This window comes from Bacteroides sp. MSSM.1001136sp1_RTP21357st2_D2_RTP21359_211015, from assembly GCF_040913205.1.
Taxonomy (GTDB): Bacteria; Bacteroidota; Bacteroidia; order Bacteroidales; family Bacteroidaceae; genus Bacteroides; species Bacteroides ovatus.
On the sequence record NZ_JBDFVF010000041.1, the window covers coordinates 1 to 55,264 of the forward strand.

The 55,264-nt window shown below is 43.3% G+C and carries 41 protein-coding genes; 21 read left to right on the plus strand and 20 right to left on the minus strand.

Annotated features, from left to right (window positions below):
• The first annotated feature begins 250 nt into the window (after positions 1–250).
• From AB5217_RS21260 to AB5217_RS21290, 7 genes are all read left to right on the plus strand, one after another.
• Entirely contained in the window at positions 251–1,249 is a 999-nt protein-coding gene (locus AB5217_RS21260) for a GNAT family N-acetyltransferase (protein WP_032843805.1), read from the plus strand.
• A 175-nt stretch (positions 1,250–1,424) separates the two neighbouring features.
• Complete coding sequence (gene mce, locus AB5217_RS21265; RefSeq protein ID WP_004311398.1) at positions 1,425–1,829, plus strand: methylmalonyl-CoA epimerase; 405 nt, start codon at positions 1,425–1,427, stop codon at positions 1,827–1,829.
• A 28-nt stretch (positions 1,830–1,857) separates the two neighbouring features.
• Positions 1,858–3,411 carry an acyl-CoA carboxylase subunit beta gene (locus AB5217_RS21270; RefSeq protein ID WP_004327014.1) on the plus strand — a complete coding sequence of 518 codons (1,554 nt, stop codon included), beginning with the start codon at positions 1,858–1,860 and terminating at the stop codon, positions 3,409–3,411.
• Between the two features lie 31 nt (positions 3,412–3,442).
• Positions 3,443–4,363 carry an OadG family transporter subunit gene (locus tag AB5217_RS21275; protein ID WP_004304405.1) on the plus strand — a complete coding sequence of 307 codons (921 nt, stop codon included), beginning with the start codon at positions 3,443–3,445 and terminating at the stop codon, positions 4,361–4,363.
• A 24-nt stretch (positions 4,364–4,387) separates the two neighbouring features.
• Positions 4,388–4,819 (plus strand): acetyl-CoA carboxylase biotin carboxyl carrier protein, encoded by a 432-nt coding sequence (locus AB5217_RS21280; protein WP_004304406.1) that lies wholly within the window; start codon positions 4,388–4,390, stop codon positions 4,817–4,819.
• A 1-nt stretch (position 4,820) separates the two neighbouring features.
• Positions 4,821–5,981 carry a sodium ion-translocating decarboxylase subunit beta gene (locus AB5217_RS21285; protein ID WP_004304407.1) on the plus strand — a complete coding sequence of 387 codons (1,161 nt, stop codon included), beginning with the start codon at positions 4,821–4,823 and terminating at the stop codon, positions 5,979–5,981.
• 294 nt (positions 5,982–6,275) lie between these two features.
• Positions 6,276–7,616: a tetratricopeptide repeat protein gene (locus AB5217_RS21290; protein ID WP_032843807.1), complete on the plus strand. Its 1,341-nt coding sequence runs from the start codon at positions 6,276–6,278 to the stop codon at positions 7,614–7,616.
• Positions 7,617–7,700: 84 nt separating this feature from the next.
• Here the strand turns inward: AB5217_RS21290 and AB5217_RS21295 are convergent, their stop codons facing one another.
• Complete coding sequence (locus AB5217_RS21295; RefSeq protein ID WP_004327016.1) at positions 7,701–8,705, minus strand: class II fructose-bisphosphate aldolase; 1,005 nt, start codon at positions 8,703–8,705, stop codon at positions 7,701–7,703.
• Positions 8,706–9,127: 422 nt separating this feature from the next.
• Here AB5217_RS21295 and AB5217_RS21300 point away from each other — a divergent pair, with 422 nt between their 5' ends.
• On the plus strand, positions 9,128–9,382 hold the full coding sequence (locus tag AB5217_RS21300; protein WP_004300906.1) for a type B 50S ribosomal protein L31: 255 nt from the start codon (positions 9,128–9,130) through the stop codon (positions 9,380–9,382).
• Between the two features lie 80 nt (positions 9,383–9,462).
• Here the strand turns inward: AB5217_RS21300 and AB5217_RS21305 are convergent, their stop codons facing one another.
• Entirely contained in the window at positions 9,463–10,677 is a 1,215-nt protein-coding gene (locus AB5217_RS21305; RefSeq protein ID WP_032843809.1) for an ATP-binding protein, read from the minus strand.
• Positions 10,678–10,870: 193 nt separating this feature from the next.
• Between AB5217_RS21305 and AB5217_RS21310 the strand changes: the two genes are divergently transcribed.
• The 5 genes from AB5217_RS21310 (at position 10,871) to AB5217_RS21330 (ending at position 19,004) form a co-directional block, all read left to right on the plus strand.
• Entirely contained in the window at positions 10,871–11,278 is a 408-nt protein-coding gene (locus AB5217_RS21310) for a hypothetical protein (protein WP_004304410.1), read from the plus strand.
• Positions 11,279–12,013: 735 nt separating this feature from the next.
• Positions 12,014–12,445, plus strand: coding sequence for a hypothetical protein (locus AB5217_RS21315; RefSeq protein WP_004314211.1), 432 nt, complete (start codon positions 12,014–12,016; stop codon positions 12,443–12,445).
• 1,085 nt (positions 12,446–13,530) lie between these two features.
• Positions 13,531–14,586: an efflux RND transporter periplasmic adaptor subunit gene (locus AB5217_RS21320; protein ID WP_368112675.1), complete on the plus strand. Its 1,056-nt coding sequence runs from the start codon at positions 13,531–13,533 to the stop codon at positions 14,584–14,586.
• A gap of 65 nt (positions 14,587–14,651) precedes the next feature.
• Positions 14,652–17,684, plus strand: a complete 3,033-nt coding sequence (locus tag AB5217_RS21325; RefSeq protein ID WP_004314201.1) for an efflux RND transporter permease subunit — start codon at positions 14,652–14,654, stop codon at positions 17,682–17,684.
• A 48-nt stretch (positions 17,685–17,732) separates the two neighbouring features.
• On the plus strand, positions 17,733–19,004 hold the full coding sequence (locus AB5217_RS21330; RefSeq protein ID WP_182422560.1) for a TolC family protein: 1,272 nt from the start codon (positions 17,733–17,735) through the stop codon (positions 19,002–19,004).
• 108 nt (positions 19,005–19,112) lie between these two features.
• Here AB5217_RS21330 and AB5217_RS21335 read toward each other — a convergent pair whose 3' ends face one another.
• From AB5217_RS21335 to AB5217_RS21385, 11 genes are all read right to left on the minus strand, one after another.
• Positions 19,113–19,454 (minus strand): type II toxin-antitoxin system RelE/ParE family toxin, encoded by a 342-nt coding sequence (locus tag AB5217_RS21335; RefSeq protein ID WP_004300933.1) that lies wholly within the window; start codon positions 19,452–19,454, stop codon positions 19,113–19,115.
• Positions 19,444–19,707 carry a hypothetical protein gene (locus tag AB5217_RS21340; RefSeq protein ID WP_004304421.1) on the minus strand — a complete coding sequence of 88 codons (264 nt, stop codon included), beginning with the start codon at positions 19,705–19,707 and terminating at the stop codon, positions 19,444–19,446. The genes AB5217_RS21335 and AB5217_RS21340 overlap by 11 nt, the downstream gene beginning before the upstream one ends.
• A gap of 103 nt (positions 19,708–19,810) precedes the next feature.
• Positions 19,811–21,046: a sodium ion-translocating decarboxylase subunit beta gene (locus tag AB5217_RS21345; protein WP_004300937.1), complete on the minus strand. Its 1,236-nt coding sequence runs from the start codon at positions 21,044–21,046 to the stop codon at positions 19,811–19,813.
• Positions 21,046–22,881 carry a biotin/lipoyl-containing protein gene (locus AB5217_RS21350; RefSeq protein ID WP_008774794.1) on the minus strand — a complete coding sequence of 612 codons (1,836 nt, stop codon included), beginning with the start codon at positions 22,879–22,881 and terminating at the stop codon, positions 21,046–21,048. The genes AB5217_RS21345 and AB5217_RS21350 overlap by 1 nt, the downstream gene beginning before the upstream one ends.
• Before the next feature lie 26 nt (positions 22,882–22,907).
• The gene (locus AB5217_RS21355; RefSeq protein ID WP_004300941.1) at positions 22,908–23,168 is read right to left on the minus strand and encodes an OadG family protein; all 261 of its coding nucleotides are present in this window, start codon (positions 23,166–23,168) and stop codon (positions 22,908–22,910) included.
• A gap of 982 nt (positions 23,169–24,150) precedes the next feature.
• Positions 24,151–24,990 (minus strand): FecR family protein, encoded by an 840-nt coding sequence (locus AB5217_RS21360; RefSeq protein WP_004304423.1) that lies wholly within the window; start codon positions 24,988–24,990, stop codon positions 24,151–24,153.
• A 10-nt stretch (positions 24,991–25,000) separates the two neighbouring features.
• Positions 25,001–25,591 (minus strand): RNA polymerase sigma factor, encoded by a 591-nt coding sequence (locus AB5217_RS21365; protein WP_032843816.1) that lies wholly within the window; start codon positions 25,589–25,591, stop codon positions 25,001–25,003.
• Between the two features lie 77 nt (positions 25,592–25,668).
• On the minus strand, positions 25,669–27,243 hold the full coding sequence (locus AB5217_RS21370; protein ID WP_032843818.1) for a peptide chain release factor 3: 1,575 nt from the start codon (positions 27,241–27,243) through the stop codon (positions 25,669–25,671).
• 70 nt (positions 27,244–27,313) lie between these two features.
• Positions 27,314–28,174 (minus strand): dTDP-4-dehydrorhamnose reductase, encoded by an 861-nt coding sequence (gene rfbD, locus AB5217_RS21375; RefSeq protein WP_032843820.1) that lies wholly within the window; start codon positions 28,172–28,174, stop codon positions 27,314–27,316.
• A complete protein-coding gene (locus AB5217_RS21380; RefSeq protein WP_008651846.1) occupies positions 28,175–28,720 on the minus strand; it encodes a DUF4924 family protein in 546 nt (181 codons plus the stop codon). It lies immediately after the preceding gene.
• A gap of 11 nt (positions 28,721–28,731) precedes the next feature.
• A complete protein-coding gene (locus AB5217_RS21385) occupies positions 28,732–29,385 on the minus strand; it encodes a LysE family translocator (protein ID WP_004314184.1) in 654 nt (217 codons plus the stop codon).
• 258 nt (positions 29,386–29,643) lie between these two features.
• Between AB5217_RS21385 and purL the strand changes: the two genes are divergently transcribed.
• The 4 genes from purL (at position 29,644) to AB5217_RS21405 (ending at position 38,833) form a co-directional block, all read left to right on the plus strand.
• Entirely contained in the window at positions 29,644–33,348 is a 3,705-nt protein-coding gene (purL, locus tag AB5217_RS21390; protein ID WP_368112676.1) for a phosphoribosylformylglycinamidine synthase, read from the plus strand.
• A gap of 268 nt (positions 33,349–33,616) precedes the next feature.
• Positions 33,617–37,627 (plus strand): response regulator, encoded by a 4,011-nt coding sequence (locus AB5217_RS21395; RefSeq protein ID WP_032843824.1) that lies wholly within the window; start codon positions 33,617–33,619, stop codon positions 37,625–37,627.
• Positions 37,624–38,166 carry a chromate transporter gene (locus AB5217_RS21400; protein WP_004327029.1) on the plus strand — a complete coding sequence of 181 codons (543 nt, stop codon included), beginning with the start codon at positions 37,624–37,626 and terminating at the stop codon, positions 38,164–38,166. Before AB5217_RS21395 ends, AB5217_RS21400 begins: the two co-directional genes overlap by 4 nt.
• Before the next feature lie 118 nt (positions 38,167–38,284).
• Complete coding sequence (locus tag AB5217_RS21405) at positions 38,285–38,833, plus strand: chromate transporter (protein WP_022200064.1); 549 nt, start codon at positions 38,285–38,287, stop codon at positions 38,831–38,833.
• A 110-nt stretch (positions 38,834–38,943) separates the two neighbouring features.
• Here AB5217_RS21405 and AB5217_RS21410 read toward each other — a convergent pair whose 3' ends face one another.
• Positions 38,944–40,530 carry a glycoside hydrolase family 10 protein gene (locus tag AB5217_RS21410; RefSeq protein WP_080706967.1) on the minus strand — a complete coding sequence of 529 codons (1,587 nt, stop codon included), beginning with the start codon at positions 40,528–40,530 and terminating at the stop codon, positions 38,944–38,946.
• A 16-nt stretch (positions 40,531–40,546) separates the two neighbouring features.
• On the opposite strand from AB5217_RS21410, the gene uvrA reads away from it, so the two are divergent.
• Entirely contained in the window at positions 40,547–43,318 is a 2,772-nt protein-coding gene (gene uvrA / locus AB5217_RS21415; RefSeq protein ID WP_032843827.1) for an excinuclease ABC subunit UvrA, read from the plus strand.
• Positions 43,319–43,518: 200 nt separating this feature from the next.
• Here the strand turns inward: uvrA and AB5217_RS21420 are convergent, their stop codons facing one another.
• From AB5217_RS21420 to AB5217_RS21430, 3 genes are read right to left on the minus strand one after another with little or no spacing between them, the layout of a single operon-like run.
• Positions 43,519–44,004, minus strand: a complete 486-nt coding sequence (locus tag AB5217_RS21420; protein WP_004327036.1) for an outer membrane beta-barrel protein — start codon at positions 44,002–44,004, stop codon at positions 43,519–43,521.
• A gap of 4 nt (positions 44,005–44,008) precedes the next feature.
• Positions 44,009–44,239, minus strand: coding sequence for a hypothetical protein (locus tag AB5217_RS21425; protein WP_032843830.1), 231 nt, complete (start codon positions 44,237–44,239; stop codon positions 44,009–44,011).
• Positions 44,236–45,666, minus strand: coding sequence for a carbon starvation protein A (locus AB5217_RS21430; RefSeq protein WP_032843832.1), 1,431 nt, complete (start codon positions 45,664–45,666; stop codon positions 44,236–44,238). The genes AB5217_RS21425 and AB5217_RS21430 overlap by 4 nt, the downstream gene beginning before the upstream one ends.
• A gap of 108 nt (positions 45,667–45,774) precedes the next feature.
• Between AB5217_RS21430 and AB5217_RS21435 the strand changes: the two genes are divergently transcribed.
• On the plus strand, positions 45,775–47,226 hold the full coding sequence (locus AB5217_RS21435; protein WP_004304437.1) for a glycoside hydrolase family 10 protein: 1,452 nt from the start codon (positions 45,775–45,777) through the stop codon (positions 47,224–47,226).
• Between the two features lie 232 nt (positions 47,227–47,458).
• Here the strand turns inward: AB5217_RS21435 and AB5217_RS21440 are convergent, their stop codons facing one another.
• On the minus strand, positions 47,459–48,658 hold the full coding sequence (locus AB5217_RS21440; RefSeq protein ID WP_032843834.1) for a hypothetical protein: 1,200 nt from the start codon (positions 48,656–48,658) through the stop codon (positions 47,459–47,461).
• Positions 48,659–48,820: 162 nt separating this feature from the next.
• Here AB5217_RS21440 and AB5217_RS21445 point away from each other — a divergent pair, with 162 nt between their 5' ends.
• Entirely contained in the window at positions 48,821–49,999 is a 1,179-nt protein-coding gene (locus tag AB5217_RS21445) for an ATP-binding protein (RefSeq protein WP_032843836.1), read from the plus strand.
• A 32-nt stretch (positions 50,000–50,031) separates the two neighbouring features.
• Positions 50,032–53,583 (plus strand): pyruvate:ferredoxin (flavodoxin) oxidoreductase, encoded by a 3,552-nt coding sequence (gene nifJ, locus AB5217_RS21450; protein ID WP_004307074.1) that lies wholly within the window; start codon positions 50,032–50,034, stop codon positions 53,581–53,583.
• Positions 53,584–53,734: 151 nt separating this feature from the next.
• Here nifJ and AB5217_RS21455 read toward each other — a convergent pair whose 3' ends face one another.
• Positions 53,735–54,601 (minus strand): glycine betaine ABC transporter substrate-binding protein, encoded by an 867-nt coding sequence (locus AB5217_RS21455; RefSeq protein WP_004327045.1) that lies wholly within the window; start codon positions 54,599–54,601, stop codon positions 53,735–53,737.
• Positions 54,602–54,621: 20 nt separating this feature from the next.
• On the minus strand, positions 54,622–55,264 hold a 643-nt coding region (locus tag AB5217_RS21460; RefSeq protein ID WP_368117381.1), incomplete at its 5' end, for an ABC transporter permease.

Below are 55,264 nucleotides of genomic sequence, written 5' to 3' on the forward strand. Positions count from 1 at the left end.
TTGACAAACTTTTCAAAGAACTCATTTTATTTACTGCCAGAGCCGCTTAGGCGTGGCGAATTTTTAACGAACTATTGTTAAAGACGAATCTAATTTTAATACGTACTCACTTTTCATACCATATTTCTCCTATAAAATATATTTTCTCCATTAAATACGCAACTATATATTATACTTTACTTCAAGCAGCTCCAACAAATTCTTTATTTTGTTGTTGAATAAAGAATAAAAAGTGTAAATTTGTACCTAGATGCCACTGAAACTAACAACATATTATCATGGGAAGGATATTCCTGAATTGCCGGGAAAAAATACCTTCCATTCCAAAGAGTTATTTCTGATTTATGAAGCAACTCCTGGGTATACTCCTTTATTAATAGTGGCAACAGAAGACGGCAGACCGGTGGCACGCCTGCTTGCTGCCATCCGCAAAGCAAAGAAGTGGCTCCCTTCTTCTTTAGTGAAACATTGTGTAGTATATAGTGAAGGCGAATTTCTGGACGAGTCTCTTTCGACCAACAAAGAAAAGGCAGAAGAAGTCTTCGGCGATATGCTCGAACATCTCACACAAGAAGCATCGCGCAGCTGTGTCCTGATCGAATTCCGGAACCTGAACAATTCGATGTTCGGCTATCGGGTTTTCCGTGCCAATGATTATTTCCCTGTCAATTGGTTGCGGGTACGCAATTCGCTGCACAGTATGAAAAAGACGGAAGACCGGTTCAGTCCGTCGCGTATGCGTCAGATAAAAAAAGGACTCAAGAATGGAGCCAGAGTAGAGGAAGCACATACCGTGGAAGAGATACACGATTTCTCACGGATGCTGCACAAGGTTTATTCCTCCCGCATACGCAGATATTTCCCTGCCAACGACTTTTTCCGCCACATGAACGATATGTTAATCAAAGGACAACAGGCAAAAATATTCGTTGTGAAATACAAAGAGAAAATCATTGGCGGTTCTGTCTGTATCTATTCGGGAGACGACGCATACCTTTGGTTTTCGGGAGGAATGAGAAAGACATACGCACTTCAATATCCGGGTGTGCTAGCTGTTTGGAAAGCATTGGAAGACGCACACCAACGGGGATTCCGCCACATGGAATTTATGGATGTAGGACTTCCGTTCCGTAAACACGGTTATCGTGATTTCGTTCTTCGCTTCGGAGGAAAACAAAGCAGTACCCGCCGTTGGTTCCGCGTCAATTGGAGTTGGCTGAATAAACTCTTAGTCAAGTTTTATGTCTAAATGTAATCTCAAGATTACAAAACAATGTTTTATGCTCCTTTCCCACCATTTTTTCTGTTTAATAATCCAATAATTAAATGCAGAAATATTTCTTTATTAGATAAGAAATGTCTTTCTTTGTGCTGTTTTATGCCTTATAAGCACAGATTTAAAACCAAATAAAAAAAGTATAGTTATGAAGATTTCACACATTGAACATCTGGGCATTGCTGTAAAAAGCATCGAAGAAGCCCTTCCTTACTACGAAAATGTATTAGGTCTGAAGTGTTACAACATTGAAACAGTGGAAGATCAGAAAGTAAGAACTGCTTTTTTAAAAGTGGGCGAAACAAAAATTGAACTGTTGGAGCCTACTTGCCCGGAGAGTACTATTGCCAAATTCATTGAAAACAAAGGTGCAGGCGTTCACCACGTCGCATTTGCTGTAGAAGATGGCGTAGCCAATGCGCTGGCAGAGGCAGAAGGCAAAGAAATCCGCCTTATCGACAAAGCTCCCCGCAAAGGTGCTGAAGGTTTGAATATCGCTTTCCTTCACCCGAAATCAACTTTGGGTGTGTTAACAGAACTCTGCGAACATTAATCATAAACTCTAAAACCAACAAGAACTCATGAGTAATCAACTTGAAAAAATTAAAGAGCTTATTGAACGCCGTGCCGTAGCACGTATCGGAGGCGGTGAAAAAGCAATTGCGAAGCAACACGAAAAAGGGAAATACACAGCACGCGAGCGTCTGGCTATGCTGCTTGACGAGGGTAGCTTCGAAGAAATGGACATGTTCGTTGAGCACAGATGCACGAACTTCGGCATGGAGAAAAAACATTACCCGGGAGACGGTGTAGTAACCGGCTGCGGTACGATCGAAGGACGTCTGGTATATGTGTTCGCACAAGACTTCACTGTTTCTGCCGGTTCACTGTCAGAAACGATGTCATTGAAAATTTGTAAAATCATGGATCAAGCCATGAAGATGGGCGCTCCCTGTATCGGTATCAACGACTCGGGTGGTGCACGTATTCAGGAAGGTATCAACGCTTTGGCAGGTTATGCAGAAATCTTCCAACGCAATATCCTTGCTTCCGGTGTTATCCCACAGATTTCAGGTATCTTCGGTCCTTGTGCCGGCGGTGCTGTTTATTCTCCGGCTCTGACCGACTTCACGCTAATGATGGAAGGTACTTCTTATATGTTCCTTACCGGACCAAAAGTTGTGAAGACCGTAACAGGTGAAGACGTTAGCCAGGAAAACCTCGGTGGCGCAAGCGTTCACTCCACTAAATCAGGTGTGACTCATTTCACCGCTAAAACAGAAGAAGAAGGTTTCGAACTGATTCGTAAACTGTTGAGTTATATTCCTCAAAACAACCTTGAAGAAGCTCCTTATGTAGATTGTACAGACCCAATCGACCGTCTGGAAGATTCTTTGAATGATATTATCCCCGACAGCCCTACTAAACCGTATGACATGTACGAAGTTATCGGCGCTATTGTGGACAACGGTGAGTTCCTTGAAATCCAGAAAGATTATGCAAAGAATATCATCATTGGTTTCGCCCGTTTCAACGGACAATCGGTAGGTATTGTTGCCAATCAGCCTAAGTATCTGGCTGGTGTGCTCGACAGCAACGCATCTCGCAAGGGTGCACGTTTCGTGCGTTTCTGCGATGCATTCAATATTCCTATCGTATCGTTAGTAGACGTACCGGGATTCCTTCCGGGAACAGGTCAGGAATACAACGGCGTTATCCTTCATGGTGCTAAGCTATTGTATGCTTACGGTGAAGCTACTGTGCCTAAGGTTACTATCACATTGCGTAAATCTTACGGTGGTTCTCACATCGTAATGAGCTGTAAGCAACTTCGCGGTGACATGAACTACGCATGGCCGACTGCTGAAATCGCAGTAATGGGTGGAGCAGGAGCAGTAGAAGTATTGTACGCACGCGAAGCCAAAGATCAGGAAAATCCCGCTCAATTCCTTGCTGAAAAAGAAGCAGAATACACGAAACTGTTTGCCAATCCTTACAATGCAGCCAAATACGGCTACATCGATGATGTGATTGAACCACGCAACACACGTTTCCGCGTAATCCGTGCTTTGCAGCAGTTGCAGACTAAGAAATTGAGTAATCCGGCTAAGAAGCATGGTAATATTCCGTTGTAATCCTACTTTTCACATTAAAACAAGAACGATTATGAACAAAACCAAAATCGGAATATTCCTTTCTTTGCTGTTGCTGATTGGGCTGACTTCTTGTGGAGAGCAAAAGTCGAACAACAAGCTGGTACTGAACGAAATCCTGATAGACAATCAGAATAATTTTCAAGATGACTACGGATTGCACAGCGCATGGATTGAAATATTCAATAAATCATTCGGTAGCGCCGACCTGGCAGCTTGCTTGTTGAAAGTAAGCAGCCAACCGGGCGATACAGTTACTTACTTTATCCCGAAAGGTGATATACTTACATTAGTGAAGCCACGTCAACATGCACTATTCTGGGCAGATGGCGAACCTAACCGCGGTACTTTCCACACCAGCTTCAAGCTGAATCCGGAAACGGCCAACTGGATCGGTCTGTTTGACTCCGGTAGAAAGCTGCTCGACCAGATTGTAGTGCCCGCAGGTGTTCTTGGCCCCAACCAGTCATACGCTCGTGTCAGCGACGGAGCAGCGGAGTGGGAGGTAAAAGGTGGAAGTGGTGACAAATACGTGACCCCGAGTACGAACAACAAAACTCTTGACAGCAATGCCAAGATGGAAAAATTCGAAGAGCATGATGCTGACGGTGTCGGCATGTCCATCTCTGCCATGAGTGTAGTATTCTGCGGATTGATTCTTCTCTTTATTGCCTTCAAGATTGTAGGAAAAGTAGCTGTAAATTTGAGCAAGCGCAATGCTATGAAATCTAAAGGCATTGACAAGCATGAAGCTAAGGAACTGTCACAGGCTCCGGGCGAAGTTTACGCTGCGATTTCTATGGCATTGCACGAAATGCAGGATGAAGTGCACGACGTAGAAGAAACGGTACTGACCATCACTCGCGTAAAACGCAGTTACTCACCATGGAGTTCGAAGATTTACACTTTGCGTGAAACTCCTCCCAGAAAGTAAGTCACCTTTTAAAAAGTTAAAACGATGAAAGAATATAAATATAAAATCAACGGTAACTCATATAAAGTAACCATCGGAGATATTGAAGATAATATCGCTCATGTAGAAGTGAACGGTACACACTATAAAGTGGAAATGGAGAAACAGCCGAAGCCTGCTGCCAAACCTGTAACAGTACGTCCTATGCCTAATGCTCCTACTGCTCCTACTCAGGTAGTGAAACCGACTGCTCCGTCTACCGGAAAATCAGGAGTGAAATCTCCGCTGCCGGGTGTTATCCTCGACATCAAAGTGAATGTAGGCGATACTGTAAAGAAAGGACAGACCATTATCATATTGGAAGCCATGAAGATGGAAAACAATATCAATGCGGATAAGGACGGTAAGATTACTGCCATCAACGTCAACAAGGGAGACTCTGTTCTTGAAGGTAATGACCTCGTAATTATTGAATAATATGGGAGATTTTATAAACTTTTTAGGAAATAACCTCGCCGACTTCTGGACATACACGGGCTTTGCAAATGCTACTGTAGGGCATGTCGTTATGATTCTTGTGGGTTTGGGGTTCATCTATCTGGCGGTAGCCAAAGAGTTCGAACCGATGCTGCTGATTCCTATCGGCTTCGGTATGCTGATCGGTAATATACCTTTTAATATGGATGCCGGACTGAAAGTCGGTATTTATGAAGAAGGTTCCGTATTGAATATATTGTATCAGGGAGTAACTTCCGGCTGGTATCCGCCGCTCATCTTTTTGGGCATCGGCGCCATGACGGACTTCTCGGCACTTATCTCTAATCCGAAATTGATGTTGATCGGTGCTGCTGCACAATTCGGTATCTTCGGTGCTTACATGATCGCATTGGAAATGGGCTTCGACCCGATGCAAGCCGGCGCTATCGGTATCATTGGTGGAGCAGATGGCCCGACGGCCATCTTCCTTTCTTCCAAGCTAGCACCTAACCTGATGGGAGCCATTGCGGTGTCCGCCTACTCCTATATGGCGTTGGTTCCGGTGATACAGCCGCCTATCATGCGTCTGCTCACCACCAAGAACGAACGTGTCATCCGCATGAAACCGCCGCGTGCCGTTTCTCACACGGAGAAGGTTATTTTCCCGATTATCGGCTTGTTGCTGACCTGCTTCCTGGTTCCTTCCGGTCTACCTTTGTTGGGTATGCTGTTCTTCGGTAACCTGTTGAAAGAAAGTGGTGTAACCCGTCGTCTTGCCAATACAGCTAGCGGTCCGTTGATTGATACTATCACTATCCTGTTGGGTCTGACAGTAGGTGCTTCTACGCAAGCTTCCGAATTCCTGACGCTCGATTCTATCAAGATTTTCGCCCTCGGTGCATTGTCATTCATCATTGCAACTGCATCCGGTGTAATCTTCGTTAAGATATTCAATATCTTCTTGAAGAAGGGCAACAAGATCAATCCATTGATCGGTAATGCAGGGGTTTCTGCTGTCCCCGACTCTGCACGTATCTCACAAGTGATTGGTTTGGAATACGATTCGACCAACTATTTGTTGATGCACGCTATGGGTCCGAACGTTGCCGGAGTGATCGGTTCAGCTGTTGCTGCCGGTATCCTGCTCGGATTCTTGATGTAAGATATAAGGAGGCTGTTTGAACAGTTCTTAAAATAAAAAATAAGACTATCCTAAAAGCCTTGAATTTATAAAAATCACCTTTGCTACATTATAGTAGTAAAGGTGATTTTTCATTATAAGGACTTGCTGTAAAAAAGACTGTAGCTACCATGCCCCATGTATTGTATTGCGCACTGTTGTGTTACCTTCTCTTATCATTCCGTTAATCTATCCAAAATAATCTACGAATAATTCGTAAATATAATATTTTTAGTAACTTGCAGCAGATAAGTCAAACAACTAAAATAAAATATTATGAAACGGATTATCATTCTGTTCTTTCTTTGTTGTACCATTCCTCTAATAGCGCAACACACAGACCCTATTCAAGAAGCTATGGCAAACTACGATTATGAGACGGCCCTTTCTCTTATAGCTCAAAAAAAGACTACCCCTCCCCTGCTATTACAGAAAGGCAAAGCGTTGCGTGGACTAGGACTCACCACAGAGGCACTTGCTACCTATCAAGAAATTATCTGTAATGATACTACAAATACTCGTGCTTTCATTGAAGCGGCCGAATGTTGCCGAGCACTAGCTAAATACAATCAAGCACTAAAATATTATGAACATGCACTTGATCTGAATCCGGAAAACAAATATGTACGTATTCAATATATCAGCTTGCTTCTCTCCCAACAGAAGTTTAGCGAGGCGCTTGGTGAAAGTAGTCTGATGACAGAAAAAGACAGTTCCGCCATTGTCCTGCATCTACAAGCTCAAAGCTTTGAAGGAATGGGCGAACTTCTTCCCGCTGCAGGTTGCTATTACAATATCCAGGCTAAATATCCCGACGATTATCTGGCTGCCAGCAAACTAGGCGCTCTAAATATATCCGGTTCCTATTTCGACGAAGCCATCGAAGCTACAGAAAAATACCGGCAAATTGACAGTACCAACATTTCCGTCAACCGGCAGAACGCTTTAGCATACTGCTTGAAACAAGACTACCCCACTGCCATCCAACGTTATGAATATCTTGTCAGCCAAGGAGACAGTTCTTTTCATACTTGTTATTATTTAGGCATCAGTTACTATGCAGCAGAGAAGTACTACGAAGCTCATGATTTTTTGGAAGTCGCCCGTAAATATGATCCCAACAATATCAATCTCCTTTATTACCTCGGTCGCGCCTGTTCCAAAACTTCCTGGAAAAAAGAGGGCGTAGACTATCTGGAAAAAGCCATTGATCTATCCATTCCCAAAGATAGCAGTATGACTCGACTTTACATCGGGATGACCGACTGTTACAAGATGGCACAAATGTACAAAGAACAGATTGCATCCATCAAAGAACGCTACCAGCGGTATGACAAACAAAACCACAAACTATTGTATGACATGGCCTATATATACTTCTATGACTTGAAAGATAAGAAAAATGCGGAACGCTATTTGGAAGCATTCCTAAAAACACGTCCTAAAGACACTAAAGAAGAAGCGGAAATGAACGAGAGAGGCGAACTTGTTTTAGGAAAATCCAATTATTATAATGCCGCCGCCAACTGGCTGAAAGATATTCAAAGTAAACAAAAAATAGAAGACTTCTTTCAAAATTCCTCTCCACAACTTCCTCTCCCAAAGAAAGATAAATAGATAAGAACTATAAAGCAACTAAAAGGCTGCTACCGGTTTATCGGTAGCAGCCTTTCTTTTATTTATGGAATAATCCGGAGATTATTACTGTGCCAATTTGTTGTCAGAACCGAGCACATTCAGAATTTTGTGCTTGTACAGTTTTTCCATATTGTCACGAGCCGGGCCAAGATACTTACGTGGGTCGAATTCAGCCGGTTTTTCAGCGAATACCTTACGTATAGCAGCAGTCATAGCCAGACGAGAGTCAGAGTCGATGTTGATTTTGCAAACAGCAGACTTAGCAGCTTTACGCAATTCTTCTTCCGGAATGCCGATAGCAGCTTTCAGTGCACCACCATATTTGTTGATAGTTTCCACTTCTTCTTCCGGAACTGAAGATGATCCGTGAAGAACGATAGGGAATCCCGGAAGTTTTTCCATTACAGCGTCCAATACTTCGAAAGCCAATGGAGGAGGAACCATACGGCCAGTCTTCGGGTCGATGTGGCATTGTTCCGGAGTAAATTTGTAAGCACCGTGAGAAGTACCGATTGAGATAGCCAAAGAGTCGCAACCAGTGCGAGTAGCGAAGTCGATTACTTCTTCAGGGTCAGTATATGTGTGATGGTCGGAAGAAACTTCATCTTCTACACCAGCCAATACGCCAAGTTCACCTTCTACAGTTACGTCAAACTGGTGAGCGTATTCAACAACTTTCTTAGTCAATGCTACGTTTTCTTCGTAAGGAAGATGAGAACCGTCAATCATCACTGAAGAGAAACCTGAATCGATACAAGATTTGCAAGTTTCGAATGTATCTCCGTGGTCAAGATGAAGAACGATTTCCGGATGTGCGCAGCCTAATTCTTTAGCATATTCTACAGCACCCTGTGCCATGTAACGCAACAAAGTAGCGTTAGCATACTGACGAGCACCTTTAGAAACCTGAAGAATCACAGGAGATTTAGTTTCAACAGCAGCCTTGATGATAGCCTGCATTTGTTCCATATTGTTGAAGTTGAATGCTGGGATAGCATATCCACCTTTGATAGCCTTAGCAAACATTTCTCTTGTGTTTACCAATCCTAAATCTTTGTAATTTACCATTTTGTTTAAAGTTTATTGTTAGTGAATAAAAATTCTACGCAAAAGTAAGCATTATCCATCGAATAACGAACATCGGAAAGAAAAATATAGTAGAAAAAGGTTTAAATCAGACTGCAAAATTTAGCAGGAATACGAGTGTGACATTAGATTGTAATGTCCACCTTGCAAACTTTGGGATTTATGATTTCTGAATTCTGATTGATGCCTTCGGATTTATATCTCCTTATTTATACCTTATTTTTCATTCATTTGATCACCAAAATCTGCATAGCCAATCAGAAATCAGAAATTATAAATCAGAAATTTTAGAAAACCTTTTTCTATTTCACAGAAAAGCATTATCTTTGCGCTCTGAAAATGACCATTACACTATTTCTTACCAAAATAGTAACAGAATATAAATTAAAAAAACAGATACTGAAATGAAAAAAGGCCTTCATCCAGAATCATACCGTCCGGTAGTATTTAAAGATATGTCAAATGGTGACATGTTTTTGTCTAGATCAACTGTAGCAACTAAAGAAACCATCGAATTCGAAGGTGAAACTTATCCGTTGCTGAAGATTGAAATCTCAAACACTTCTCACCCGTTCTATACAGGTAAATCTACATTGGTAGATACTGCAGGTCGTGTTGACAAGTTCATGAGCCGTTACGGTGACCGTAAGAAGAAATAATTCGATCTTTCGTGAAAGATGAAAAAAGAGGAGATTCTCGCAGAGAATTTCCTCTTTTTCGTTTTCTATATTCCTTAACGTCAAGCATCATCCAACAAGAAATCGGCTATATGACGATGCCTGACACCCTCCACATTATCCTGCCACAAGCTGTCCATGCTAACTACATATTTAGGATAATGGTCGTTAATGGCGAGCAAAGGAGCAAACTCCCTCTCAACAGTTGCCTGTGAAGCTAACTGATACGTTACTTGCACATAAATCTTTTCTTCCCGACGGATGGCTACAAAATCCACTTCTTTATCATCCTGTTTGCCTACATACACTTCATAACCCCTTCTTTTCAACTCCAGACAGACCAGATTCTCCAACATACCTGCAATCAACCGGTCACGATAGCCCATCACGGAATAAATCAAAGAAAGGTCGCTTACAAAATACTTCTCATTCGTCTGCAGAATTTCCTTTCCTTTAATATCATACCGGGAAATACGTTGAATGATAAAAGCACTTTCCAATGCATTCAGATAATTATAGATGGTATTCATATCCACCTTCCGTTGCTGACTTTTGAAGTAATCGGCTATATTTTTAGCGTTCAGCTTATTGCCTATATTATCGAAAACAAACTTCACTACCCGTTCGAGCAGTTCCACATTCCGGATATTGTGACGCTGCACCGTGTCACGAAGAATGACAGAAGAATAGATGTCGTAGACAATTTTATAGATAGCCTCATATCCATAATCGGCAGTATGTATGGCCGGAAATCCTCCCATACGGAGATATTTCTGAAATTCCTCCTTCCGGTTGAGCGTCGGATCATTGGCCTGCAAGTCATGGAAAGTCAGATATTCTCTAAAAGACAAGGTCATGACATGGAAAGCGACATACCGTCCCGTTAAATAAGTTGCCAGTTCGGACGATAACATACGTGAGTTGGAGCCGGTCACATAAATATCCGTATCCAAATCTACCAGAAGTGAGTTGACCACTTTTTCCCAACCGTCCACTTCCTGAATTTCATCCAAGAGAATATAATATTTACCCGCATCTCCTGCCTGCCCCCGAATATAAGCATACAAAGCCTTCGCCTCTTTCAGATCTATCCACTGAAAACTTTCAAAATTCAGATAGATGATACGTTCTTCACGAACTCCTCTCCTCAACAGTTCGTCACGAATCAGACGCAGCACTACCGACTTTCCACTGCGACGAATACCCGTTATCACTTTTACAAACGGCTTATCTATAAAAGGAACAATTTGTTCCATATACTGTTCACGATTAATCATATTCAAAAGTTTTTAGGGTTATAAGCACAAAGATATACTATTTTCGGAAAGTTTTTAGGGTTATAAGCATAAATAAATCCATAAATTCAGATTCTTTTAGGGTTATAAGCCGAAAAATAAATAAAAGAAATATGACTGAATCCGATTTATTACCAAATAAAGAAAGTACCTTTACCCCAATAATTAATAAAAAATGGAAATAACCGATTTAAAACAAATGACAAAGGAAGAAGTTTTTAATTTCATCAGACAACGCCTTTCTTTCAGTAAAGAACTGCAAGAACAATTCAGACATGTGAATAAAGACGATCTCGCAAAAGAACATCGCAGATTCGAAATGTCCGGAAATGAATCAAAGACAGGCCAATGCACGATTTTCAACACAGCGATTCTGAACGAGTTTGCCGATCTTGGCATCTATGATTATACTTCTTACCTTTTTCTCGACTTCCACAATGGCACTCCAACCGTTTATCTCAAATATTTCTCCGAAAATGAAAATTTGGAATATACATTTACCGGATATACCACAACGGAAATCATCTTTGCAATTCTTGAACTGACTATCTTCTCCGGAAAGCCCAAAAGAAATCGCAGCTAAAAAAAAGAATTGCACGGAAAGACAATGCGAGGTCAAAAGACTTTTATGGCTTTCATTTAGGCACGGATTACACGGATTTCACGGTTCCATTAGACTAAAAGCCGCGAAATCCGTGTAATCCGTACCTAAATAATATCAATCTAATAGATGGTTTCACTTTTGGCTCCCTCCTTTTTATCATCACATTATATTTGCCACCCGTATAGCATATTTACCATCTTTATACCATACTCTCTATTCTCATACCATATTTCCTGCATTTATTTCCTCTTTTCCATCCTATTCCGAAAAAAACATATATCTTTGTCACACGCTTTCTGCCCATCAGCGTGATGAAACAGGCAAAAGCGGTTTTTATTCCTTAATGGAGTAAATAACGTATTGTCTCTCAAACTTAAAAATTAGCAGTTTTTTCACACCGAGAGATGATACAACAGATACTCCACGTAGATAGTCGTATATCAACATATCGATTAGAGATTTGTTATATATAAACGTTTGGCGTGGGTGTCTGTTGTTTATCATTATCTGGTGAAGGGTATTGCTAAGCCTTAAGTTTAGATAATGGTACAACAGCACTCACGCTTTTATTGTATCCGGTCGGTTTCAACAATCCTTATACCCCAACCAATTCCCCACCCGACCGAAATCATAAAAATCGTGGGTGTTCGTTGCACCTCTCCGGACAATACATTATTTACTCCTTTTTTTATAACACATTAAAACAAAAGCAATATGCCAAAATGGATTAGTGTAGAAAAAGCAGTGATTAAGTATCACATCGAAAAAGAAGCGATCCTGCTTTGGGTGGAAATGGGACAATTTCCTATGTTATACATAGACAATGTTCCGAACGTTGACGAAGAATGTATTCTGGAACTCTTTCGCCGAAGTAAAGCCGGCATTACAGCAGAATATATTGATACACTGGAACAACTGTGCATAGATAAAACAATGGTCTGCGAGAAATACGCCCACATTATTCAATTGAAAGAAAAGGAAATTCAGCTGCAGAAGGAAATAAATACGTTGATAAACGAAATACAGGCAGCAATGAAGAGACAAAATGAACGGATCCGGGATTTGAAAAAAGCGATTGGAGAGAATAACAACGTTATACGTAGTGACAGTTGGATAAAAAGGCTGCGCAAAAGGTTTCAATGGTGAATAATTATCAGCGTACCAATTACCATGTGGGACACAACGTAAACAATTAGCATATTGGCACATTATTGCACGGTTTTTACCACAGAGGACACAGAGGTGAATTTGGTTTATGACTTACGCTTGTGACCCTAATTTTGATGCGTAATCCTCCTCTATAAAGTTGAAAAAACATGAAAACATCTGCCACCTGCAACCAAACGCGTGTAATGCACTAGTTGATAAATAGTTAGAGCGTTGCAGATACCTGCGGCAGATAGGTTGCAGATAAAGTATCTGCAACACAGTATAAACCTTACATAAGCTAATTCTCCAGGAGGGCAAAAGTTTATTGTATACATAAACTTCCCGTTTCCAGGCGGGGAACTGTCGTTTCCGGCATTAGAAATTACAATTTCCACGGCAGGAAACGAAAGTTTCTAAGACGGGACACTACAGTTTCCACGTAAGGATACTGTCGTTTCCCCGTAGAGACACCACCATTTCTCCATAGAGTCACCCCAATTATCCCATAGCTTTGCACAAAGGAATCAAGGCTTTTTCTTTGATTATATAACGTGTTGCAGATACTTTATCTGCAACCTATCTGCCACAGGTATCTGCAACGTTCCAACTATTTATTAACTAGTGTATTACACGCTTTTCGTTGCAGGTGGCAGATGTTTTTATGTTTTTCAACTTTATAGTAGGAAAAAATTTCATTCATTTCTGCACCGTTTCATTCATTTTTGCACTGAAATGAGCAAAATAGTGCGATTTTAGTTTATTTCTGCACACTTCTTTGCTAAATGGGAATTTATATTTCACTACAGAGGACACGGAGGACACAGAGGTTAACTATTTTTTATTCACTATAGAGTAATACAGAGTAATCGTATTTATCGCTCTGTTTTGCTTACGGAAAGAGAGAGAAGAACTCTGTGTCCTCTGTGGTGAACTCGTAAAGTTCCCGTTTTTTTTGTGTTCCATATAAAGGTTAAGAGGCAGGATATGAAAAGACAGGAATGTTGAACATAAATAAACAGGAGTTGTTTTAGTATATTATTCGCTATTTATCAACGCAAAACCTCTAAACATCAACGTGGTATATGAAAAAGAATTTTGGATTCGTCCTGGCGGCTGCAATCTTGCTTGCTGGCTGCGGACAGAAAAAAGAAACGACAACGACAACTGCACGTCCCGTAAAGACTACGATTGTCGAGTCAAGATCGATTATCAGAAAAGATTTCTCGGGAATCGTGGAAGCGGTGGAATATGTGAAGCTGGCTTTCCGAGTCAACGGACAAATCATCCAGCTTCCTGTCATCGAAGGACAGAAAGTGAAAAAAGGACAGCTCATCGCAGCTATCGACCCCAGAGACATTGCGTTGCAATATGCCGCTACGAAATCGGCATACGAAACGGCTTCGGCACAAGTGGAACGTAACAAACGGCTCCTCTCCCGGCAAGCGATCTCCGTACAGGAATATGAAATCAGCCTCGCCAACTTCCAGAAGGCGAAGTCTGAATACGAACTATCTGCCAACAATATGCGCGACACCAAGCTGACAGCTCCTTTCGACGGTTCTATCGAAAAACGACTGGTGGAAAACTATCAGCGTGTCAACTCCGGTGAGGGTATCGTGCAGCTTGTCAATACACACAATCTGCGTATCAAATTCACCATTCCGGATGCGTATCTTTATTTGTTACGCGCCAAAGACCCGCGTTTCCTTGTAGAGTTCGACACATTTAAAAGACACGTGTTTCAAGCGAAACTGGAAGAATATCTTGATATTTCTACGGATGGCACAGGAATTCCGGTCAGCATCACGATTGACGATCCGTCATTCGACCGCGATCTGTATGCTGTGAAACCCGGTTTCACGTGCAGCATCCGTTTCACGGCAGATGTAGGTCCGTTGGTGCAGGATAGCTGGACGATTGTACCGCTTAGTGCCGTATTCGGCGAAAGCGAAGGGAATAAAATGTATGTCTGGGTGGTAGAAGACAATAAAGTCCACAAACGGGAAGTAACCGTCAACGCCCCGACCGGAGAAGCACAGGCGCTCATCTCGGAAGGTTTGAAACCCGGTGAAAAAATCGTCATAGCAGGCGTATACCAACTAGTAGAAGGAGAATCTATCACAACTGTTGACAGGTGATAGTTGATAAATGATTAAGTATCATTTATCCGCTGTCATTCATCAATTATCAACGATCATTTATTATGAGTTTAGCCAAATATTCATTAGATAATACGAAAATCATCTATTTCTTTCTTGCTGTATTGCTGATTGGGGGAATCACTTCCTTCGGCAAGCTGGGTAAGAAAGAGGATGCTCCTTTCGTCATAAAGTCGGCGGTTATTATGACCCGCTATCCGGGTGCCGAACCGGCAGAAGTGGAGCGGTTGATTACCGAGCCTATCTCTCGTGAAATTCAAAGTATGAGCGGTGTGTACAAGATAAAATCGGAATCGATGTACGGGCTCTCAAAAATCACATTCGAGTTGCAACCTTCCTTGTCGGCAAGCTCCATTCCGCAGAAGTGGGATGAGTTGCGACGGAAGGTGCTAAATATACAGCCACAATTGCCGAGCGGTGCTTCCGCACCGACGGTTTCCGATGATTTCGGCGACGTGTTCGGCATCTATTACGGTCTGACGGCGGACGACGGTTACACATACGAAGAGATGCGCAACTGGGCGGAACGAATCAAGACACAGGTAGTGACGGCGGACGGGGTGATGAAAGTCGCCCTATTCGGGACGCAGACGGAGGTGGTCAATATTTTTATTTCCACCAATAAGCTCGTAGGTATGGGCATCGACCCGAAACAGCTTGCCAGTCTGTTGCAATCGCAGAACCAGATTATCAATACCGGAGAAATCCGTGCCGGCGAACAACAGCTACGAGTGACTGCCAACGGTATGTATACCACCGTAGACGATATCCGCAACCAGGTGATTACCACCAAAGCCGGACAGGTGAAACTGGGCGATATCGCCGTCATCGAAAAAGGATACATGGACCCTCCATCCAACATCATGCACGTGAACGGCAAACGTGCCATCGGCATCGGCGTCTCCACCGACCCGCAACGGGACGTGGTGCAGACGGGCAAGAACGTGAAAGCCAAACTGGACGAATTGTTGCCACTGATGCCTGTGGGACTGGAACTGCAAAGCCTGTATCTGGAGAACGAAATTGCCAACGAAGCCAACAACGGATTTATCATCAATCTGATCGAATCGATTCTGATTGTAATTGTGATTATCATGTTGGTGATGGGTTTGCGCGCAGGTGTGCTGATCGGCTCGTCACTGATTTTCTCTATTGGCGGCACATTACTTATCATGTCTTTCTTCGGTGTCGGACTGAACCGTACATCATTGGCGGGATTTATCATCGCCATGGGGATGCTGGTGGATAACGCCATCGTGGTAACGGACAACGCACAGATTGCCATCGCCCGCGGAGTAGACCGGCGGAAAGCGCTGATAGACGGCGCAACCGGTCCGCAATGGGGATTGCTTGGGGCTACGTTCATCGCTATCTGTTCGTTCCTCCCACTCTACCTTGCTCCTTCTGCCGTGGCAGAAATCGTGAAACCGCTTTTTGTGGTGCTTGCCATCTCGCTAGGATTGAGCTGGGTGCTCGCGCTGACGCAGACCACTGTTTTCGGTAATTTCATCCTGAAAGCGAAAGCAAAGGACGGCACGAAAGACCCGTATGACAAACCGTTCTATCACAAATTCGCCTCCATCCTCCGCACGCTGATTCGTAGGAAAACATTGACACTGGGTTCGATGGTAGTGCTCTTTGTTGCTTCGCTGGTTATCATGGGAATGATGCCGCAAAACTTCTTCCCTTCTCTCGATAAGCCTTATTTCCGGGCGGACGTGTTCTATCCCGACGGGTACAGCATCAATGATGTAGTGAAAGAGATGAAATCCGTGGAAGAGCATCTGGCAAAGCAGCCGGAAGTGAAGAAAGTGTCGATCACCTTCGGCAGCACACCGCTAAGGTATTACCTGGCTTCTACTTCGGTAGGTCCGAAACCGAATTTTGCCAATGTATTGGTTGAATTGACGGACAGTAAATATACAAAAGAGTATGAAGAAGATTTCGACGCGTACATGAAGGCGAATTATCCGAATGCGATTACCCGTACCAGTCTGTTCAAACTGTCGCCTGCGGTGGATGCCGCTATCGAAATCGGGTTTATCGGTCCGAATGTAGACACGCTTGTGGCGCTCACCAACCAGGCTTTGGAGATTATGCACCGGAATCCGGATTTAATCAATGTACGCAATTCGTGGGGAAATAAAGTTCCTGTATGGAAGCCTGTATATAGTCCCGAACGGGCGCAACCGTTAGGGGTATCGCGTCAGGGAATGGCACAAAGTATCCAGATCGGAACCACAGGCATGACGCTTGGAGAGTACCGGCAGGGCGATCAGGTGCTTCCTATCTTATTGAAGGATAACACGGTGGATTCGTTCCGCATCAATGACCTGCGCACGTTGCCCGTATTCGGCACGGGGAATGAAACGACCAGTCTGGAACAGGTGGTATCGGAATTTGATTTCCAATATCGTTTCTCGAATGTGAAGGATTACAACCGGCAAATGGTGATGATGGCGCAATGCGATCCGCGTCGCGGAGTGAATGCGATTGCTGCTTTCAATGAGGTTTGGCCGCTGGTGCAGAAAGAGATTAAAGTGCCGGAGGGGTATACGATGAAGTATTTCGGGGAACAGGAAAGTCAGGTGGAGTCTAACGAGGCGTTGGCCAAGAACTTACCGTTGACGTTCTTCCTGATGTTCGTCACGCTGTTGTTCCTGTTCAGGACGTATCGTAAGCCGACAGTGATCTTGTTGATGTTACCGCTTATTTTTATCGGTATCGTTTTGGGATTGGTGTTGCTAGGCAAGTCGTTCGACTTCTTCTCCATCCTTGGTTTGCTCGGACTGATTGGGATGAATATCAAAAATGCGATTGTACTGGTGGAACAGATTGATCTGGAGGCTAAAACGGGCAAAAAGCCGTTGGATGCTGTTGTCAGTGCTACAACGAGTCGTATTGTCCCCGTAGCAATGGCGTCCGGCACTACCATTCTGGGTATGTTGCCATTGTTGTTCGACGCGATGTTCGGCGGCATGGCGGCTACGATTATGGGAGGTTTGTTGGTGGCTTCGGCACTGACATTGTTTGTTCTTCCGGTAGCTTATTGTGCCATTCAGAGAATCAAAGGCTAATTGCCTTCTCTTACATGAAACTTGAATTTATTGTTTAGATTGAATAAAATGAAAACTCAACTTATAACTCTGTCTCTGCTGTTCCTCGGTCTCACTGCCAGGGCACAGCAGCCCTATCTTAGCCGGGAAGCTTACCGGGATAAAGTGGAAGCTTACAGTCAAATTCTGAAGCAACAGAAACTAAAGACGATGGCAAGTACGGAAGCACGGAAGATTGCTCACACAGGATTCTTGCCCAAAATTGATATCAATGCGGACGGGACCCTCAACATGAGCGACCTTAATGCCTGGAACGAACCGGTAGGCGAATACCGCAACCACACCTATCAAGGTGTATTTATCGTCTCGCAACCGTTGTACACGGGCGGGGCACTCAACGCCCAGCACAAGATTGCCAAAGCGGATGAAAGGCTAAATCAACTAAATGAGGAGCTTACCATCGACCAGATTCATTATCAGAGCGATGCAGTTTATTGGAATGCTTCCGCTTCACAGGCTATGTTGCAGGCGGCGGACAAGTATCAAAGTATTGTGAAGCAACAGTATGACATCATTCAGGATCGTTTCAACGACGGGATGATTAGTCGAACGGACTTATTAATGATTTCCACCCGGTTGAAAGAAGCGGAATTGCAATATATCAAGGCGCGTCAGAACTATACGCTGGCGCTGCAAAAGCTGAATATCCTGATGGGAGAAGAGCCGAACAATCCCGTAGACAGTCTGTACACGATTGACACGGCTTCCGCTCCGGTGCAGATACTTTCTCTGGAGAATGTACTGCAACGTCGCGCGGATTACGAAAGTACGGAAGTAAACATCATGAAAAGTCAGGCGCAACGCAAAGCGGCTCTTAGCCAGTTCAACCCGCAATTGAATATGTATTTCAGCGGTGGATGGGCTACAGCTACACCTAACCTCGGTTATGATGTTTCTTTCAATCCCATCGTCGGCATTAACCTGAATATACCGATCTTCCGTTGGGGAGCCCGGTTCAAAACAAACCGTCAGCAGAAAGCGTATATCAGCATACAGAAACTGCAACAAAGTTATGTGACGGATAATATCAACGAGGAACTTTCTGCCGCCCTAACCAAACTGACGGAAACGGAATATCAAGTGAAAACCGCCAAAGAGACTATGAATCTGGCTAATGAAAATCTTGATTTGGTTTCTTTCTCGTATAATGAAGGAAAGGCAAACATGGTGGATGTGCTCTCCGCGCAATTGTCATGGACGCAGGCGCACACCAATCTGATTAATGCGTATCTGTCGGAAAAGATGGCGGTAGCGGAATACAGAAAGGTTATCAGTGAATAAATTTAGAAACAAAAGAAACTTGTTCACAAAGTCTTAGTCTTATAAAAGAAAATCGTCCTGCCATCACGCAACCGTGAAACAGGACGATTTCTTTTTATATCATAAGGACTACAAAATACCGTTTTGCTTCAGGATATCTTCTATTTCCTTATCTGTGATATTTGCACGTTCTGACTTATCATAAATAGTGAGCAATTTTATCTCTGTATCTATTTCTGTCCAGATTATCGTATAGGTTATCACCCGTGCACCTCCACTTTTACCTTTATTTTTCGAAGTTATCGCTATACGTATTTTACGAAGATTATTGCCCAAACTGACTCCTTGTTCAGGATTTAATAACAAATCATTTCCAAAATTCCTAAGATCTTCTTTCAACGATTTATACCGTTTTGACAAATGCTTCATTTCCCTTAAAAATTCGAGGGTAACGCTTATTCTATATTTCATTAAGGGCATCATCTAATGACTTAAACTCCAACTTACCCTCCAGATTCAGTTTCAGTTCCTTACACGCCTGATCTAAGCTTGCCAGAATCTCCGCCTTTGTCTGGTAGGGAGCTGCTTCCTCTGCGACAACATTCGTTTGCTCTTCTTCACAACTCAACATCGATTTCACTCTCCGCAGAATAGCGACATCATCCACATCCAGAATCCGCCGAATCAGTTCGTTCTTTTCGGCTTCCAATGACATTGCACTCATACGCTTGCTATTTTTACTGTTATACATTCACACAAAGATAACGCTATCAAACGAATCTTCCAAGTGTGAATGTATAAAAAGTCTTTTTCAGGCAGGAATTACCTTACGCAAGGAAGGAGATCAACACACCCGCAGCTACGGCAGAACCGATTACTCCGGAGATGTTGCTTGCCATGCAATACTGCAATACGTGATTCTTCGGATCGTATTTCAAAGCAATCTCATTGGCTACACGGCTCGCCATCGGAACGGCACTCAAACCAGTGGCGCCGATAAGCGGATTGATTTTCTTCTTCGAGAAGAGATTTACCAGTTTCACAAAGAAAATACCACCGGTTATAGAAAGTGCAAATGCAAGGAATCCACCGATCACAATACCGATTGTTGTCCAGTTGAGGAATGCTTCGGCTGTCATCGTTGCTCCTACGGACAGTCCGAGGAAGATGGTGGCAGCATTCATTATGCTATTGGAAGCGGCATCGAACAAGCGGAATGTGTTGGTTCCGATTTCTTTCACCAGGTTACCAAACATCAACATCCCCACCAAAGGCACTGCACTTGGCACAAAGAGGGCAACAATAGTAGTTACCACGATCGGAAAGATAATCTTCAATACACGCAGGTTCTTGATTTCAGTCTTCGAAGGGTACTTCTTTTCCTGTTCTTTCATGTTGATGCTCAACTCTTTCTTCGTACAGAACAGCTTCACTACCAGCGGAATAATCACCGGAACGAGCGCCATGTACGAATAAGCGGCAATGGCAATCGGGCCCAGCAAATGCGGCGCCAGTTTGATGGTGGTAAAGATGGCTGTCGGACCATCCGCGCCACCGATAATGCCCAGAGAAGCGGCTTCCTGTGGAGTGAATCCCATCAGGATGGCTACCAGCAATACGGTAAAGATACCCAACTGTGCAGCTGCACCGAATATAGAAAGATGCAGGTTACGCAACATCGGCCCGAAGTCCGTCAGCGCACCGACACCCATAAAGATGATCGGAGGCAGGAAACCTGTTTTAATCAACATATAGTAGATGAAGTTCATGATTCCCAGTTCGTGGGCAATGTCATGCAAAGGCATTTCCCAGATGTTCTTCAACACTCCGTTTACCATCACCATACCATTTTCGTCGGCCTGAATCACGCCCATATCTCCTCCGGGGAAGTTGGCTAGCAACACACCGAAAGCGATGGGGACAAGCAGCAACGGCTCGTACTGTTTCTTAATACCCAAATAGAGCAGAACGAACGCGATGGCATACATTATCAGGAACTGCGGTTCGGCAATGATATTGCTGAACGCAGTCATGTCATATAAGTTCTCAAATATTTCGTTCATTATCCTATCTTCATTAATACGTCATCTTCTGAAACAGCATCTCCCGGGTTGACACAGATAGCAGTCACTGTACCGCCAAACTCTGCACGGATGGCATTGTAGGTCTTCATCGCTTCTACATAGCAGATTACATCACCTTCTTTCACAGTGTCACCTACTTGCAAAGGAGTTTCCTGCGCACCTTTCACTAAGAAGAACTTGCCTTCCAACGGAGAAAGTACTTCTTTACCCTCTCCTGCCGGAGCAGCGGCAGCACCCGCAGGAGCAACAGGTAGTTCGGCATCACCGTATGCTACCGTCACACGATAAGCCTGTCCGTCCACTTGTACGGTCAGTGTCTTCGGTTTGGCATCTTCTTCCGGAGATTTATCTTTTTCGGCACGACGTTTGGCTACGTCTTCCAGGAAGTCTTCTTTTGCTTTGCCACTCTTGTAAGCCTCATATTGAGCCGGGTGCATAGCATATTCGAAGAGTTCTTCGTCGTCCTGTCCCACTTCCCATTTGTTCTCTTTCATCAGTTTGCGATATTTGTCGAGGGCATCGGGATAGTTATTCTGCGGATCACCTTCAAAGAACTTACGGCCTTCACGCTCTGCCTTTTCAATGATTTCGGGAGCAAGTTTGCCCGGCAGACGTCCGGCTTTACCCAGAATCATATCCCAAATATCATCGGCAATCATTCCCCAACGTTCTTTTCCTTTTTCCATGGCCATCACATTCATCATGGCGAGGTTCTTCACGTATTGGCTGAACGGAGTCACCAATGGAGGATAACCGACACGAGGCCATACGTAAGCTACTTCATCAAAGAGCTTGATGAGCAACTGGTCTTGCGTCATAAACGGCAGATTATGTTTTGCCTTATATTTATTGATTGATTCCAGATTGGATTCAAGGTCGGCCATCAAACTACCCATCATACCGCCGGGAAGTCCGGGAGCAATCAGCAAGGAGTTCATCAGGCGGTTTTTCGGGCTGATATACAAGCCGAGGAAGTCGTCCATAAATTCCTGAATCATGCCGCGCACTTTCATGTAGGCTTCCATATTGATTTCGGGCACTTGATATCCGGCGTCTTTCAGCATCGCCTGCACACTAAGCAAGTCAGCATGGCCTGTTCCCCATGATAGTGGTTCCATGCCTACGTCGATGTAGTCGCAACCGGCTTCGCATACTTCGAGGATGCTTGCCATATTGAATCCGGGACCTGCATGACTGTGATACTGAACGGGGATTTCGGGATGTGCCGCCTTGATATTTGCTACGATCTTACCTAACGATACGGGACGACCGATACCTGCCATGTCTTTGATACAGATTTCGTCTGCTCCCAGTTTGATGAGTTCCAGCGCCATATTGGTGTAGTACTCTACGGTATGGATAGGCGAATGAGTGATGCAAAGCGAGCATTGCGAAATCATGCCTGCTTCCTTTGCGTATGTGATGGAAGGAGCAATGTTACGCACGTCGTTCAATCCGCAGAACGTACGGGTAATGTCTGTTCCTTGTGCTTTCTTTACTTTGTAGAATAATTTGCGGACGTCTGCCGGAACGGGGCTCATACGGAGTCCGTTCAGTGCGCGGTCGAGCATGTGGGTTTGAATACCGGCTTCGTGGAACGGTTTTGTCCATTCGCGTACCGCTTTATTCGGGTTTTCACCAAACAATAAATTTACCTGTTCAAAACCTCCGCCGTTTGTTTCTACGCGGGCAAAACAGCCCATTTCAATGATGGCAGGAGCTACCTTTACGAGTTGGTCTACACGAGGTACGTATTTTCCGGCAGATTGCCACATATCTCGGAAAACCAAACTAAACTTTACTTCTCTTTTCATGTCTTTCAGTGATATTCTTTATAGATTTATAATTTTTCTACTTTAGTGATTTTTCCTTTACCTTGTGTCACCACATTTACAGCAGCTGTAATGGCGGCTAAGATGTTTCCCGGAACAGGGGCAGGACCTTGCGATGCTTCCCGCTTCACAGGAACCACTTCTTCAGGAGCATACTTGTTGACTAATGTAATCAACAACTTACCTAAATAAATCACAATCAGCAGAATAACAAACACGGTAGCCATTCCGACCACCATCAGCAGGATCGCTGTTTCGATATTTTCCATATAATAAACTATTAGTATTTTAAGTTGTTCGTCTAAAAAGCGTCCGAAAATACCAAATTTTTATTATAAAATAAATTAAGAAAGGAATATAATGTATAAAAACGTCATTTCTCTGATTGGAAAACTGGGGAAGTTTATGATTTATAATTTATGATTTATGATTTATGATTTAGCGTGCCATCCACATCTAAACTAAATTCCCATTTATCTTATTTACTATCTGCTTCTATTGCACAACCCAAATAGTAAATGGTAAATAGTCCAATAGTAAATCGTCCTATCTATCGTTTCTACAAAAAAATGTGAGAGAAAGCCCCTCAACTTTCTCTCACATTCTGATAAAACAATTATTAAATAAAAATACTCAATGATAGACCGGTTCAGCCCTTTTCTGGTTTCATACTCTCTTAACCTACTATTAAACTACCAGATAAAACCGGTCTTGTTAAACCTCTCATGGGCCATCACGGCTTTCATTCTTTTAATTAGCGTAGCAGTCTAGTTGAAAAACCCTTTTTTAAGCCAACTAAGTCTGTTTAATCGGAAAAACAAGCCTCTAAAGCTCATATCACGTCCGATGAGGGAATCTTTCCGGCTTACGTTTGTGGCAGGAATAATTCATCTGCCGCTGTCTATTGTTTGCTTTGAGCCCTAGTTTGCATTTCTTTTAAAACATTGTTTGTTTTGGGTTAAATTTAAATTTTATAAAAAGCATCTATTGTTTGTTTTGAGTTTAGCTTGTAATTCTCTATAAAACATCTATTGTTTGTTCTGAATCCCGGCCTTATTTCTGCCGGATAATTTCTAATTTCTTCTACTACAACATTTAATCTTCTAATCAATTCTACCGTTTTCTTCAAATATCATTAAATAGCTCATCTATTAGAAAGAGAAGCATCTGTTGTTTTTTTACCAAGAAAAAATGAAGAAAATTTGAAGAAAAACAAAAAAGCCTCTTCTGACTATCCAGAAGAGGCTTTTTTTATTGCAAAATAATTTCTTTCCCTCGAATTTGATAACTGATTCCACACGATCCAAAGACTTTTTCCAGTGTGGCGTTCAGGTCTTTCGTTAAGACCGTCCCGTTGTAGGTCAGCCCCTCGCATTTCTCATGTCCGACGACTGTTACTTCAAATATATGCTCAATATCTGCCACTACATTTATTAGCGGATCGTCTTCATACCCCAACACCTCGGGGAACTCCGATTCTTCTGCCTTTTTCTCTACCGGCACAATCTTGTTCTCATCGCAATGAACGCTTTCCCCGGCAAGCAATGTACGCTTACCTACAGCAGTCTCGACTTGCACACTTCCTTCCTCACAGTTGACGGTCATCTTCTTTCCTTGCTGATCGATGAGGAATTTCGTTCCCAGTACGGTTACGTCGCCGGCTTCTGTACGGACCGTGAATGTCTTGCCTTTGGTTACGTTAAAAGAGGCTTTACCCAATAGTTGCAATTTGCGCTCCCAAAGCCATGTGATATGATTGTAAGTCAGGCGGGAATTTTCCATCACCTGCACAGTACTGCCATCCGGCAATTCATAGTTCATAGCAGTGTTATCAGTCACCACCTTTTCTTCTGCCAGGAAGTAACCGCCTATCCCCAAAAGAAGGACAACTGCCGCTGCCACTCCCCATGAGAAAGAGAAACTTCTCCCCGCACCTTGCTTTCTTCTCCGGCTTAAGGCGATCTTATGGCTCTCCTCACGTTGCAACTTCAGCTTATCACCTATTTCTTTTTTACGAGAAAAGATTTCGCCAACCAGAGGAAGTTTTCCTTCTTCTAAGTATTTATCTAAAGATTCTGTCCACTTTTCCATATCTCACACCTCAATTAAAAATCCACAAATTAGCTGCTACCAACAACAAGAAAGATTTGCTCATACGCTCCCGCAAACTGGAGATAGCCATATGAGTAGTATTGTAAACCGTACGTGAAGTGAGTCCCATCACCTGGGCTATTTCTTCCGGACTCATCTTCTTATAGTACTTAAGATACAATACCTCCCGCTGTTGCTTTGTCAAATTGTTCAGCTCTTTCTGTAAAACTTCCAGCTGTTCTTTTTCTAACTCTGAACGGATAATAGCAGTTTCAATATCGATCTCCAAATCAAACTGATATTCGCTTGTGCCTACTTCATCCAGTGATTTTAATGAGCCACTATTCTCTTTTTTCAGTTCGTTCACTATCATGTGTCTCAACGAAACACATAAGTAAGCGGGTATGGATTGAGGGGCCGCGCAAGTTTCTCTTTTCTCAAAGATGTAAACAAACAACGACTGTATCGCCTCGGTTACCAAAGTCTCATCACCGGCTATCTTCATGCCATATCCATACAGTAAATCTGCATATTGCTCATAAAGCTGCCGGAATGCCTCTTCATCCCCTTGCTGAATTTTATCCCAGGATAGTGTCTTCATTTATATTCACTCATTTATATGAGATATGTTTTTCCTTTTTTTACCTGATTTTTTAGTTAAAATCAACGGAATATGTTTTAAAACTCACTTGTAAAGTGGAATTTGATGTGTTTAAAGTCCATCTGCGCCATCTGAAGTACATAACCGGAGTCTGCCAGGAACACATCGCGCCCTTCTCTATCCTTCGCCATATACTGGTATTTACGTTTCTTGAAAGCTTCCAGTTCTGCGGGATCATCGCTTTCTACCCAACAAGCCTTATAAAGGCTTACTGGTTCCCAACGACAGGACGCATTGTATTCATTCAACAAACGATACTGAATGACCTCAAATTGCAACTGCCCCACCGTACCGATAATCTTACGACCATTGAACTGATTGACAAACAGCTGTGCCACACCTTCATCCATCAACTGGTCAATGCCTTTTGCCAACTGTTTCTGTTTCATCGGGTCGGCATTCTCAATATACTTGAACATCTCCGGTGAGAAACTCGGCAATCCACGGAAATGGAGCATTTCACCTTCTGTCAGCGTATCGCCAATCTTAAAAGTACCATTATCCGGTAAACCAATAATATCTCCTGCATAAGCTTCGTCAATCGTTGTTTTACGCTGTGCCATAAACTGGGTAGGCGACGAAAAACGCATGGTCTTTCCATGACGGACGTGTGTATATGGAGCATTGCGAACAAACTTACCGGAACAAATCTTACAGAATGCCACACAAGAACGATGGTTGGGATCAATGTTGGCGGTTATCTTAAAGATGAATCCGGTAAATTTCGGTTCGTCAGGTTTCACTTCACGCTCTTCTGCCTGTACAGGACGAGGGCTGGGAGCTATCTCTACGAAACAGTTCAGCAACTCTTGCACACCGAAGTTGTTCAGCGCTGATCCAAAGAATACAGGCGCACAGTCTCCTGCCAAATAGGATTCAGAAGCAAATTCCGGATAAACACCCTCAATCAGTTCCAAATCGCCACGCAGCTTGTCTGCTAACGACTTGCCAATCTGCTGATCCAATTCTTCCGAATGAATATCGACTGCCACTTTCTCTGTTACCATCTGTTTGGATGGCTGATACAAGTCCAGTTTCTGTTCATAGATATTGTATACCCCTTTAAAACGTGCTCCCTGCTCTATCGGCCAGGACAAGGGACGAACCTGAATCATCAGTTCTTCTTCAAGTTCATCAAGCAAATCGAACGGGTCTTTTCCTTCACGGTCCATTTTGTTGACGAAGATAATTACCGGAGTCTTTCTCATACGGCACACCTCCATCAGTTTACGCGTCTGTGTTTCCACACCCTTCGCACCGTCTACAACGATGATAACACTGTCTACAGCTGTCAGTGTGCGGTATGTATCTTCGGCAAAGTCCTGGTGACCGGGAGTATCGAGAATGTTAATCTTATAGTCCCGATAGTCGAATTCCATCACGGAAGTCGTTACCGAAATACCACGTTGTTTCTCGATTTCCATCCAGTCGGACGTAGCCGTCTTTTTAATCTTATTACTCTTTACTGCGCCAGCTACCTGTATCTGACCTCCGAAAAGCAATAACTTTTCCGTCAAAGATGTCTTACCAGCATCCGGATGTGCAATAATGGCGAACGTCCGCCGTCTCAAAATTTCTGTATTATCTGCCATAGTTTTTTAGTTAGAATTATGAATTATAAAATATGAATAAGCTATGCTGGAATAACATAGCCTAGATTCATTATTCATCTTTCATAATTTTATCAATGCATTGTTTGAGGCTCTCCTCCCAATGAGGAATCTCTATATCGAACGTTGTTTTTATTTTTGTTTTATCAAGCACGGAATATGCCGGGCGGTTTGCTTTCGCGGGATATTCGGCTGTATGCAAAGGTTTCACTTTGCAGGTGGTTATTCCTGCCAGACGATGAATAGCTACCGTGAAATCATACCAGGAACAAACTCCCTCATTGCTGAAATGGTAGATACCGCGAACAATACCTTTATTAATAATAGCATAGATGGCCCGTGCCAGGTCATTGGCATACGTCGGAGTCCCGATCTGGTCGAAAACAACTCCCAGGCTGTCACGCTCTTTTCCAAGACGAAGCATCGTCTTTACGAAATTATTGCCAAAAATAGAATAGAGCCATGCGGTACGGATAACGACTGCTTGCTCGCAGTGATTCATTACCTCCTTTTCTCCTTCCAGTTTAGTGGTGCCGTATACAGAATCCGGGCAAGGATTGCAGTCTTCCGTGTATGGAGTATGCGCAGTACCGTCAAATACATAGTCAGTAGATACTTGTATCATGGCAGCACCATTGGCTTGTGCTGCACTTGCCAGTTGTTTCGGTGCTTCACAATTCAATTTGTATGCTAATTCTTGATTATCTTCAGCTGTATCTACAGCTGTATAAGCAGCACAATTAACAACAAGCTCAATCTGCTTCTCTGCCATATAAGTCCACACAGCTTGCTTGTCGCAGATGTCGAGTTCCTGCACATCTGTGAAATAATACGTATGTTGCGGGTTCTCTTTCGCAAGCACCTGCATCTCATTGCCAAGCTGACCGTTGGCACCCGTTACTAAAATTCTCATTTATTCATCCAGTTTTAATTCACCTTTACGGTCTTTATCATAATAATTTGCCAACATAGAAAGGAAACTAGTGATAGCTTCCACTGCCTTGGCAGTTCCTTCGCTGATAGACTTCTTTTGAAGACGAAGCAGGAGTACTCCATACAACGCTTCAAAACAGGTTTCCAGTTCGGGTTCATCTTTCTTGCCGTTTTTATTCCGTAATTCTACGATAAACGGTAATGCCTTGAAATAAGCAGCACTGTAAAAAGGAAATTTAGGAGAAGAGGACAATGCGTTGTGCAACTCTGTCAGATTGATAATCACGTTTTTATTAATCTGCAGATGACCCTTTTCCCGTACTCCTTCCTCGCCCATCATCGTAATCAGGTTGGTATACCATTCTCGCATGGCAGGCCGCTGTTCTTCCGGATAGCGGGCAATTACATTTGCCTCCATCTCTTCCGGTTCACAATGATTGGCACGGATCAAGTCTTCCTCTTGCCACATATATATAAGGTATTCGGCAATATTCTTCTCTTTCAGTTGTTGTGCTATCTGATTCATTATGTTATCTCTTAATAAAGTGACTCTCCCAACAAAGTATAAATCAATCCGGCAACAGATACCAGCATTACGATACTTCCTACAACACGATTCAGTATCCAGATACCACGTAAATTGAATTTAGTGCGCACCTTATTCACAAAATAAGTGATACCCAACCACCAAGTCAATGCTCCTATAGCAATTGCAAGATATCCCGTGATCTCTTCAAAGACCAGCACTCCCGGCTGCACAAAGGCAAAACGGGCAAAAAGTCCGATAAACAGGAAGATTATCAAGGGGTTGGATAGAGTGACGAAAAAGGCGGTAATAAAATTATGGAAATAAGAACCTTTGCTGGATGAAGCCGGACGAATGGATTGCACCGGATTGCTACGAAAGGTATATATACCAAAAAGGAGTAGCATGACACTCCCCAATAACTGCAGATAGAAAATATTCTTATTGATATAATCGAACACAAAACTCATCCCATAACCGGTGAGCAAAGCGTATGCTATATCGCTCAACGAGGCTCCCAGCCCCGTTACGAATCCGTACCAACGCCCTTTATTCAGAGTCCTCTGGATGCATAATACGCCCACCGGACCGAGGGGTGCGGACACAACAACGCCAATAATAAAGCCTTTCACTAATATATCGAATATGGTCTCTATCTGAATCATGTCGCAAATATCGCACTTTTTTGTGATATGGGGATAGTATATTAACGTTTTTTCCACACAAGAATCACTATATATAGCGATAATAAGTAAAACGTACATCAAAAATAAACATATTAAATAAGGTATAGGAATTTATTCTCTATTTTTTTCCTACCACCAACGAAATTGATTATCTTTGCGCCACAGAAAAAGAGAAGAGTTTCTCCTGCAGGAACTTCAATCGTAAAATCGTAAATCGTAAAATCGTAAATATACAACATGATTCTTTTTTTCAGAACCCCTTCCAAGAGCGTGATTGCCGTAGAGAGCAACCATCAGCTCACCCCTGACGAAAGTAATAAACTCTGCTGGCTTTTTGGCGAAGCCGTGATGGAAAGTGAAGAAAACCTGAAAGGCTGTTTCGTTGGCCCACGCCGCGAAATGATCACTCCCTGGAGTACAAACGCAGTAGAAATCACCCAAAACATGGGGCTCGAAGACATAAGCCGCATCGAGGAGTACTTCCCTGTTAAGGACGAAAATGCCGATTACGACCCGATGCTCCAACGCATGTACAAAGGACTCGACCAAAACGTATTCACGACAAACCGTCAGCCGGAACCAATCATCTACATTGAAGATCTCGAAGTGTACAACGAAAAAGAAGGTTTGGCTCTTTCCAAAGAAGAAATGGACTACCTGAAGAAAGTAGAAAAGGACCTCGGACGGAAGCTGACCGACTCTGAAGTATTCGGTTTCGCACAAATCAACTCCGAACACTGCCGCCACAAAATTTTCGGCGGAACGTTTATCATCGACGGTGTAGAGCAGGAATCTTCCCTGTTCCAGATGATTAAAAAGACTACACAGGAAAATCCGAATAAAATAATCTCTGCTTATAAAGATAACGTAGCCTTCGCTGAAGGTCCGGTTGTGGAACAATTTGCTCCGGCAGATCATTCAAAACCTGATTTCTTCCAAGTAAAGGACATCAAGAGTGTTATCTCACTGAAAGCGGAAACTCATAACTTCCCTACTACTGTTGAGCCATTCAATGGTGCTTCTACCGGTACCGGCGGTGAAATCCGCGACCGTATGGGTGGTGGTAAAGGTTCATGGCCGATTGCAGGTACTGCAGTCTACATGACTTCTTATCCGCGCACCGATGAAGGACGTGAATGGGAAGAAATACTTCCGGTACGCAAATGGTTGTACCAGACTCCGGAACAGATTCTTATCAAAGCATCCAACGGTGCTTCCGACTTCGGTAACAAGTTCGGCCAGCCGCTGATCTGCGGTTCGGTACTGACTTTCGAACATACAGAAAACAAAGAAGTTTATGGTTACGACAAAGTAATCATGCTTGCCGGCGGTGTGGGTTACGGCACACAACGTGACTGTCTGAAAGGCACACCGGAAGCAGGAAACAAAGTGGTGGTAATCGGTGGTGACAACTATCGTATCGGACTAGGTGGCGGTTCTGTATCTTCTGTAGATACCGGTCGTTACAGCAGTGGTATCGAGTTGAATGCCGTACAACGTGCTAATGCTGAAATGCAGAAACGTGCCAACAACGTAGTACGTGCTCTTTGTGAAGAAGAGGTGAATCCGGTGGTTTCTATCCACGATCACGGCTCTGCCGGACACGTAAACTGTCTGTCCGAACTAGTGGAAGAATGTGGTGGTTTAATCGATATGAGCAAATTGCCTATCGGCGATAAGACTTTGTCGGCAAAAGAAATCATCGCCAACGAGAGCCAGGAACGTATGGGGCTATTGATTAAAGAAGAAGCCATCGAACATGTACGTAAGATTGCCGAACGCGAACGCGCTCCGATGTACGTAGTCGGTGAAACAACCAGCGATCATCGTTTCGCCTTCCAACAGGCTGACGGTGTACGTCCGTTTGATCTTGCTGTAGAGCAGATGTTCGGTTCTTCTCCCAAGACATATATGGTAGACAAAACCGTGGAACGTCATTACGAAATGCCGAAATACGAATTGTCTAAATTACATGAATATCTGACGAATGTATTGCAGCTTGAAGCTGTAGCCTGCAAAGACTGGTTGACGAATAAGGTAGACCGTTCAGTAACAGGTAAAGTGGCTCGTCAGCAATGCCAGGGTGAACTTCAGTTACCGTTGAGTGACTGTGGTGTCGTAGCACTTGATTACCGTGGCGAAAAAGGTATCGCTACCTCTATTGGACATGCTCCGCAAGCAGCACTGGCCGATCCGGCTGCCGGCTCTATTCTTTCTGTATCCGAAGCACTGACTAATCTTGTTTGGGCTCCGATGGCGGAAGGTATGGACAGTATTTCGTTGTCTGCAAACTGGATGTGGCCTTGCCGTTCTCAAGAAGGTGAAGATGCCCGTCTGTACACGGCTGTAAAAGCATTGAGCGACTTCTGCTGCGCATTGCAAATCAATGTTCCTACCGGAAAAGACTCTTTGTCTATGACACAGAAGTATCCGAACGGTGAGAAAGTGATTTCTCCGGGAACTGTGATTGTTTCTGCCGGCGGTGAAGTTTCCGACGTGAAGAAAGTAGTATCTCCAGTATTGGTTAACAATGAAAAGACTACGCTTTATCATATTGACTTCAGCTTCGACGAACTGAAATTAGGTGGTTCGGCTTTCGCACAATCTTTGGGTAAAGTGGGCGACGAAGTACCTTGCGTACAGGATGCCGAATATTTCCGTGACGCTTTCCTTGCCGTACAGGAACTTGTAAACAAAGGATTGATCCTTGCAGGACACGATATATCTGCCGGTGGTTTAATCACGACATTGCTCGAAATGTGCTTCTCTAATATAGAAGGCGGTTTGGAAATCAGCCTCGACAAGATGAAGGAAGAGGATATCGTCAAGATTCTGTTTGCAGAAAACCCGGGTATTGTTATCCAGATCAGCGACAAGCATAAGGATGAAGTGAAGAAGATTCTGGAAGATGCAGGCGTAGGCTATATAAAGCTGGGTAAACCGACTGACGAACGCCACATTTTGGTATCTAAAGACGGTGCTACTTACCAGTTTGGTATCGATTATATGCGTGACGTATGGTATTCTTCTTCTTACCTGCTCGACCGCAAACAATCTATGAACGGTTGCGCAAAAGCACGTTTCGAAAACTATAAGATGCAACCTGTTGAATTCGCTTTCATGCCGGAATTCAAAGGTAAGCTTTCTCAATACGGTATCACTCCGGATCGTCGTACCCCAAGCGGTATCCGCGCGGCTATCATCCGTGAGAAGGGTACAAACGGTGAGCGCGAAATGGCTTACTCACTCTATTTGGCAGGTTTCGACGTAAAAGACGTTACAATGACCGACCTCATCAGCGGACGCGAAACACTGGAAGACGTAAACATGATTGTTTACTGCGGTGGTTTCTCTAATTCCGATGTTTTGGGTTCTGCTAAAGGATGGGCAGGCGCATTCTTGTTCAACCCGAAAGCTAAGGAAGCATTGGATAAATATTATGCACGCGAAGATACATTGTCATTAGGTGTCTGCAACGGTTGCCAGTTGATGATGGAACTCGACCTTATCAACCCGGAACTGAAGAAGAAAGGCAAGATGTTGCATAACAATTCGCACAAGTTCGAATCACGCTTCCTCGGCCTTACTATCCCGACCAACCGCAGTGTGATGTTCGGCTCTTTGAGCGGAAGCAAACTGGGTATCTGGGTAGCTCACGGAGAAGGAAAATTCTCTTTGCCGTATGACGAAGACAAATACAATGTAGTAGCGAAGTATAGCTATGATGAATATCCGGGCAACCCGAACGGTTCCGATTATTCTATCGCAGCATTGGCTAGTGCAGACGGACGCCATCTGGCTATCATGCCTCACTTGGAACGTTCTATCTTCCCATGGCAAAACGGTTGTTATCCGGCAGACCGCAAGAACAACGATCAGGTTACTCCATGGATAGAAGCGTTTGTCAACGCTCGCAAATGGGTGGAAGCAAAAATGAAATAAATCATTTCTATATTTACAGAGGCTGGTACATTTTAAAGTGCCAGCCTCTTGTTTCACACAACTTTTCGCTCTACTGAAAGCCCCTTTACAGATACCAAAATTCCGAAAACAAACAATATGTATAAATACCTATAAAATAGTCTGTTTTCTTTCATTTTAAGAACGCTGTTATCTTTCTTCAAAATTTTGTAATATCGGAAAATCTTCTTAATTTTGTCAAACTTTCCCCCTCATTAAAGATTCAATAACCCTTAAAAGTCCTATTTGTATGAAAAAATGGCTTTTTCTAATCTTATTGTTTCCTCTAACTTGTGTCGCACAGACGTATCGATATATTGGAGTGGAGGATGGGTTAAGTAACCGGCGGGTTTACTGCATTCAAAAAGATAAAACCGGCTACATGTGGTTCCTTACACACGAAGGTATTGATCGATACAACGGAAAAGACTTTAAACGATATAAGTTAATGGATGGTGACGTAGAAGTGAACTCTCTGTTAAATCTGAATTGGCTTTATATCGACCAAGAAGGAGTTTTATGGGAAATCGGAAAGAAAGGTAAAGTATTCCGGTATGACCAGATTCACGACTGTTTCAATCTTGTATATAAGTTACCGATGGAAAGCTTCAGTGAACAACCGGATCCGATCACCTATGCCTGGCTTGACGAAAACAAACATATCTGGCTATGTAATAAGGATACAATCTTCCTCTACAACACGGAGACCCAACTGGTTACCCATATAAGGAACGATATCAGTGAAGAGATCACAGATATTGAACAGATAGACGAGTCGCATTTCTTCATCGGCACAGAAATGGGTATTCATTACGCCAAGTTGGAAAATAACGCATTGGAACTTATCAATTGCGATAAGCTGGAGAGCCTGAAAGCCCAGATTATCGATTTATATTTCGACAAAAAGATTCGTAAACTATTCATCGGAACTTTTCTACGGGGAATCATGATTTACGATATGAATACCAAATCTGTTATACGTCCGGAACAGAATTTGAAAGATATTAGTATCACACGATTCAGACCATTAAATGATAAGGAATTACTGATAGCAACCGACGGTGGAGGAGTACACAAAATAGATGTAGACACTTATCAGATAACACCTGAAATTGTGGCTGATTACAACAGTAACAATGGCATGAACGGTAACAGTATCAATGACATCTTTGTAGATGATGAAGAACGGGTATGGCTGGCTAATTATCCCATCGGAATCACCATACAAAACAACCGTTATACCGGCTACAAATGGATCAAACACTCCATTGGCAATAAACAGTCTTTAATCAACGATCAGGTGAACGCCATTATCGAAGACAGAGACGGAGATTTATGGTTCGCAACGAACAATGGTATCAGTTTCCTCAATTCAAAGACCGGACAATGGCGTTCGGTGCTTAGCTCTTTTGAAGAATCGCAAGGTAATAAAAGCCATATCTTTCTTACCGTATGCGAAGTAGCTCCCGGAATAATCTGGGCAGGTGGGTACTCTTCCGGTGCTTACCAGATAGATAAAAAGACGTTCAGTGTCAGCTATTTCATGCCGCCCTTGTACACTCACAGTAACAAGCGGCCGGATAAATATATACGTGATATCCGTACAGATATGCAGGGCTATATCTGGTCCGGAGGGTTCTATAACCTCAAGCGCATCAATCTAAAAACGCAGGACGTACGGTTTTATGACGGATTAAATTCCATTACCGCCATTGTTGAGAAGGATGAAAAAAGCATGTGGATCGGTAGTGCTGCCGGCCTGTGCCTTTTAGATAAAGAATCCGGGAAATTTGAACGTATCAAACTTCCGGTAGAATCGAGCTATATTTACTCTTTATATCAAGCAAAAAATGGTTCATTATATATAGGTACCAGCAGGTCGGGACTATTGATTTACGATGTCAACAAAAAACTGTTCACTCATTACCACTCTGAAAACTGTGCTTTAATATCCAATAATATCTACACTATATTATCGGATGCGGACAAAGACATCATAATGAGTACAGAAAGCGGACTGACAAGTTTCTATCCCGAAGAAAAGAAATTCCATAACTGGACCAAAGATATGGGACTAATGACCACCCATTTCAATGCGCTGTCGGGTGTGTTACGAAAAAATAAAAAATTCATTTTTGGTAGTTCGGACGGAGCCGTAGAGTTTGACAAGGACATGAAATTACCCAGAGGTTATTCCTCTAAAATGATTTTCAGCGATTTCAAGCTTTTCTATCAGACAATCTATCCGGATGATGAAGATTCTCCGTTAAGAACAAGCATCAATGAAACAAAGGAACTGAAGTTAAAATACAATCAGAATATTTTCTCTTTGCAGGTTTCTTCCATCAATTATGACTATCCTTCCAACATCATTTATTCTTGGAGGCTAGAAGGTTTTTATGATGAATGGAGCAAACCCGGAACCGAAAATACGATTCGTTACACCAATCTTGCGCCGGGCAAATATACGTTAAGAGTACGCGCCATCTCCAACGAAGACAAACGCATCGTACTTGAAGAAAGAAGTATGGACATTGTTATCGCCCAACCTTTTTGGCTGACAATCTGGGCTATGCTGCTTTATGCGGCTTTCCTTTGTCTCATTGCCATCATTCTATTACGTAACTTGATTTTAAGAAAGCAGCGTAAAGTCTCCGATGAGAAAATACACTTCTTTATCAATACGGCACATGATATCCGTACCCCATTGACGCTTATCAAAGCACCTTTGGAAGAACTACGCGAGAAAGAGGAGTTGAGTAAAGAAGGTATTTCGAACATGAATACGGCATTACGAAACGTAAATGCCCTATTACGTCTTACCACCAATCTTATCAACTTTGAAAGAGCGGACGTATATTCTTCCGAATTATATATTTCAGAGCATGAGCTAAACACGTTTATGAATGAAATATTCAACGCGTTCCAGCAGTACGCCAACATCAAACATATCAACTTCACTTATGAAAGTAATTTCAGGTATATGAACGTATGGTTTGATAAAGAAAAGATGGAATCTATCTTTAAGAACATCATTTCGAACGCACTGAAATATACTCCGGAAAATGGAAATGTACAGGTTTTCGTTTCAGAAACATCTGACTCATGGAGCGTGGAAGTCAGAGACACAGGAATCGGCATCCCGGCCAATGAACAAAAGAAATTGTTCAAACTTCATTTCCGTGGCAGCAATGCTATTAATTCCAAAGTAACAGGAAGTGGTATCGGACTGATGCTTGTATGGAAGCTAGTCCGCCTGCATAAAGGAAAGATTAATCTGTCAAGCATCGAAAACCAGGGATCGGTTATCAAAATAACATTCCCTAAAGACAGCAAGCGCTTCCGGAAAGCACATCTGGCAACTCCGAGCAAACAGCGTATAGAAAATACGATTGATAACGTTCCGCCTCCATCACCTGAAATTTACGAAAATGCACAAAAGAAAGAGAACATTAATCATCGTCGCATCTTGATTGTGGAAGATAATGATGAGTTGCGCAACTATCTGTCGCAAACGTTATCCGAGGAGTATTTCGTACAGGTTTGCTCCAATGGAAAAGAAGCATTGACGATTATTCCCGAGTACAAACCAGAGCTGGTTATTTCAGACATTATGATGCCTGAAATGCGGGGGGATGAATTATGCCAAGCTATCAAGAATAATATCGAAACCTCCCACATTCCTGTTATCCTGCTGACTGCTTTGAATAATGAGAAAGATATTCTCTCGGGACTTCAGATTGGTGCGGATGAATACGTTGTGAAGCCATTCAATATTGGTATATTGAAAGCTAATGTTGCCAATCTGCTGGCTAACCGTGCACTATTGCGCAGCAAATTCGCAAATTTAGATCTGAATGATGAGGAAAATGATGAAGACTGCATCAACTGTTCGCAAGACATTGACTGGAAATTCATAGCAAACGTCAAAAAGAACGTGGAAGATAACATTGACAATCCTGCTCTCACGGTAGATGTATTATGCAGCCTGATGGGAATGAGTCGCACAAGTTTTTACAATAAATTAAGGGCATTAACCGATCAGGCACCGGGAGATTATATCCGGCTGATTCGTCTGAAACGTGCCGTACAATTACTAAAAGAAGACACACATAGCATAACAGAAATTGCAGAAATGACGGGATTCAGTGACGCCAAGTACTTCCGCGAAGTGTTTAAGAAGCATTTTAATGTGAGCCCCAGTCAGTATGGCAAAGAGAAAAAAACAGCTAGTAAGGAAGGAGGAGAAAAGAAAGAATGAACATTTATCTCGAAGCATTTGGAATCTTTTTTAAAATAGGCGCCTTTACCATTGGAGGAGGGTATGCAATGGTGCCACTGATTGAAAATGAAATTGTCACCAAACGGAAATGGATTGCGCAGGAAGATTTTATCGATCTGTTGGCTATCTCCCAATCCGCACCGGGAATTTTGGCAGTCAATATTTCTATCTTCATAGGATATAAGCTGCGTGGAATCCGGGGAAGTATTATCACAGCATTGGGAACAATTTTGCCGTCTTTCATTATTATATTGGCTATCGCCCTGTTCTTTCATAGTTTCAAAGACAATCCGATCGTGGAACGCATCTTTAAGGGAATCCGCCCGGCAGTGGTAGCACTCATTGCCGCACCGACTTTTACTATGGGGCGATCGGCCAAAATCAACCGCTATAATCTGTGGATTCCGGTTGTTTCGGCATTATTAATCTGGCTGTTGGGCTTCTCCCCTATCTGGATTATTATTGCGGCCGGTGTAGGAGGTTTCCTATGGGGGAAATTTAGAAAAGTTGAGAGTTGAGAATGGAGAGTTGAGAAGGCACGGATTAACGCTGTTGTTTTACAGATTCATAATTCTAAAAACCGTGAAATCCGTGGAATCCGTGCCTAAAATTATTATATAATAAATTATTAATCACATGATTTACCTACAGTTATTCTATACATTTTTCAAGATCGGGCTCTTTGGCTTCGGTGGCGGTTATGCCATGCTTTCTATGATTCAGGGCGAGGTCGTGACTCGCTACGGATGGGTAAGTTCGCAGGAGTTTACTGATATTGTCGCAATTAGTCAGATGACACCAGGACCTATTGGTATTAATGCAGCTACTTATGTAGGGTTTACTTCTACGGGGAGCGTTTGGGGTTCCGTCATTGCGACATTCGCAGTGGTCCTTCCCTCTTTTATCTTGATGCTGACCATCAGTAAGTTCTTCCTGAAATACCAGAAACACCCCGTAGTAGAATCTATTTTCAATGGATTACGCCCGGCAGTAGTCGGATTACTCGCTTCCGCCGCGTTGGTACTAATGAATGTAGAAAACTTCGGTTCGCCTACTGAAGACACTTACTCATTCGTTATCAGTATCATTATCTTCCTGATTGCTTTCATCGGAACAAGAAAATATAAAGCCAATCCGATATTAATGATTATCGCCTGTGGTATTGCAGGGTTGCTGCTCTATTAATAACGAGCGGCTGAACAGTAAACAAAAAAACGATAAACAAAAAACGGTGAACAAACTGCGTTATCATTCTGCAGAGTGTCCACCGTTTTATCGTTGTTTATTCTATACCTTTACAGTTTCAACTTCTTACTTACAGATTTCGATTCATTATGTAAACGGTCTAAGGCAGTCACTACATAACGGTATTTTGTTTTTCCTGTTTCATAAGGAAGTTTGTAGAACGGATTGCGGGTGATAGCTACAATATGTGAAGGATCGTCCAAATCCACCTTCTCTTTGCTGCCAAAGCGATAGACTACATATCGAACAGCCTTATCCATCTCCGTATCGGCTTTCGGAGCAGTCCAGAAAAGGATATAACCATCTTCCGTCCATACCTTTTTCATTTTACGCACCTTGTCCGGAGCTTTATCATCCATAAAATCAAAGACTGGAACCAAAGCCGGATACTTATGATATTCACTGATTAAAGCATCACGATATCTACCCTGATTCTCAACAACGGCTGCCGCATACCATTGACAACTACCTCCAATTGTCTGGTAAGCACGTTGCAAAGCCATCTTGCGGGGAAGCTGATTGATAGAAGGATTCTGCGGATCGGCAAACTGAACAGTCTTCGGCACGGACTGACCGATAAACAACGGCCGGTTTTCCGAATGAGTAGCCCACCATTTCACCAATGTCTCATAGTCAGCCGCTTTATGACCGATTTCCCAGTAAACCTGCGGAATATTATAATCAATCCATCCTTCACGTGCCCAAAGCAGTACATCAGCATAAAGATCATCATAGTTTTGCAAGCCATTGGTGTTACTTCCCAACGGATCACTCTTCTGATTACGATAGATACCAAACGGGCTTATACCGAACTTCACCCATGGCTTGATGCCACGAATCGTCTCGTGAAGTTTCTTTATCAACACATTCACATTACTACGACGCCAATCTGCCTTGTTCGTGAAACCTCCACCATAACGGGCGAAGCTTGCATTATCCGGGAAATCTAATCCATTAACCGGATAAGGATAGAAATAATCATCCATGTGGATAGCGTCCACGTCATAACGGGACACAATGTCGGTCACAATTTTGCAGATATACTCCCGACTTTCAGGAAGTGCCGGGTCGAAGTATAGCTGATCGCCATAAGTAACAAACCATTCCGGATGCTGGTGATAAATATGTTCCGGTGCCAACTTATTCTTTAATGAAGTCTTCACACGGTAAGGATTGATCCAGGCATGAAACTCCATATTACGTTTCTGACATTCTTCAATCATAAACTGCATCGGGTCCCACATAGGAGAAGGCGTCTGCCCTTGCGTTCCTGTCAGGAAACGGCTCCACGGTTCATATTGGGAAGCGTATAATGCATCCGCTTCAGGGCGCACCTGAAAGATGATCGCATTAATTCCGGCTTCCTGAAGAGAATTCAACTGGCTAATCAATATTTGCTTCAGTCGCTCTGTAGGAATGCCACGAAACTGGCCATTGACAGCCTGTATCCATGCTCCACGGAATTCACGTTTAGGATATTTATTGCCTGATGGCACCTGTGCCCTCACTCCTACCACCAGAAGAAGAGCTAAAAGTAAAAGATAGTTTTTCAGCTTCATAATATTCTTAAATCGTAATAATGTGACGCAAAGATAATACAAACTCCCGATAAATTCGCTAACTTTGCCGACTACCATAAAAAAGGAGTATTTTATGTCAGAAAACAACTATATTTCGATCAAAGGCGCACGAGTCAACAACCTAAAAAACATCGATGTAGATATTCCCCGCAACAAACTTGTTGTTATCACCGGATTGTCGGGTTCGGGAAAATCATCACTTGCTTTTGATACCCTTTATGCAGAGGGACAACGCCGCTACGTAGAAAGCTTAAGCAGCTACGCGCGTCAGTTCCTGGGGAGAATGAGCAAACCGGAGTGTGACTTTATCAAAGGAATTCCTCCCGCCATTGCCATCGAACAAAAAGTAAACAGCCGTAATCCCCGTTCCACCGTGGGCACCTCGACTGAAATTTACGAATATCTACGCCTGTTATATTCACGGGTGGGAAAAACGTATAGTCCCATCAGCGGGCAGGAAGTGAAGAAGCACTCCACAGAGGACATCGTCAACTGTATGCTTTCCTATCCGGAAGGCACAAGATATACGGTACTGACGCCTATCCGCCTGCGTGAAGACCGCACATTACAACAGCAATTGGAGATAGACCTGAAACAAGGATTCAACCGTATCGAAGTGAACGGTGAAATGAAACGAATCGATGAATATACGCCTGTGGCAGGTGATGAAGTCTATCTGCTGGTCGACCGTATGGCGGTTGCCACCAGCAAAGACGCCATCAGCCGACTGACAGATTCTGCCGAAACAGCCATGTATGAAGGCGACGGAACCTGTATGCTGCGTTTTTTTCTATCGGATGGAACTACGAAACTTCATACTTTCAGCACTAAATTCGAAGCGGACGGCATCATCTTTGAAGAACCGAACGACCAGATGTTTTCATTCAACTCGCCTATCGGCGCTTGTCCGGCGTGCGAAGGATTCGGCAAAGTAATCGGCATTGACGAGCACTTAGTCGTTCCGGATCGTTCATTATCGGTATATGAAGGAGCTATCGTATGCTGGCGTGGCGAAAAGATGGGTGAATGGAAAGAAGAATTAATTCATAATGCGGAGAAATTCGACTTCCCCATTTTCACTCCTTATTATGAGTTGACAGACGCGCAACGCAGGTTACTTTGGGAAGGCAACCAATATTTCCACGGCATCAATGATTTTTTCAAGATGCTGGAAGAAAATCAATATAAGATACAATACCGGGTGATGCTGGCGCGTTACCGGGGAAAGACGCTTTGCCCGAAATGCCACGGCACCCGCCTGAAACCGGAAGCCGGATATGTACGGGTGGGCGGAAAGAATATTTCCGAACTGGTGGATTTGCCCATCACAGAACTGAAGCAATTCTTCGACCATCTGGAACTGGATGAGCACGACAGCAATGTGTCCCGACGTATTCTGATTGAAATAAATAGCCGGATTCGCTTTTTAATCGATGTAGGTTTGGGCTATCTGACGTTGAACCGACTTAGTAATTCCTTATCGGGTGGAGAAAGCCAGCGTATCAATCTGGCAACCTCGCTGGGAAGTAGCCTTGTGGGCAGTCTTTATATTCTCGACGAGCCAAGCATCGGACTGCATAGCCGTGATACAGACCGCCTGCTCCATGTGTTGCGTCAACTGCAACAATTAGGAAATACGGTAGTAGTGGTAGAGCACGATGAAGAGATTATCCGTGCAGCGGATTACATTATCGACATAGGTCCCAATGCCGGACGTCTGGGTGGAGAAGTTGTTTACCAGGGAGATATGAAGGATTTAAAGAAGGGAAGCAACAGCTATACGGTACGTTATCTTTTAGGAGAAGATGAAATACCTGTTCCGGAGCATCGCCGCCCGTGGAATAATTATATAGAATTGAAAGGCGCACGTGAGAATAATCTGAAAGGAGTAAACGTACGTATCCCTCTCAATGTAATGACAGTTGTTACGGGTGTTTCCGGTTCCGGGAAAAGTACATTGGTGAGAGATATTTTCTTCCGGGCATTGAAACGTGAATTAGACGAATGTAGTGACCGACCGGGAGAATTCTCTTCAATCGGAGGAAGTTTGCGTGACCTGCGGAATGTAGAATTTGTAGACCAGAACCCGATTGGCAAATCATCACGCTCAAATCCGGTGACTTACATCAAGGCTTACGACGAAATCCGCAAACTATGGTCCGAACAGCCTTTGGCGAAACAAATGGGATATACCCCCGGATTCTTCAGTTTCAACAGTGAAGGCGGACGTTGCGAAGAATGTAAGGGGGAAGGAACCATCACCGTAGAAATGCAATTTATGGCAGACTTAGTGTTGGAGTGTGAATCTTGTCACGGAAAACGGTTCAAGTCTGATACGCTGGAAGTGAAATTCAACGATAAAAGTATCTACGATGTGTTAGAGATGACCGTTAATCAGGCGGTTGAGTTCTTTAACGAACATGGACAAAAGAAAATTGTGAAGAAGTTACTTCCTTTGCAGGACGTAGGACTGGGATATATAAAATTAGGACAGTCGTCTTCCACTCTTTCCGGTGGTGAAAACCAACGTGTCAAACTAGCATTCTATTTGAGCCAGGAGAAAGCCGACCCGACGATGTTTATCTTTGACGAGCCGACTACCGGACTTCATTTCCATGATATTCGCAAACTTCTGGATGCTTTCGACGCACTGATTCGCCGGGGACACAGTATCGTTATCATTGAACATAATATGGATGTCATCAAATGTGCCGATTATGTAATCGATCTCGGACCGGAAGGTGGAGATAAGGGTGGAAACATTGTAGCAGTGGGCACTCCGGAAGAAGTTGCCGCCTGCGGAGCAAGTTATACAGGACAATTCTTAAAAGAAAAACTCCGCTAATAAATGATAATTTTAGGGTTCACCACAGAGGCCACGGAGGACACAGAGTTCTTCTCTCTTTTTTCCGTAAGTAAAACAGAGCGATAAATACGATGATAAATACGTGAGACTCTGTGTTATTCTATAGTGAATAAAAAATAGTAAACCTCTGTGTCCTCCGTGTCCTCTGTGGTGAAATATAAATTCCTATTTACAGCTAATTAAAAGTAGAATCCGAATCCTATCTTCACACCGAAACGTGAATTATCAGAATCATCAAAACGCCATTTATAATAAACTGCCGGTTCGATCGTTACAGTTTTGGAGAGAAAGTACGCATATCCGGCTTCAATGCCCAATCCCCAATCGTTGTTATGGCTACCACCCTTGTAACGGACCCGTTCCCAGTCAAAACCACCCCCAAGATAAATCCCCGTTGTATTGAAATAACAACGCATTCCTGTACCTAGTGTATATGTATCCTTCGGTTGCGACCAGTCTGCTCCAATATTTACCATCAATGCAAAACCATCTGCCAAAAATGTACCGGCTTGCGCACCAATACCAAACTTGGCATCATCATTTTTACTGTAAGAAAAATCCAGTCCTGTCACAGAAGGGTTGAGAATCATCGTTCCTTTCTCAAATTGTGCCTGCGCAGTAAAAGAGACTGCTAATAAGCAAAGAACCAAAGCTAATTTCTTCATAAACTTATTTTTTTAAGTGAATAAATTGTTCGTCTTTTTTGCGGCGTTCACGCATTTGTTCCTTTTTTCGAAGCACCAGCCAAAGAAGGAGGACGATGACATAAGAAACCACCACCGTAATTATTTTTTCTGTCAGGCTGACTTCCGTATTACGAGGCAACAAATAAGCCGCTGTTACGGATACATAAATAAGGAATGCAAGCGCAACTCCTGTCGATTTTCTTATTTTCTTCATTCTGATAATTTTCTTGTTTTTTGCTTGCTTATCCAGATATAGAACCAAACTGCCGCAACTACTACACACGCTATACCAACGCCATAGGAAGCTGCATGCGAAAGCCCCAATCCTTCAGGAGCAATACATATATAAGTAGAACATACACATGTCATAAACAGTGCCGGTATCAAAGTGATGATATAAGTTTTCTTAGATACCGCCAGAAAAACCGTTATAGCCCACAAGGTAAACACAGCCAGCGTCTGATTCGCCCAGGCAAAATAACGCCATATCATATTAAATCCGTTTGCGTCACGCAAGCTATACAAAAGCAGACCGATAGCAAGGACAAACATCGGAATGCAAATATATAAACGACGGCGCATACTTTTTTGTTCCATACCCAGGAAGTCTGCCACAATCAGACGTGCCGAACGAAAAGCCGTATCACCCGAAGTAATCGGAGCGGCAATCACTCCCAAAATGGCAAGTACGCCTCCGACAGCTCCCAGCCACTCCTTCGTTATAGAATCTACAATAACGGAAGCATTGCTTTCTTCCATTCCGTTTTCATGGAAAAAGTAAGTAGCGGCAGCAGCCCAAATAAGAGCAACAATGCCCTCGGTAATCATTGCACCGTAAAACACCGGACGTCCATGCCGTTCCGAGGTCATACAACGTGCCATCAACGGGCTTTGCGTAGCATGAAAACCCGAAATGGCACCACATGCAATACTCACAAACATAATCGGAAAAATAGGAAGCTCACTTGCTTCGGGATTTGTATTTTGCAAACCATCCCAAAGTTCAGGCAAAGCCGGATGGTTAACGTAGAGCATCACCAAAATGCCTACTGCCATAAACAACAAGGCAACCGCAAATATAGGATATATTTTACCTATTATTTTATCAACAGGAAGTAGGGTCGCCAAAATATAATAGAGGAATACAACCACAATCCAAAACGTAGCATCCAAACTTTCCGGAGTGAGTTTTGCCAACAGTCCGGCAGGCCCCGCAACGAAAACCGCCCCCACCAGAATCATTAAAATGACAGTGAATCCTCTCATCACCTGCTTGGTAGTCAGTCCCAAATAACGTCCTATTATTTCCGGCAGACTTTCACCTCCATTACGCAAAGAAAGCATTCCGGCAAAATAATCATGCACTGCACCCGCAAAAATACTTCCCAACACAATCCACAAGTATGAAGAGCTACCAAATTTCGCTCCCATGATTGCTCCGAAAATAGGACCTAATCCGGCAATATTAAGAAATTGAATCATGAAAATCTTCCAAGTGGGCAATGGAATATAGTCCACTCCATCAGCCTTTGTAAGAGCCGGTGTTTTACGGTCATCAGGACCAAAGACACGTTCCATCAGGCGTCCGTACGTAAAATAGCCTACTACCAGTGCCAGCAGGCATAGAGTAAATGTAATCATAGCGTGTCGTTTTTTAGCTTGGCAAATGTAACATAATCTCACGAAACAGCCCAACAATACCGACACTTTTACTAACTTTGCAGGGATTTAAAACAAAAAATAAAGAATATGCGTCGATATATTTTCATTCTTTCACTTTTGTTTCCTTTCCTCTCAATGGTTGCGCAACCCAAACATGAAGTTCGTGCCGCATGGGTCACAGCGGTGTACGGACTGGATTGGCCTCGTACACGTGCAACAACTCCCCAAACAATTCGCAAACAGAAAGAAGAGTTAATAGATATTCTTGATAAGTTGAAGGCTGCCAACTTCAACACTGTCCTATTTCAAACCCGTACACGTGGAGATGTATTATATCCTTCAGCAATCGAACCATTCAATTCAATCTTAACTGGAAAGACAGGAGGAAACCCCGGCTATGATCCACTGGCTTTCGCCGTTGAGGAATGTCATAAACGGGGAATGGAATGTCACGCCTGGATGGTAACTATTCCGCTGGGGAATAAGAAACATGTTGCTTCGCTCGGAAGTCAGTCCGTCACCAAGCGGATGAAAGATATCTGTGTCCCTTACAAAAGTGAATATTTCCTCAACCCAGGGCATCCGGCTACGAAAGAGTATTTGATGAAACTGGTACGGGAAGTCGTAAGCGGTTATGATGTGGACGGAGTACATTTTGACTATCTGCGTTATCCGGAGAATGCTCCCCTTTTCCCCGATAAATATGATTTCCGCCGATATAATAAAGGACGTACGCTGGATCAGTGGCGCCGGGATAATATCTCCGAGATTGTACGTTATATATATAAAGGTGTAAAAGCGATGAAGCCTTGGGTAAAGGTAAGTACCTGTCCGGTAGGAAAATACCGGGATACATCACGTTATCCTTCCCGTGGATGGAATGCTTTCTTTACCGTTTATCAGGACCCACAAGGCTGGATGGGAGAAGGGATTATGGACCAGATTTATCCGATGATGTATTTCCAGGGAAACAATTTCTATCCTTTTGCTCTCGACTGGCAGGAACAAAGTAACGGACGACAGGTGGTTCCGGGACTTGGCATTTATTTTCTTCATCCTGATGAGGGTAAATGGACACGTGACGAAATTGATCGTCAGATGAACTTCATCCGCAGTCAGAAAATGGCAGGTGAAGGACATTACCGGGTGAAATATCTTATGGAAAATACACAAGGTATCTACGATGAATTGGCTGAGAATTTCTATGCATATCCAGCTTTACAGCCTCCTATGCCTTGGCTGGACAATGTTCCGCCTACGGCTCCGTCCGAACTAAAGGTTACTGATATCAACAATGGATATACGGAATTAAAGTGGCAGGCTGCTACCGACAATGATTCGCGTAATAATCCGATGTATGTCATTTATGCATCAAATGAATTTCCAGTAGATACTAATCGCCCGGAGAACATTGTTGCACAAGGCGTTCGGGAGACAAGTTATATCTATGCTCCTATCCTACCCTGGAATGCTAAGAAACATTTCGCAGTTACGGCTATTGACCGTTGCGGAAACGAAAGTGCGGCGGTACAGAAGTAAAATAAACATGCCTATACTGGTATGAACTTCCCAGCAAAATAATCTAGTTCTACTTCATTCCAGTTTTCCGGAATGGAATGATTAACAATAACAAGTAAGGCGAACGATAGTCACATGGCATGTGATTACTTGTTTCATGCAATGAAACTTTTTGTTTCTCGGTGTGGAACCAATGGTTTCACTGCATGAAACTATCAGTTTCACACCGAGAAACCATAACTTCGATATAATATCACAAAAACACGCTTTTTGAGATAAACACCCACGCCCGATAACTACTCTTTTTATGAGCCGGCACCAATGACAAATAGCCTGATTTTATTCTTCCTTGTTCTATTTCCAAAGGATAAGCCTCCTCCATTTCTTTGTGTGCTCTCCAGGCTGTTCCTTCCGTAGGGTAATAGCTTATTTGAAAAGCTCCTGTTGAAGTAGGATAGATATAATGGTCATAAATATGACGCGCTACTACTCCCATATTCATCCTCAAGTTGATTTCCACGCAAGGATGAATCCGATAAACAGGAGATTCTGGAAAGCGACAGATCATCATATCCACTCCCAAATAACCATTATAAATGGTTCCGAAACGGAGGGATAATTCTTGTTCAAGGCGGTCGCGCAATTTATAAATTTCTTCGACAGGGATATATTCCGAAAGATTCCGTTCGATGGCTGCATCTGAAATCAGCAGATTACCTTCGTACGCCCCACTTCCACCCGTACGGAATTGAGAGTATCCGGCAAAGCCAAATCGACCATTACCCGAAGAACGAAATTCCATAGCAAAATCTTCCACCTTATTATATAGAGGTTCGCCAATAACACCTCCTTGCTGGTTGCCAATGCGTGAGCACCAACCGGAAATGGAAGGAGTATATACACCTTTGCACCAATTCAACCCTTTTCCGCTACCGGATAAAGGAGCTTTCAGTAAACAAGTATCATGTGATTCTACAAATGACTTCCATTCTTCGGGAAACGTCAGGTAAAAAGACTCTCCACAAAAACAGGCTCCCAGTTGTAGCTGTGGTAATAATCCCACAGCGCAGGAACGATGGGAACAGAAACGCAGTTTATCCAATTGCTCAATAGAAGGAAGCTCGCTTTCTTCCACTCCCAAATCCAACAGTCGTTTTCTTATTGCTATATCCCAGCCCCAAGGACGAATATCCAAATTCCGCTCCGAAGCAAGTTCAGGTTCTGTCATCAAATCAACCGAAAGTCCTAATAATTCCTGTATCTTCTTCACATAGTCGAGATTATAAGCGGAAGGAGCCAATACAACACTTCCCTCTTCTGCATACCACATCGGCAACAAAGCCAATTCGGATGCCATCTGCCGGGCGGAAGCCGGTGCCATATAGTTTGTTTCACCGCTGGCTAACGCCAAATCATGTTCCGGATTGAATATATAAAGAGCCTTTTTTGTCATTTTAAACGAATTCAATACATTATTCTGCAAATATATACAGGAAATAGCCAGGAATGGCTACAATAAACAGAAAGTTCTAATTAAACTCACAATTTTGCCATCTCTACTTTGCAAATCCTAAAAAAAGCAGTATATTTGCCACCCGAAAAACAAAGAACTGAAATGGAATCATTCTATCGCACACACGCCTACCTCGTTGAGCACACCAATGCCCCCGTTCGCCGCGATCTTATGGACGAGATCGATTGGAGCGACCGCCTGATTGGTATCAAAGGGACACGTGGCGTAGGAAAAACCACTTTCCTTCTCCAATACGCCAAAGAGAAATTCGGAAACGACCGTTCCTGTCTGTTCATCAACATGAACAATTTCTATTTCTCGGGACACAGCATTGTAGACTTTGCCTACGAATTCCAGAAACGTGGCGGAAAAGTATTGTTGATTGACCAAGTGTTCAAACATCCGGAATGGAGCAGAGAGTTGCGCATGTGTTACGATCGTTTTCCTAATCTGAAGATTGTCTTTACCGGCTCATCCGTGATGCGACTGAAAGAGGAAAACCTTGAACTGCGTGATATTGCAAAGAGCTATAACCTGCGCGGATTTTCTTTTCGCGAATACCTGAACTTACAGACAGGCATGAAATTCAGGGCATACAGCCTCGAAGAAATTCTTAGCACTCACGAACAGATTGCCAAAGGAGTACTCTCTAAAGTTCGTCCGCTGGATTACTTCCAGGATTACCTGCATCATGGGTTCTATCCGTTCTTCCTCGAGAAGCGTAACTTCTCGGAGAATTTGCTGAAAACGATGAACATGATGGTGGAAGTAGATATCCTGCTCATCAAACAAATTGAACTGAAATATCTTTCAAAGATAAAAAAATTACTATATTTGCTCGCTGTCGACGGACCGAAGGCTCCCAATGTGAGCCAACTGGCAAGCGACATACAGACATCTCGCGCCACGGTGATGAACTATATCAAGTATCTGGCAGATGCACGACTGATTAATCTGGTTTATCCGAAGGGGGAAGAATTCCCTAAAAAACCTTCGAAGATAATGATGCACAACTCCAACCTGATGTATTCCATCTACCCGGTGAAAGTGGAGGAGCAGGATGTGCTCGACACTTTCTTTGTGAATTCTTTATGGAAAGACCATAAGGTACATAAAGGAGATAAAAACGTCTCTTTTATGGTGGACGAAGTAATGCCGTTCAAAATTTGCCAGGAAGGAGCAAAGATCAAGAACAATCCGAATGTGACGTACGCGTTACATAAGGCTGAAATAGGTCGGGGCAACCAGATACCTCTCTGGATGTTCGGCTTTTTATATTAAAAGATTTATTTACTTAAATATTTAATTTAGTTATGACTAAACAGAAGAAATTCATCACTTGTGATGGTAACCAGGCTGCAGCGCATATCTCGTATATGTTTTCTGAAGTAGCTGCTATCTACCCCATCACTCCTTCTTCGACTATGGCTGAGTACGTAGACGAATGGGCTGCCGCAGGACGTAAGAACATCTTCGGCGAAACAGTATTGGTACAGGAAATGCAATCTGAAGGTGGTGCTGCCGGTGCAGTTCACGGTTCTCTTCAGGCTGGTGCGTTGACTACTACTTACACTGCTTCTCAGGGGCTTCTCCTGATGATCCCTAATATGTACAAAATTGCCGGTGAGTTCTTGCCTTGCGTATTCCATGTGTCTGCTCGTACATTGGCTTCTCACGCATTGTGTATCTTCGGTGACCACCAAGACGTAATGTCAGCTCGTCAGACTGGCTTTGCTATGTTGGCTGAAGGCTCTGTACAGGAAGTTATGGATTTGGCTGGTGTTGCCCACTTGGCTACCATCAAATCTCGCGTTCCGTTCATGAACTTCTTCGATGGTTTCCGTACATCTCACGAAATCCAGAAGATTGAAATGTTGGAAAATGATGATCTTGCTCCGCTGATCGATCAGGAAGCTTTGGCTGAATTCCGTGCCCGCGCACTGAATCCGATGAATCCGGTTGCTCGTGGTATGGCTGAAAACCCCGACCACTTCTTCCAACATCGTGAATCATGTAACAACTACTATGAAGCAGTTCCTGCTATCGTAGAAGAATACATGAATGAAATTTCTAAGATTACAGGTCGTAAATACGGTTTGTTCGATTATTATGGTGCAGAAGATGCAGAACGCGTAATTATCGCTATGGGTTCTGTAACAGAAGCTGCCCGCGAAGCTATCGACCACTTGGTAGCAAATGGCGAAAAAGTGGGTATGGTTGCCGTACACCTGTATCGTCCGTTCTCTGCTAAACACTTCCTGGCTGCTGTACCTAAGACTGCCAAGACTATCGCAGTTCTTGACCGTACTAAAGAACCAGGCGCTAACGGCGAACCTCTTTACCTTGACGTTAAAGACTGCTTCTACGGCGCAGAAAATGCTCCGGTTATCGTTGGCGGTCGCTACGGTTTGGGTTCAAAAGATACTACTCCTGCTCAAATTCTTTCAGTATTCGAGAACTTGGCCATGCCAATGCCGAAGAATCACTTCACTATCGGTATCGTAGACGACGTTACTTTCACTTCTCTTCCTCAAAAAGAAGAAATCGCTTTAGGCGGTGAAGGAATGTTCGAAGCTAAATTCTACGGTTTGGGTGCTGACGGTACAGTAGGTGCTAACAAGAACTCTGTAAAGATTATCGGTGACAACACTGACAAACACTGCCAGGCTTACTTCTCTTATGACTCTAAGAAGTCAGGTGGTTTCACTTGTTCTCACTTGCGTTTCGGTGATACTCCGATCCGTTCCACTTATTTGGTAAATACTCCGAACTTCGTTGCTTGTCACGTTCAGGCTTACCTGCACATGTACGATGTAACTCGTGGTTTGCGTAAGAACGGTTCTTTCTTGCTGAACACTATCTGGGAAGGTGAAGAACTGGCTAAGAACCTGCCTAACAAGGTTAAGAAATATTTTGCACAGAACAACATTTCCGTATACTATATCAACGCAACACAGATTGCATTGGAAATTGGTTTGGGTAATCGTACCAACACTATCCTTCAATCTGCATTCTTCCGTATCACAGGTGTTATTCCTGTAGACCAGGCTGTTGAACAGATGAAGAAATTCATCGTTAAGTCTTACGGTAAGAAGGGTGAAGACGTTGTTAACAAGAACTATGCTGCCGTTGACCGTGGTGGTGAATACAAGACTTTAGCTGTTGATCCTGCTTGGGCTAACCTGCCGGATGATGCAAAAGCTGAAAACAACGATCCTGCATTCATCAACGAAGTAGTTCGTCCGATCAATGCACAAGATGGTGACTTGCTGCCTGTATCTGCATTCAAGGGTATCGAAGACGGTACTTGGTATCAAGGTACTTCTAAATACGAAAAACGTGGTGTAGCCGCATTCGTTCCTGAATGGAATCCAGAAAACTGTATCCAGTGTAACAAGTGTGCATACGTTTGTCCTCACGCTTCTATCCGTCCGTTCGTACTCGATGCTGAAGAGCAGAAGGGTGCTAAGTTCGAACAATTGAAAGCAGTAGGTAAAGTATTCGACGGTATGACATTCCGTATCCAGGTTGACGTTCTCGACTGTCTGGGTTGCGGTAACTGTGCTGACATCTGTCCGGGTAATCCGAAGAAGGGTGGCAAAGCATTGACAATGAAACACCTCGAAAGCCAATTGGCTGAAGCTGACAACTGGACTTACTGTGCTGAAAACGTGAAGACTAAACAACATCTTGTTGATATCAAGTCTAACGTGAAGAACTCACAGTTCGCTACTCCGTTGTTTGAGTTCTCTGGTGCTTGCTCTGGTTGTGGTGAAACTCCGTATGTGAAATTGATTTCTCAATTGTTCGGTGACCGTGAAATGGTTGCTAACGCTACCGGATGTTCTTCTATCTACTCTGGTTCAGTTCCTTCTACTCCGTATACTACGAACGAAAACGGTCACGGTCCTGCTTGGGCTAACTCACTGTTCGAAGACTTCTGTGAATTCGGTTTGGGTATGGAATTGGCTAATGAAAAGATGCGTGCTCGTATCGTGAAGTTATTCAACGAAATCCTTGCTGCCGACAACGCTTCACCTGAAGCAAAAGAAGTGCTGAAAGCATGGATTGAAAACATGTACGATGCTGACAAGACTAAAGAATTGGCTCCTCAAGTGAAAGCAGTGATTGAAGAAGGTCTTTCTCACGGATGTCCTATTTGCAAAGAACTGAAAGGACTGACTCAATATCTTGTAAAACGCAGCCAGTGGATCATTGGTGGTGACGGTGCTTCTTACGATATCGGTTATGGTGGTCTTGACCATGTAATCGCTTCCGGTAAGGACGTTAACATCCTCGTTCTGGATACTGAAGTTTACTCTAACACAGGTGGTCAGTCTTCTAAGGCTACTCCGGTAGGTGCTATCGCTAAGTTCGCTGCTGCTGGTAAGCGCGTACGTAAGAAAGACCTCGGTCTGATGGCTACTACTTACGGTTATGTATATGTTGCACAGATCGCTATGGGTGCTGACCAAGCTCAAACTCTGAAAGCTATCCGTGAAGCTGAAGCATATCCAGGACCATCTTTGATTATCGCTTACGCTCCATGTATCAACCACGGTCTGAAAGCAGGTATGGGTAAGAGCCAGGAAGAAGAAGAAAAGGCTGTTAAGTGCGGTTACTGGCACTTGTGGCGTTACAACCCGGCTCTGGAAGAAGAAGGCAAGAATCCATTCCAATTGGATAGCAAAGAACCGAACTGGGAAGATTTCCAAGGTTTCTTGAAAGGTGAAGTTCGTTACGCTTCTGTAATGAAACAATATCCTGCTGAAGCTGAAGAACTATTCAAAGCTGCCGAAGAAAACGCTAAATGGCGTTACAACAGCTACAAACGTTTGGCTAGAGAAAACTGGGGTGCTGAATAATAGTAATACCCTATAAATAAAAAACGGTAATCTTGTAGAAGATTACCGTTTTTTATTGTATGAACTCTGTCCAACATAAACAGTACTCCCTTTTTCCCACTAGAGTTCATGTCTATTTTATATTTAAAATTAAGAATAACAATGCTCCAATCTATTTATTCTCTGACTTCGGAATCCAACTATCCACCAACAGCCGATGCTCATCCCTCCATTTACGGGCTATTTCTTCTTCATCCATCCTGGCATCCTTCATAGCTGTCATAAAAGAGCTAAGTTCTTCTGTCGTTAGTTTGATGTTGCCAAAGAATTCGGCAGCAAACGGATCTTTCTCACTGAATCCTTTCCATGCAATAGCATGTATTTCTTCCAAGTCTCCATATACTTTCTTCGGATCATCCAAGAATTTCAAGTCAAACTGGTCGAACATCCAATGCGGTGTCCACCCCGTAATGACAATCCATTCTCCTTTGTCCATCGCTTTTTTCAAAGAAGCCAGCATGGTGGAACTACTTGAAGTCATGAGGGTATACCCATCAAGTCCGTAAGCAGCAATGGCCTTATCGGTCGTCTTCATTATCCCTGCTCCCGCATCAATTCCTACTATTTCAGAAGAAAAACGGTCTTTATTAGCTTCCAGCTCATTAATAGAGTGGATCGTAACATATTGAGGAACAACCAGTCCGACGCGAGCTTCTCCGTATACCTCCCCAAAAAATTCGATGCTGTCTCCATACTGATCCATATAATCTTTCATCGTTATTGGTAACCAGGCATCCAGAAACACATCAGATTTCTTTCCTGACATAGATACAAAGATGGGGGCAAGGTCAGCATTTTGCAGTTCAACCTCATATCCATGCTCTTCCAATACCACCTTAGCCAAATGACTCATGGCAATACCTTCCAGCCAATTGGCATAGGCTATTTTTACTTTCTTTTTCTCTAAGTCTGAATTAGTACAGGAAGCTAGCAAAAGCATAGCTGACAATACTATTCCTACTATTTTATATATTCTCATACGTATTTTATCCTTTCCGTTTAGTTCTTATTTTTTCGTCCTGCCATTCCTTGCGTGATACGGTCTAAGATGATAGCTAAAATAACAACTGCTATACCACCTTCAAACCCAAGTCCGATTTTCATTTGGGTAATACCTTTCAATACAATTTCTCCCAGACCACCGGCAGCAATCATGGCAGCAATGACAACCATAGAAAGCGACATCATTATTGTCTGGTTGACACCAGTCAGAATGGTGGGCAACGCCAAAGGAAGCTGCACTTTATACAATAACTGCCAACGGGTAGCTCCGAACGAACGGGAAGCTTCCACTACATTTTTAGGAACTTGCCGGATTCCCAATCCGGTAAGGCGGACCACAGGAGGCATAGCAAAGATAATGGTGGCAAACACTCCTGGCACTGCTCCCAATCCGAAAAACAAAACAGCAGGAATCAGATAAACAAAAGCAGGCATCGTCTGCATCAAGTCGAGAACAGGACGAAGTATTTTCTCTGCACGCGGACTGTTTGCCGTCCACACTCCTAAAGGTACACCAACAATCAGAGCCAGACAGGTAGATGAAAAAACGAGAGCCAGGGTTTGCATAGTAGCCTCCCAAAATCCCATTCCATAGATCAGTAATAATCCCAATGCGGTGAAAATTGCCGTACCGCGTCCT

Excerpts from the sequence above, each read along its gene's own strand:
- AB5217_RS21260 (WP_032843805.1), top strand. The coding sequence starts at position 251 with ATGCCACTGAAACTAACAACATATTATCATGGGAAGGATATTCCTGAA.
- mce (WP_004311398.1), top strand. The coding sequence starts at position 1,425 with ATGAAGATTTCACACATTGAACATCTGGGCATTGCTGTAAAAAGCATC.
- AB5217_RS21270 (WP_004327014.1), top strand. The coding sequence starts at position 1,858 with ATGAGTAATCAACTTGAAAAAATTAAAGAGCTTATTGAACGCCGTGCC.
- AB5217_RS21275 (WP_004304405.1), top strand. The coding sequence starts at position 3,443 with ATGAACAAAACCAAAATCGGAATATTCCTTTCTTTGCTGTTGCTGATT.
- AB5217_RS21280 (WP_004304406.1), top strand. The coding sequence starts at position 4,388 with ATGAAAGAATATAAATATAAAATCAACGGTAACTCATATAAAGTAACC.
- AB5217_RS21285 (WP_004304407.1), top strand. The coding sequence starts at position 4,821 with ATGGGAGATTTTATAAACTTTTTAGGAAATAACCTCGCCGACTTCTGG.
- AB5217_RS21290 (WP_032843807.1), top strand. The coding sequence starts at position 6,276 with ATGAAACGGATTATCATTCTGTTCTTTCTTTGTTGTACCATTCCTCTA.
- AB5217_RS21295 (WP_004327016.1), bottom strand. The coding sequence starts at position 8,705 with ATGGTAAATTACAAAGATTTAGGATTGGTAAACACAAGAGAAATGTTT.
- AB5217_RS21300 (WP_004300906.1), top strand. The coding sequence starts at position 9,128 with ATGAAAAAAGGCCTTCATCCAGAATCATACCGTCCGGTAGTATTTAAA.
- AB5217_RS21305 (WP_032843809.1), bottom strand. The coding sequence starts at position 10,677 with ATGATTAATCGTGAACAGTATATGGAACAAATTGTTCCTTTTATAGAT.
- AB5217_RS21310 (WP_004304410.1), top strand. The coding sequence starts at position 10,871 with ATGGAAATAACCGATTTAAAACAAATGACAAAGGAAGAAGTTTTTAAT.
- AB5217_RS21315 (WP_004314211.1), top strand. The coding sequence starts at position 12,014 with ATGCCAAAATGGATTAGTGTAGAAAAAGCAGTGATTAAGTATCACATC.
- AB5217_RS21320 (WP_368112675.1), top strand. The coding sequence starts at position 13,531 with ATGAAAAAGAATTTTGGATTCGTCCTGGCGGCTGCAATCTTGCTTGCT.
- AB5217_RS21325 (WP_004314201.1), top strand. The coding sequence starts at position 14,652 with ATGAGTTTAGCCAAATATTCATTAGATAATACGAAAATCATCTATTTC.
- AB5217_RS21330 (WP_182422560.1), top strand. The coding sequence starts at position 17,733 with ATGAAAACTCAACTTATAACTCTGTCTCTGCTGTTCCTCGGTCTCACT.
- AB5217_RS21335 (WP_004300933.1), bottom strand. The coding sequence starts at position 19,454 with ATGAAATATAGAATAAGCGTTACCCTCGAATTTTTAAGGGAAATGAAG.
- AB5217_RS21340 (WP_004304421.1), bottom strand. The coding sequence starts at position 19,707 with ATGAGTGCAATGTCATTGGAAGCCGAAAAGAACGAACTGATTCGGCGG.
- AB5217_RS21345 (WP_004300937.1), bottom strand. The coding sequence starts at position 21,046 with ATGAACGAAATATTTGAGAACTTATATGACATGACTGCGTTCAGCAAT.
- AB5217_RS21350 (WP_008774794.1), bottom strand. The coding sequence starts at position 22,881 with ATGAAAAGAGAAGTAAAGTTTAGTTTGGTTTTCCGAGATATGTGGCAA.
- AB5217_RS21355 (WP_004300941.1), bottom strand. The coding sequence starts at position 23,168 with ATGGAAAATATCGAAACAGCGATCCTGCTGATGGTGGTCGGAATGGCT.
- AB5217_RS21360 (WP_004304423.1), bottom strand. The coding sequence starts at position 24,990 with ATGGAAAAGTGGACAGAATCTTTAGATAAATACTTAGAAGAAGGAAAA.
- AB5217_RS21365 (WP_032843816.1), bottom strand. The coding sequence starts at position 25,591 with ATGAAGACACTATCCTGGGATAAAATTCAGCAAGGGGATGAAGAGGCA.
- AB5217_RS21370 (WP_032843818.1), bottom strand. The coding sequence starts at position 27,243 with ATGGCAGATAATACAGAAATTTTGAGACGGCGGACGTTCGCCATTATT.
- rfbD (WP_032843820.1), bottom strand. The coding sequence starts at position 28,174 with ATGAGAATTTTAGTAACGGGTGCCAACGGTCAGCTTGGCAATGAGATG.
- AB5217_RS21380 (WP_008651846.1), bottom strand. The coding sequence starts at position 28,720 with ATGAATCAGATAGCACAACAACTGAAAGAGAAGAATATTGCCGAATAC.
- AB5217_RS21385 (WP_004314184.1), bottom strand. The coding sequence starts at position 29,385 with ATGATTCAGATAGAGACCATATTCGATATATTAGTGAAAGGCTTTATT.
- purL (WP_368112676.1), top strand. The coding sequence starts at position 29,644 with ATGATTCTTTTTTTCAGAACCCCTTCCAAGAGCGTGATTGCCGTAGAG.
- AB5217_RS21395 (WP_032843824.1), top strand. The coding sequence starts at position 33,617 with ATGAAAAAATGGCTTTTTCTAATCTTATTGTTTCCTCTAACTTGTGTC.
- AB5217_RS21400 (WP_004327029.1), top strand. The coding sequence starts at position 37,624 with ATGAACATTTATCTCGAAGCATTTGGAATCTTTTTTAAAATAGGCGCC.
- AB5217_RS21405 (WP_022200064.1), top strand. The coding sequence starts at position 38,285 with ATGATTTACCTACAGTTATTCTATACATTTTTCAAGATCGGGCTCTTT.
- AB5217_RS21410 (WP_080706967.1), bottom strand. The coding sequence starts at position 40,530 with ATGGTAGTCGGCAAAGTTAGCGAATTTATCGGGAGTTTGTATTATCTT.
- uvrA (WP_032843827.1), top strand. The coding sequence starts at position 40,547 with ATGTCAGAAAACAACTATATTTCGATCAAAGGCGCACGAGTCAACAAC.
- AB5217_RS21420 (WP_004327036.1), bottom strand. The coding sequence starts at position 44,004 with ATGAAGAAATTAGCTTTGGTTCTTTGCTTATTAGCAGTCTCTTTTACT.
- AB5217_RS21425 (WP_032843830.1), bottom strand. The coding sequence starts at position 44,239 with ATGAAGAAAATAAGAAAATCGACAGGAGTTGCGCTTGCATTCCTTATT.
- AB5217_RS21430 (WP_032843832.1), bottom strand. The coding sequence starts at position 45,666 with ATGATTACATTTACTCTATGCCTGCTGGCACTGGTAGTAGGCTATTTT.
- AB5217_RS21435 (WP_004304437.1), top strand. The coding sequence starts at position 45,775 with ATGCGTCGATATATTTTCATTCTTTCACTTTTGTTTCCTTTCCTCTCA.
- AB5217_RS21440 (WP_032843834.1), bottom strand. The coding sequence starts at position 48,658 with ATGACAAAAAAGGCTCTTTATATATTCAATCCGGAACATGATTTGGCG.
- AB5217_RS21445 (WP_032843836.1), top strand. The coding sequence starts at position 48,821 with ATGGAATCATTCTATCGCACACACGCCTACCTCGTTGAGCACACCAAT.
- nifJ (WP_004307074.1), top strand. The coding sequence starts at position 50,032 with ATGACTAAACAGAAGAAATTCATCACTTGTGATGGTAACCAGGCTGCA.
- AB5217_RS21455 (WP_004327045.1), bottom strand. The coding sequence starts at position 54,601 with ATGAGAATATATAAAATAGTAGGAATAGTATTGTCAGCTATGCTTTTG.